Here is a 57,671-nt window from a genome sequence, read left to right on the forward strand (position 1 = left end):
TTTTCTGGATCTGGTGTTCCAGGTTTTTCTGGATCTGGTGTTCCAGGCTTTTCTGGATCTGGTGTTTCTGGACCTGGTGGTGCTAAATGATTCAATTTGTTTAATACTTCTAATTGAACTGCATTTATCATTCCATTTGTAATTTCAAATGGAATTGGATTAGTTAATTTTTCATATCCCTTTGGTGCTTCTACTTCTACTAGTGTGTAGTTACCTACAGATAGATCTGTGATTTTTGCCTTTCCATCTTTATCTGTTGTTACTTTCACTACTACTTTTCCCTTTTCATCATGAACTTCAAACACAGCTCCTGATAAGACTTCCTTGCTTTCAGCGGCCATTTTTGTAATCTCCACTGCACCTTTGTCTAACTGTTCGTTCTCTACTTTCAATGATAAGACTTTTGTCATACCTTTTGTAATTTCGAATGATACTGGTTCCGTTAACTTTTTGTAACCTGGTAAGCTCTTCGTCTCTACTAATTTGTATTTTCCTACTGATAGATCTGAAACGTTTGCTTTTCCTTCTTTATCCGTCGTTACTTTCGCAACTACTTTGCCTTTTGAGTCACGTACTTCAAATACAACATTTTCTAATGGTGCTTTACTGTCTTTATCTATTTTTGTGATTTCTACATTCCCCGTATCTACCATTTCATTTTCTACAGTGAACGCTAAAGATTTTGTCATACCTTTTGTAATTTCAAATGGTACAGGCTTTTCTAATTTTTTGTAGCCTGGTAAACGCTCTACTTCTACTAGCTTGTACTTTCCTACTGATAAATCTGAAACTGTTGCTTTTCCAGCTTTATCTGTCGTTACTTTCGTTACTACATTGCCTTTGTCGTCTTGTACTTCAAAGACTACACCTGCTAACGGTGCCTTATTATCTTTATCTATTTTTGTAATTTCTACATTTCCCGTATCTACCATTTCATTTTCTATTTTTAATGATAGAACTTCTGTCATACCTTTTGTAATTTCAAACGATACTGGTTCTGTTAATTGTTTGTAACCTGGTAAGCTTTCTTTCTCTACTAATTTGTACTTTCCTACAGATAAGTCTGAAATGTTTACTTTTCCATCTTTATCTGTCGTTACTTCTGTTACTACTTTGCCTTGCTCATCTTGTACTTCGAAGACTACGCCTTCTAATACTTTTTGGCTATCTTTATCTACTTTTGTGATTTCTACTGAACCTTTGTCTAACTGTTCATTCTCTACTTTTAATGATAAGACTTCTGTCATACCTTTTTTAATTTCGAATGATACTGGCTCTGTTAGCTTTTTGTAACCTGGTAAGCTTTCTTTCTCTACTAATTTGTACTTTCCTACAGATAAGTCTGAGATTTTTGCTTTACCATTTTTATCTGTTTTTACTTCTGTTACTACTTTGCCTTTGTCGTCTTGTACTTCGAAGACTACGCCTTCTAATACTTTTTGACTATCTTTATCTACTTTTGTGATTTCTACTGAACCTTTGTCTAACTGTTCATTCTCTACTTTTAATGATAAGACTTCTGTCATACCCTTTTTAGTTTCGAATGATACTGGCTCTGTTAGCTTTTTGTAGCCTGGTAAGCTTTCTACTTCTACTAGTTTGTAATTCCCTACAGATAGATCTGAAATTTTCGCTTTTCCTTCTTTATCTGTCGTTACTTTTGTTACTACTTTGCCTTTTTCATCTTGCACTTCGAATGTTACGCCCGCTAATACTGCGCCACTTTCTTTGTCCACTTTTGTAATCTCTACTGAACCTTTATCTAACTGTTCGTTCTCTACTTTCAATGATAAAACTTTCGTCATACCTTTTTTGATCTCGAATGATACTGGTTCTGTTAATTGTTTGTAGCCTGGTAAGCTTTCTTTCTCTACTAATTTGTACTTTCCTACAGATAAGTCTGAGATTTTTGCTTTACCATTTTTATCTGTTTGTACTTCTGTTACTACTTTGCCTTGCTCATCTTGTACTTCGAAGACTACGCCTTCTAATACTTTTTGACTATCTTTATCTACTTTTGTTACTTCCACATTTCCCTTGTCTAACATTTCGTTTTCTACTGTTAAAGCAAGAGATTTTGTCATGCCTTTTTCAATTTGGAAAGTAATCGGATCTACTAATTGTTTATACCCTTTTGGTGCCTTTACTTCTACTAACTTGTATGTGCCGACTGATAAATTAGTAACTTGTGCTTGTCCTTTTTTATCTGTCGTTATTTTAGCGACTACTTGTCCTGCTTCATCTTGAATCTCAAATACTGCATCAGCTAAAGCATCTTTATTTTCTTTATCTACTTTTGTAATTTCTACATTTCCTGTATCCACTAATTCATTTTCTACTGTTAGCTTTAGCGCTGTTACTCTACCCTTTTCAATTTCGAATGAAATTGGCTTTTCTAGTGGTTTGTATCCTGCCGGTGTTTCTACTTCTACTAACTCATACTTTCCAATAGGTAAATCTGAAACGTTTGCTTTTCCTTCTTTATCCGTCGTTACTTTTGCAACTACTTTTCCTTTTGAATCACGTACTTCAAATACAACATTTTCTAATGGAGCTTTACTATCTTTATCTATTTTTGTTATCTCTACATTCCCTGTATCCACCATTTCATTTTCTACTTTTAATGATAGAACCTCAGTCATGCCTTTTTTAATTTCAAATGATACTGGTTTTTCTAACTTTTTATAACCAGGTAAACTTTCTACCTCTACTAATTCATACTTTCCTACAGGTAAATCTGAAACATTTGCTTTTCCTTCTTTATCTGTCGTTACTTTCGTAACTTCCTTACCCTTTTCATCTTGTACGATGAATGTTACTCCCGCTAACGGTGCTTTATTATCTTTATCTATCTTTGTTATCTCTATATTTCCCGTATCTACCATTTCATTTTCTATTTTTAATGATAAGATCTCGGTCATACCTTTTGTAATTTCAAACGATACTGGCTCTGTTAATTTCTTATAGCCTGGTAAACTTTCTTTCTCTACTAATTTGTACTTTCCTACTGATAGATCTGAGATTTTTGCTTTACCATCTTTATCTGTTTTTACTTCCTTTACTACTGTTCCAGCTTCATCTTGCACTTCAAAGACTACGCCTTTTAATGCTTTTTTGCTGTCTTTATCTATTTTTGTAATTTCTACTGAACCTTTATCTAACTGTTCATTTTCTACTTTCAACGATAGGACTGTTGTCATACCTTTTGTAATTTCGAATGATACTGAATCTGTTAGCTTTTTGTAGCCTGGTAAACTTTTCGTCTCTACTAATTTGTACTTCCCTACTGATAAATCAGAGATTTTTGCTTTACCATCTTTATCTGTTTTTACTTCTGTTACTACTTTGCCTTGCTCATCTTGCACTTCGAAGACTACGCCTTCTAGTACTTTTTGGCTATCTTTATCTATTTTTGTAATTTCTACTGAGCCTTTGTCTAACTGCTCATTTTCTACTTTTATTGCTAAAGCTTTTGTCATACCTTTTTTTATTTCAAATGGTACTGGTTCTGTTAGCTTTTTATAACCTGGTAAGCTTTTTGTCTCTACTAATTTGTACTTTCCTACTGATAGATCTGAAACGTTTGCTTTTCCATCTTTATCTGTTACTACTTTTCTTACTACTTCATCTTTCTCATCTTGGACTTCAAATTCGACACCCGCTAATACTGCTCCGTTTTCTTTGTCCACTTTTGTAATTTCTATATTACCTTTGTCTACCATTGCATTTTCCACTTGTATTGGGAATATGCCGTCCCCTGTTACATTTACTTCGAACTCTGCTTCTTTTAATTGGTAGCCTTCAGGCGCTTTCGTTTCTTTTAAAATATATTTCCCTGGTGCTAACGGTTTAGAGATTGCCTTACCATCTTTATCTGTAACAATATGTTCGACTACTACACCGTCTTTTACTATATCAAACTCTGCATTTGCTAATGGTTTTTCACCATTTTCCGAATCAATTTTCTTTACTTCAATTTGACCCTTTTGCATAGTATTTTTAATTTCAATTGTTTTTGTTTCTCCAGCTTGAAGTGTAACCTCTACTGGTTCTTTTAATTTTTGATATCCTTCTGGTGCTACTGTTTCATAAACTTTATACGTTCCAGGAGCTAAAGTTTGAGGTACTGAAAAACCTTTTTCGTCCGTTTTCAGTTTTGCAACAACTTCGTTTGTACTATTTCGAACTTCAAATTCGGCACCTTTTAACCCTTTGTTCGGATTCTCAGAATCTATTTTATGAATCGATACTGTACCGTCTTTTGGAGCTTCAGGCGGCGTAATAGTTACTTCTTTTGATGTTAATGTTTTATCATCAAAATGTAATTCCGCTTTATTAGGAATCTTCTTATCTACGTAAGAAGATAAGTCTGCATTATTTTTAATTTTCGCCTTGATACTAAGATTGATTCTCTGGTCTTCATATGACTTATAGTCAAAATTCTCACTAAACGTAAATGTTACTTCACTTCTTTGCTTATCTATCTTTAACGTTCCTTTAGAAGTAATATCTTGGCCATTTTGATCATACACTTTTGCCTCTAATACTTCTAAAACATCTTCTAAATCATCACGAATTACCATTGATGTGTATTTAGGAGGATCGTTTGGTATATGTGTACCAACTTGGTATTGAATCACTTGATCCATTTGTGTTAGCTGCTCATTCTCTACAAGCTTGCCATTCTCATCAACTATATTTTTTTCAATACTAGGTGGATTATCGTCACCTGAACCGGTTCCCCCTCCACCACTTACGAATACTTGTCCTACTTTTTCTTCAGTTTTAATATTTTTACCTTCTAATTTCACAGTATTTTTATGAGGCTTTGCAGAAGGATTAGTAATCTTTGTTTTATATCTTAAAATATAACCTTTTGAACTGTCTGGAAACTCAATTGTAAATCCAGCCTTTGTTGCATTAATTTTAATGTTAGATAAATCTGCTGGCTTAATATTTGTTGGTGCATAACCATCTTCAAATACAGCCTCTTCTAATACTACGCTGTCTGTAATTAACTCATGCCCAGGTCCTAATGTATCTGTTAATTTAAGATCTTGCATTTCTGTTCCAGTTGCATTTACATATACAAGCCAATCAGCAATCGAAGGATCTTCTTGATTATAAGAACCCCATTTCAATAGATTATCTGTATTGGGCTGTGGCTTCGGTCTCTCTGTCGTATTACTTACATTTACTTCTTTATTGACGATTTGACCATCAACGTTAAATTCTAATGGAATTTCTTTAACACCATCATATGCTTCTAGACCAAAGTAGAATTCTACGAATAAAGAACCTTTAATGTTATTCTTTCCTTCTACGTAATCCCCCATAGTACACGTTAATAGACCCTTTTTCATCTCACATGTACCAACTGTTTTTCCTTCAGCATCTTTTAAAGGAAAACTCATATTCATAAGGTCTTTTCGAAACTCTTTTGGCATATCAATTGTGAATTGATCTCCACTTTTTATTTTTTCTTTAGCTGACCACTTCACTTCTACTTTCATACCATCTGAGGCTTGATACGGTTCAGATGTCGTGCCATCAGTACGGGAAATATTAATTTCGTCCACTGGACTTTTCATCACAGCAGCTTGAATAACTGGAGCCCACACATTCAGCACTGAAAATAATACTAGAAAAACTAATGAAACCATTGAAATATGTCTTTTAGTACTTTTCATTTGCATAGTTCCCTCCTATTTTTTATATTTATATAACAAAAAAAGACCGTCCGGTTGCATCAAAAATGTGCAACCAGACGATCTTAGTAACCAATATGTATTACCGTAGACTCTAAGCTTTGCGGCCTATCCTTTCGAATAGTGTGCTAAAAATATCTTTTATTCTTTTTTTGTTTCATTTTCCTCTTAAACCAAATATTACTATACCGTCTGGACGGTTATAATTCAATACTCTATAAAATTGTTCTATTTTTCTAATAAAAAAAACAATTCACCACTACATTAAAGAAGCAATGGTGAATTATTTTCGCATTATATAGTTCGCATATTCTATTTATATGAATTACTAATAAGAGCTTGAATCACTTTTTCTCTTAACTCGGGGCTTAGTCTTCCAACCCCTAAATATTCCGAATACCATAATCCATCTGCTGCTAATCTAATAATTGTTGCACAAACTGCATCTATCTCATCGTTTTCTATATTCTTTTGCAGTTGCTGAAATGATTGTTGTAATGGCTCAAGTAATTCAGGTTTTAACATGAATGCTGCCATCATACTACTAGATAACTCTTCTGTTCTTCTCTCATTATTTAATCTTTCCTCTACAAAAGAGCGAACCCATCTCCCTTTCCTCTCTGAGTCTTCCGCTACTTTATTGTAAATGGCCCCTTCATAATCCTCTACCCCTCTGACTATCATACCTTCTATTAAAGCTTCTTTATTTGAAAAGTGATACAATAATCCACCTTTACTTACACCCGCCTCTTTTGCCACTGCTTCTAAGGTTAATTTAGCAACCCCTTTACATTGCACAATTTGAGAAGCGGCCGCCAAAATCTTTTGCCGCGTTATGCTTATACTCATTCCTTTTTAAAACCCCATTTCTACTAAATTTATATAAATACGAATCTTATTTTTAATATTGTTGATTACTACTAAGTATTTTCTTTATACAACAAAAGCTTCATTACCTTTGAATTTTTAGTTACTTATTCTATTAAAAATTTCCATATCATTCAATATGATAACATTAAACACACAAAGCTGACTATACATCTATACTTTTGTATTTATTGAAAATATATCCATTAATAAAATTTACCAATTTAGTCCTTCTTATTACCTTATAAGACGGCAGTAATTCTTTCAGCACTAAATAAAAAATGTTATTACTCCCATTGAATTGAGTAATAACATTTCACTTAACAAATTCGCTGCCAACTAGCATCCTTCACATCTTCACTAGTCGGTTTTCTAACTAATCCAATAAAACATTCCTCGCAAGCACCAAATACAATAAAATTTTTCTGTGCTTGTCTTAACGAGACTTCATTTGCACCGCCTTCAAAGTCAGGATTGTTAAACTGTACCTCATCATCTTCCCAGTAACATATATTACAAATTTCATATGTACCTGGTGGTTCTTCTTCTATTGTTCTATACCCGCAGCACGGACATGTATATTTCATTCTGTTACTCCATTATTCATTTCTTTTTTCTCCCATATATTCCGGCCCATAAAGAATGTAACAGCGCAAATCATAGTTATTACCATGAAAGTAGTATTAGAATCCTCATATGTAGTTGGAATTCCAACCGTTACAGAAACAATACTAAAAGCTAAAAGTAAATATAATAATAAAGATAGAATATAGCTTAGTCTAAATCGTAAAATGATACCTCTAAACAATAGCTCACCAAGTAGACAGCCACCTAAAATAATAGGTACTCCGAAATACAATGTAAGGACTCCCATTTGCGCAGTAGATTGAATTATCTTTCCAATTATGTTCGGCGAAACCAGCTCACTATTGTTTCCCATCCTATCATATAAATCAAGTGCTGTTGCTGAAATAAAGAAACTTAATATAGAAAATGAATACGGTATTAAAAATTTGCTCACTCTCATTCACCTCGCTTGTTTCTTTACATATATTATTCATTATTTTCGCATAAAAAAATAGCCCGTCTTCCGCGAAAGACGAGCCGTTCCACTTAATTCTCACTTAACTTCTTCTTATACCAATCCTGCATTCTCTCCGCATCTTCTACTCTCGTATGCTCTATTTTGTAACTAGATGATGCACTCGAAAACTTATACGTACATAAATCCGCACGGCGCTGGAAATATGATTGTGTCTTCTCCATTGATTGGACGTGTCTTCTTCTAATAAGTCCTGTATATTTTCCGACGCTACGATAGACAAGTGTAATTTGTTCTCCGTTAACACTGTAACCATTTGTTTTAAATGTTGCGTATCCAAGTGTAAAGATAAGGATTGCGAGCGGTAATAATGCCCACATGATGTAATACTTTTCAAAGTATATGCTTATTCCAGTAAGCGGGATTGCGAGCATAGCGAAAAAGATGAAACTATCAATGAGATAACGGCGCAATGCTGCTTTTGGTAACGAAGTAATATTTGCATTCAGTTCGTATGGTAATTGTAAATGCGCGAGTAACTGTTGCACTCGATCTTTTCGAATGATAGGATGCAGTGTAACTTTTTCTTTTTCGTCATCCGTTCCCTTACTTTGAATGACTTCTACTTGCACAGCACAATAACCGAACGGTTGGCGTAAAATACCTTCTTTTATCGTAATCCCTTGAATACGGTGCAATTTTAGTACGAGTTCTTTTTTCTCCAGTAATCCTTGCGAAATACGGACTTCGTCATTTCTTCGATTCACTGTAAAATCTCCATGTTTTAGCGCATAACCAATTGTCGATATAATCCACGAAAGGACGAGCAAAATAGCTATCATCAAAATCCAGCCATATATATCATGTTCCATTACATACGACTTTACGCTATTCTCTATCCATTTCGGAATGTACTCATCTACTTGGTGATACACAAAAAAGATTAATGAGAATAACAATCCAAATTGACCAGATGTAACAGAGGCTATTAAAATCTCTTTCCACGTTAATTTGTATTCTCTCGCTTGTTTTTCCTCTGTAATAATTTCTTTTACTTCTACTTCTTCTAATGTTTTTTCTACTTTCAATTCTGAAGCCGACTCATTTAACATTGCGATAAGCTCTGTCGCTTCTTCTACCGTAATTCCAGCTAAGCTAACTTCTGCTTCATCGCCTCCGCCAGCTGTTTCAATCTGAATTTTTTTCAAACCGAGCATTTGATATAGTACGTTAGAACTTGTATTAATCGTTTGAACACGTTCTTTATTTAAGTAGCTCTCCTTTTTCACAAAGAGACCTTGTTTCACATGTAATACGTTATTTTCAACCCAGTATGTTGTGTAATACCATTTTTCAAACGCTGAAAAGACGGTGAGTAAACCGAATGCAGCGGGAATTAAATACCAAAACGGGAACTTTCCGTTTAAGCTAAACATGAAAATAATGAGTGGTATAAAGTCTGTTATTTTTAACTCTAATAACATCGTGATTGGATGCTGCCTTTTATACATCCTCATCACTCACTTTCGCTAATTCTGCGATTTTCGTTTTCAACATTTCAGCTTCATACATCGTTAAACCTGGGATGCTATGGGAAGTTGCTGCTGTTGAAATGTGTAATTCTGCTAATCCGTATTTTCTCATAATTGGCCCTTGTTCAATCGTTACGTGCTGTACACGAATCATCGGCACTAATACGCGCTTAACAACGAAAAGGCCATGCTGAATTTCAAGTTCTTCTTCATTTAGTTGGTAGCTGTAATAACGTTGACGTAGTTTCGGAAACGTAAAGTAATCAAACGGTGTATATACGATTGTTAATCCGATGAGCACATAGAAAATCCAAGCCCACCAATTAAACTTAATCATAAAGAAAAGATATGCAAAAATGACTATAATACTGATTCCTAGCTCAATTAAAGAACGCGCTTTCCACACCTTGACCATGTCAGGGTGAATTTCATTTTTCAATGGATCCATGTAACCACTCCAAATCTAGTAATCTAATATATGAATACTCTCAATCTATATTTTACGTAACTTTACAGAAAATTGGAATTTAATCTTCTTTCTTCTCAGGAATAAAATATCCGAACCAAAGTAGCCAAATGAAACCGATTAACTTCATCCAATTTCCATCCGCTTGAAAAGCTTCAATCATACCTGGTATTTTATAAACCCCAATAAATCCAAGAAAACCGAGCCACCAGTTTTTTTGCATTTTCATTTTTACTCCTCCTTCATTACGTTTTTCACATTTCGAATCCAAATTTCTTTATACTTTAACTGGAATCCCATGAGCATATAGTTGCTCATATTATCGATCACGAGCGCTAGCGTATGAGCATTTTCTTCCGTTTCATGTTGTGACACAACGCCCAGTCTCGCGCCTTTCTTCAATAAATCATGGAAACCATGCAAAAAATCCTCTTGTATTTCAAATAAACGTTTCTGATACTTTTCATTTCGCGATGCAGTTACGATAAATTCATTGATAACGCGTAGTATTCCTTCTTGCCCTTCATACTCAGAGAGCATATGTAAACCATCTGCGATTAGCTTTTCTGCAAAGTTTTCTTTCGTATACCGCTCTTCATTAAAGTATTTTGTAAAATGATAATCAGAAAAAATCTCTTCAAATAAAAAATCAACTAACGCTTCTTTAGAAGAAAAATGATAGTAAATAGCCGGTTTTGAAATACCTACCTCTTTCGCAATCATGGAAAGACTCATCTTCTCAATGCCGTGTTCTGCCATAAGTTTAAATGATGCCTCTACAATGTTCTGCGATGTTTGTAAATTCTTCGTCATACTGTACCTCACTTATTTTTACTTACCGTTCGGTAAGTGAATTATAAAACAAAACGAAATGATTTTCAATTTAGTTAGCGCTACAGAAGGTATTTATTGGAAAATACAGAAAGTTATAAAGTAAAAGCAACATATAACAATAAGGAGGATATCATATGGGACTTGGTGGTAATGGCGGTAGTGGTGGTAATGGCGGCGGTGAAGCGGGACAAGCTGGTAAGAGCGGATTTTCATTAATCATTGTACTTTTTATCGTATTGATTATAGTTGGAATTAGCTATATCGGACTTAGCTTCTAAGAAAAGGCGTCCTACATTACATATGTAGGACGCCTTGTTTTTAATCCCTATTCAGCAATCGCATACGATAGCAATTCATCGTCACTTCTCCAAGCCTTTGCAGTAATTGATAGTTCGCATATGCGCCGACTGGGGCACCGATTACTGGTACGAGCTGAAGCATTTTCGCTAAATCAATATAGTCTCGGTACTCTGTTTGGAACTTTTCCCAGTCCATATGATTTTCTTTTTCTGTATCCCACGTTTCGATTGCTTTCCATATTTCTTTTCTGTGATTATCACTTGAAAAGGCAAGTTGGAAAACGTGAAGGATAAAAAGACGCTCTTCTTGTTTACTCGTATCAAATCCGTACAATGTCGCTGCATCGAATAAAAATTTAATTTTAATTGTAAGTAAAAGCGGAAAGTCAGCAAGACCGAGGAGAATACCACCAGCTCCAGTCCCTGCTCCTTCTGCCGCTGCTATTTTTTTGTACTCATCCATTTTTTTACGAACTTCATCGTCACGTCTTTGCAGTGACCATGTCGTCTCTTTTAGCTTCGGCTTTATAAAGTTTGACCCGGCGCTAATCGTTTGCACCATCATACGAATCGTCTCTGTTAGTACCTTTTGTACTTTCGCCGGAATGAGCTGTTGCACCTTCGTCTGCACTTTTTTGGAGAACCGTGTCATCATAGAAGAATCTTTCATGAATGTAGCTTTCCACTGCTCCAATTCTTTTATAACCTTCTCTTCGTATGTAATCATAGGTTCATTCCTTTCAATTTAAACGCTCAATGCGCTTCGCCCCGTATTGGTAAACGAAACCGATACTAAATAATATGCTTACGATAAGTAAAATTCCTGTCATCATGAAATCTTTCGTTGCTAGTGCAAATATAATTGTAAATATAACGCTACCTGTAATAAGAATTGCATTTAATAAAGTAAGAAAATCTTTCTTCTTCTCTTCTCCGCCTACTGGGTACAAATCAAGCCAAATTTTCATGCGGTGATGTTTCCATAAAGTTAATAGCTGATAACCGATTAAGTATAGGAAGATAAGGCTTACGATAAATCGTCCATATAAAAACGGAATGAAGTAAAGAATAACTCCGCCTAGAGCGAGCAGGCGCACATATAATCCAAAATAGTTACCTGATCTTAAAAATGTTCTCGTATATAAGTATAAATATGTACGCTTTTCGCCGATTATCGAAAGAATGAAATCCAGCCATTTTCGGCGAGATACTCTTTCTTTTAATGCTGGTACATCAACGAACATATTCGCGATGCGGTACAGCAGCATCATCTTCTTACCTTCTTCGGAAATTAAATACTCCCAGTTTAGTGGCTTTCCTTTGACCATTTGATGCATGATAGCAAGGTATAACACCATGAGAAGGACGATTCCACCAATGAAAAGAACTGAAGTACGTTCTACAAGGAAATATACAAATAAACCGTTTAGGATAAAACGAATAAACCAATCAGCCCTTTGTATATTTTGATCTGTTAAAAATGACTTTTCCCACGCTACAAATAAATTCCACGCTTTTACAATGACAAATGCGAGTACGATCCATATGTAGCCAGCTCCTGTTTGCTTCATTTGTTGGAAGTATAACGGAGCAAGCGCGGCTGCTACGATTGCGATTATGTATAACTGAATCATAAATGTAAAAAGAAATGCCTTTGTGAAGTAAGGTTTTAACTTTTCTTCAACTGGCAGTAAGTAAACGAGATCCGCTTCTTTTAATAATGTTTGAATGGATCCAGCCGTTAACACGAGTCCAATTAATACTGCCATTACGAGCGCAGTTGGAAACGAAGTTGTTAACGTTTGTAACCATTGCTGGTAATAATACGCTCCCGCACCGATGATGAACACGAAAATAAATTTCAAATGATCATTAAATACGTATTTACTATATGTACGAACTTCTTTTAGAAAGTGACGAAATCGTTCTTTCCATAACGCTGTGCTATTCATAATCTTCTTCCTTTGTTAGCGCGATGTAAATATCATCTAACGTTGCACCTGGCATATTAAACTGTGATTGCAGTTCAGATAGCGTTCCCTTCGCTCTTACTTCACCTTGATGCAAAATAATGAACGAATCACAATAACGCTCTGCCGTCGCTAAAATATGTGTGCTCATTAAAATACCGGCACCACTCTTTTTCATTTGGTCCATCATTTGAAGAAGGGATTGAATCGCTAACGGATCTAATCCAACGAAAGGTTCATCTACTATGTAAAGAGATGGCTCCACTAAAAATGCGCTCATAATCATTACTTTTTGTTTCATCCCTTTTGAGAAATGAGATGGAAACCATTTTAAACGATTTTTCATACGAAACTCTTGTAGTAGTTGTCCTACACGTTCTTCATATTGTTTTTCATCCACGCCATACGCCATAGCTGTTAATTTCAAATGCTCTTCTAACGTTAATTCATCATATAATACCGGCGTTTCCGGAATAAATGAAAAGCTAGAACGGTACGCTGTCATATCATCACGAATTGTTTTCCCATTAATTGTGACAGTTCCTTTTTTCGGTTCCATTAAACCGATAATATGTTTAATCGTCGTACTTTTACCAGCTCCATTTAAACCGATTAAGCCGACAAGTTCGCCTTTATTAACAGAGAACGAAACGTCTTTTAATACAGGTCGTTTCGTATATCCTCCTGTAACATTTTCTACACGCAATAACTCGCTCATACGACACCACTTTCTTCATTAGTATTCATTCTATATTCATCTTACCAAAAATTATGCTGTACTACATAGTATCCATGTACTCAAAAAAAATTTTTAAATTTATTAGCATATAATTTCCCGAAAGCGGACATCATAATTATTGAAGAAGGAACACATTGAAAAAGCAACCACCAATTGATGAGTACAACAACATAGTGAAGTCATCATGAAATGGGGTGTCCAAGTTGGACAATGAAATTTACACATAACCAGATCATTTGTTTCATTTTCGAAACGGGGTGTCTCTGAAAGAGCATATACTGTTTTAAAAAATAAACAATTTCATTTTAAAAAAGATTGCAATTCATTTCACTTGAAAATGGGGTGTCTACGGCAGAAACTTTAGCCGATTTACCGTGCATTTCTTAAATAAATGAGGTGTCTGCGAAACGTAAATTACGATAATGCTTTTTCAATCCCTCTTCAGAAAACAGGAAGCTGAGTCAGCTTCCTGTTTTTCGTGTTTGTTCTCTTATGTAATTATGGTAAAATACGGCTAAGGATATTTGAAAGGATGAGATCAATGAATCATACAGCAGACAATTGTATTTTTTGTAAAATCATTGACGGGCAAATCCCTTGCTCAAAAGTATACGAAGATGAACATGTGCTTGCATTTTTAGATATTAGTCAAGTAACAAAAGGACATACTCTTGTTATTCCGAAAGTTCACAAACAAGACATTTTTGCGTTAACGCCAGAAATCGCATCACATATTTTTTCTGTCGTTCCAAAAATCGCAAATGCGATTAAAACAGAGTTTAATCCAGTTGGCTTTAACCTACTTAACAATAACGGTGAAAAAGCTGGACAAACTGTGTTCCACTTCCACCTTCATTTAATTCCACGCTACGGTGAAAAAGATGGTTTCGGTGCTGTTTGGAAATCACACCAAAATGAATACACTATGGAAAATTTACAAAACATCGCAAGTACAATTGCAAATAGTGTGAAATAATGACACTATAAGAAGGCGTAATACATAACAAGCCACTTCCCTGAAGTCATCAAATTCCGCATGGCTTGTTTCTTCACCTAAAATGCTCAGGGATGATTGTTTGTGCATAGCACATATAAGAAAGATATGCATATTTTTTCACATCATGAATACGAACAAAAAATAAGGAGGTCTCCTTTTATGTCAAAAGCTAAATCCTTTATTACAGGTGTTATTTGCGGCGGAGCAGTTGCTGGACTAGCCGTTCTTTTCTCAACTCCTTCTTCTGGTAAAGACATGCGCGGCAAGTTAAAAGAAAAAGGAAATGATATTAAAAAGACTTTAGCTGATATTACAGCTGATACGAAATTATTAAAGCGTCAAATTGTTGAAACTGCTTCAGAAGGTAAAGAAGTGTTTCAAGAACTAAAAGATGACATGCAAGACACGCTTTCTAATTGGAAACAAGATATTTCTCAAAACAAGCGCCATATTGAGAAAGAAATTTTGGACATCCAAAAGTCAATTGAGAAACTGCAAGAAGCTGTTCCAGAAAAAGCGTAAACAAATTCCTGCTTAGTTTTTTGCATATAACAAATATTTTTTATATAAATTGACCTTGACACGGCATATCGTATAGATATGCCGTGTTTTTATGCATTTACAATATATGTTATCAATTAACATGTAAGGACAACGCATGTATTCACGACTCATAAAACGCTTCCATAGTTATGCATGATTTGTATAGAATGTCATTTTGTTAAAAAATTTTCACAATTCTTACAAAAAGACTTTATTAATTTTTATTTTACTGGCATAATAGATAGTAATGAAAAAGAATGTTAAAGTGGGTGAGTAAATGAAAAGTGGAGAAAAAGATTACTCGGTAAAAGAAGCGATGATTTTCAGCCAACGCATTGCTCAATTATCGAAAGCGTTATGGAAATGTGTAGAGAAAGATTGGCAGCAGTGGATTAAACCTTACGATTTAAATATTAATGAACATCATATTTTAACAATCGCTTATCATTTAAAAGGGGCTTCTATTTCTGAGATTGCTAAGTTTGGAGTTATGCACGTATCAACGGCGTTTAACTTCTCGAAAAAGCTGGAAGAACGCGGCTATCTTGTATTCTCAAAAAAGGAAGATGATAAACGAAATACGTACATTGAAATTACAGACAAAGGGGAAGAATTACTACTTCGCTTAATGGAAGAGTATGATCCTGAAAATAATTCAGTGTTTAATGGGGCTCTTGCACTTCGTAATTTTTATGGGAAGTTCCCAGAAAATATCGAACTGATTGCAATCCTGCGTAATATTTACGGACAAGATTTTATCGATATTTTTGAGAAATCATTAGAAGATATTGAAGAGAACTTTACAGAATCCGATCAAAAGTTAGTTAAGAAATAATCTATTTATTTTTTCGCAATCATGCTTAAGAATTCATTCATAAGCGGCTTAAATAAACCTTGTTTTGCTAGCGCTTCCGCAGTTTCGTGTACTTCGAGCTGATGTGGAAGCGCTTTTTCAAATTGATCTAACAGCGCATCGAACAAAAGAAGCCCTTCTGCTTTCTCCACTACATATTGCTCGTTCAGTTTTTCACAAAGATTTAGTATACGTTCAATATCTTTTTTACGAGCTTTTTTCTTTATGATCAAAGAATAAAATGGACACTTCTCTTCATCAATCATTTTAAATAGTAGGTCTACATAGTATTCAGCTTGTTCTAATCTTCTAACAACGTCCATTTTCTCCCTCACTTTCTAACACAAAGTCTTCTATTTCTGAATTTTGTAACACGAACAAAATATCGTGTGATACAATATATGTATATGTATTTTAGCCAAAAGGAGGTCTCGCCTCATGACACTTATAACAGTTGTTTTTGTCGCATTCGCACTTCTTGTTATATTTTACACGAATTTCATGACACATACACTGTGTGAACGAAAACAAATAGCTGCGAGCCGCCAGCCCGGTGTCTTTCGGGTTATTAATGTATGTATAACAATTTTATTAATTTCTAGTTATATAGAAATTATATTTCATGGAAAGTGAGGAAGGAAAGCCCCTTCCTCACTTTTTTCCTCTATAAGCAAATTATACCTACAATAACCAATAAAATAAACAGTACAAGTAATAAAATAAGTTGAGAATTCATCCCCATCCCCTCCTCTATTCTGTATATGCGGTATACGCCCAATATGGCACACTTTCAAAATCTGACACGTGCTGGTTAATTTTTCTTTATCAATATGAAAACGAGTCGAAATATGATATATTAAATTTTGTACATATTGCTTATACTATAGAACAAAACATTCATCAAAACTTTATCCTCAGCCTCGGTAAGCCCTGTTAAGCGCGCTTTACCAATATAAAAAAGCAAAAGTATCAGTGAGACTTAATCGGGCTCTTATGAATCAAAATTCATTGGTGTAGGATAAATTAAAAATACATAATAGTAGGAGTGTTTATCGAATGAAGAAAGCTATGCTTGCCTTAGCCGCAACAAGTGTAATCGCATTATCAGCATGTGGAACATCATCATCAGACAAAATTGTTACATCTAAAGCTGGTGACATTACAAAAGAAGAATTCTACGATCAAATGAAGACACAAGCTGGTAAACAAGTACTAAACAACATGGTTATGGAAAAAGTACTTATTAAAAACTACAAAGTTGAAGACAAAGATGTAGACAAAAAGTTCGATGAAATGAAAAAACAATACGGTGATCAATTCGATACACTATTAAAACAACAAGGTATTAAAGAAGAAACTATAAAAACTGGTGTGCGTGCTCAATTAGCTCAAGAAAAAGCTATCGAGAAAACAATCACTGATAAAGAACTAAAAGAAAACTACAAGCCTGAAATTAAAGCAAGCCACATTCTTGTAAAAGATGAAGCTACTGCGAAAAAGGTAAAAGAAGAACTTGGACAAGGTAAATCTTTCGAAGAGTTAGCGAAACAATACTCTGAAGATACTGGTTCAAAAGAAAAAGGCGGAGACCTTGGCTACTTTACTGCTGGTAAAATGGTTAAAGAATTCGAAGATGCTGCTTACAAGCTGAAAAAAGATGAAGTAAGCGAACCTGTGAAATCACAATTCGGTTACCACATCATTAAAGTAACAGACATTAAAGAACAAAAACCATTTGATGAAGTAAAAGGCGACATCAAAAAAGATCTAGTTCAGAAGAAAGCACAAGATGCTGCATTCATGAATGATCTTATGATGAAAGAAATCAAAAAAGCTGACGTAAAAGTTGACGATAAAGATTTAAAAGATCTTTTCGAAGAGAAAAAAGCTGACGATAAAAAAGAAGAAAAGAAATAATGAAGTAAAAAGCTTGGGCTTAGGCCCGAGCTTTTTTATGTATCCTCTTCGTTAACGAAAGTTTATTTTTTCATTCGTTTAACTAAAACCATCTTTTATGCATTTCACTTAAAAACATTTCTGTAATTTTAAATCCAGAACTTTCTCCTATAATAGAGTCAATCCCGCAATGCGGACAAACTGCTGTGTTATCATCATCCCACCACTCTGTAATTTTTTTTGGATGAAAAATTTCTAAACAATAGAAACAACCACATATAACATCCTTTTCTAAGTGCTTTCTATTACGAGAACAAAAACGATGCGCTTCCTCAAAATATTTTTGCATCAGTATCCCCCTATTCCTGATTTTCTTCTTTGCTTTACTTACATTCTCCTCAATAAAATTGCAATTCTTCCTTAAAGAAAAACACAAAAAAACCTTGATCCACGCCACGCAGAACCAAGGTTTATCTTATTATCATTGATAAAATTCAAAAACTATGTTAAATTAGTACAGAAACACGTTTTACAAAAAGATGATACCGTATTTACCCGTATCTTAATTGTACACCAAAACACATCTTCAGTCAACCTCTATTTTTCACTTTTAAAGGAGTGCTTACGTATGAACAAAAAACTTGATCAAGAGCAAAAACGATTGGATACCGTAATTGAAACGATTACGGAGCAAATTGATAAACTGGAAAACGAAACTGGCAGACGCCGGGCAGAAGTAATCAATATTCGTAAACACTTCTGGGATGACGTGAAAGTGAACACGGATACTTTTGATGATTATCTTGAAACAGTTATCAACTTAAGACAACAAGCTCAGTCACTAGCTGTCACACAAATTACCCATAAGCACACCTTTAATCGACTTGCCGCACTAAAACGCATGCATAAAGCACCTTATTTCGGACGAATTGATTTCAAAGAAGAAGGCGAACCTAGCGCAGAGCAAATTTATATTGGCGTTGCTACACTTACTGATGCTAGCGGAGAAAACTTTCTTATATATGACTGGCGCGCACCTATTTCGAGTGTATACTACGATTATCCACCAGGACCAGCTGAGTACAGTACACCAGGAGGCGTAATCCACGGTAATGTGGAGAAAAAATTACAATACATTATTCAAAATGGCGAGATTGATTCTATGTTCGATACGAGCCTTACAATTGGCGATGAAATCTTGCAACAAGCGCTCGGAAAAGGTACGAACAAACATATGCAAAGTATCGTCGCTACAATTCAGCGTGAACAAAATGAAATTATTCGTCACGATGAAGGCCGACTCCTTATCGTGCAAGGAGCTGCTGGTAGTGGTAAAACGTCAGCTGCCCTGCAGCGAATCGCCTACTTACTATATAAATATCGCGAATGGCTAAAAGCGGATCAAATTATTCTCTTCTCCCCTAACTCTATGTTCAATAGCTACGTTTCTAACGTACTACCTGAACTCGGTGAAGAAAATATGCAGCAAGTGACATTCCAAGAATATTTAAATCATAGACTGAGTAAGTCATTTGACGTTGAAGACCCTTATGAGCAATTAGAATATATGCTAACTGAAACAAATAGCCCTACCTATAAAACGAGAAATGCGAGCATCCGATTTAAAGCATCCACTCAATTTTTCGAGATGATTAGAGCGTACAGACAATCTCTTGAATCTTCAGGCATGCTATTTAGAGGAATGAAATTTAGAGGAAAACTGATTGCCTCAGCTAAAGAAATTACAGAGCAATTTTATAATACTGACTCCTCCCTCCGCTTCCATAGTCGAATTGAGAAGTTAACGGATTGGCTAAATAAGCAAATAGATGCACTTGAAAAAGCAGAACTGAAAAAACCTTGGGTAGAAGAGGAAATTGAATTACTTAGTAAAGATGAATACCAAAAGGCTTATAAATATTTACAGAAAAAAGGCGAGTTTGACGACAACTCCTTTCAAGACTTTGAGAAAGAAACAAGAGTACTTGGGCGTATGATTGTCCGTAAAAAAATGAAGCTGCTTCGTAAAGGCGTTCAAACATTGCGTTTCATCAATTTCACAGGCATATATAAACAGCTCTTCACAGATGCATCATGGGTTCCTGGGGAAAAACCGAAAGAGTGGGATGACATTTGCTCATTAACAGTAAACATGCTTGATGAAGGAAAGCTATATTACGAGGATGCGACTCCATTTTTACTTTTAAAAGAATTAATTGAAGGCTTCCAAACGAACAGATCGATTAAACACGTACTCGTAGATGAAGCGCAAGATTACTCTCCGTTCCAGTTCGAGTTTTTAAAACGTCTCTTCCCTGCTGCAAGAATGACGGTACTCGGAGACTTTAACCAAGCGATATTTGCCCATGCGAGTGAAACGGTGAATTTCGATACACTTACGAATTTATACGGGCCAGACAAAACAAACGGCATTAACTTAACTCGTAGCTATCGCTCAACAAAACCGATTATTGAATTTACACGCGCTCTCGTACCGGAAGGGAAGAACATTCACGCCTTTGAACGTGACGGCGCGAAACCTACAGTGACGAAAGTAGCTAATCACAACGAACTACACGAACATATTACTGCTAAAGTTGCTGCACTACAAACAAAGCAGCACAATACGATCGCAATCATCTGTAAATCCGCAGCTGAAAGCGCCGCTGCCTATGAGGAACTTAGTAGCATTGAAGATATTAAACTTGTGAAGAGCACCTCTGCTGAATACGAACAAGGCATTGTCGTGATCCCTGCTTACTTAGCGAAAGGTATCGAATTTGATGCCGTTATTATTTACGATGCTTCTAAAGATGTGTACAGCGATGAGAGCGTTCGTAGATTGTTCTACACTGCTTGTACGCGAGCGATGCATGAATTGCACCTTTATAGCGTTGGCGAGGTTAGTCCTTTTGTGCTTGGGGCTGATTCGGAGAGTTTTGAGCTTATTACAACACCTTGATGACAATCAAGGTGTTTCTTTTTTTGCAGGATTTACACCTTTAAAGTAGAATATGTCATTTTAGAAAAAGAAGAGGGTTATTTATCATACCCCTCTTCTACTATCTATTTACGTTTTTGAAACAACACAATTAAGACCGGTAATATGGTTAAAGCGCAGAATAAAGAAAGTGTTGTATCAATAACAGTTGTAATACCAAATTCACGTAAGACTGGGAAGTTAACAAAAATTAACGTTGAAAACCCAACAATTACAGTTAATCCGGAAGCGGTAATGGCTTGCCCCACTTTTGAAAGCGAGACGCGAATTGCTTCTTTGGGAGACAGTCCCTTCGCCTCTTCTTCACCATATCTTTCCATAATGAGAATCGTAAACTCTGTTCCAATTCCAAGTACAAGGCAACTAAGTGCTGTTGTTAGTGGATTATATGAAATATCGAGTAGTTTTAAAGCACCTGGCGAGAATCCTAATACTAAAACAATTGGTATTAATGGATATAATGCATGTTTTACACGGCGATACACAAGGAATAAAGATAGGAAAATAATAAGTAGCCCCGCACCAATCATGAGTTCACTATTTGCACCGATGTTATCAATACCATAAAGCATCATAACTTGCGCACCCGCTGGCTTCATTTTCACACTATCGATTGGCTTCATATCCTTTGATATGTTATGCATCAATTTCAATTGCTCAGCAGAAGAAAGATCTGGATTCACTTGGAACTGAACTGTTGCGTATTTTTTATTCTTACTTATAACCGTTTCTTTCAGAGAATTCGGCACGTTTTCAAGTTCATTTGCTACTTGTTCAGTAGATTTTGGCAACGCGCTTTTCCCGTTGATTTGCAAAATAACTTTAGGTAGTGATATAACATCACTCACATCTTTATATTCATTTTCAATCTTTTCACTTTCACTATGCATCCAAGACATCACTTTCGGTTCTGTGACATCCTCTGCTTCTACTAAATACGTAATATATGTTGTCGAGCCAACTATCTTTTGTAATTGTTTCGTATTTTTTAATGTCTCCATATTTTGCGGAATCATTTTTGTTAAGTCTGTTTCAGTCGGAATAGACCTTTCTGCCATAAATCCAAGACTAGATAAAATAACGGAAACAATTAAAATAGGAATTGCGAGTTTCATAGCTAGATTAGCATATTGATTTAAGAAACGTGATAGCATTGTATTTTTATCTGCATCACTTTTTAATGGAGGTGCTGCTTTTTTGCGATCTAATAAGTAGAATGTTGAGAACATCAATAATAGTTCAATAACGTAACAGAATAACACACCAATCGCTAACGTTAATCCAAATTGTTGCATCATCGGCGCTTTCGATACATACATCGTCAGAAAGCTTAAACTCATAATTACAACTGCAATCCCTACGCCAGGTCCAATATGACGAACGGCATGTAATGTTGCAAGTTTCGCATTACATCCACTCGTTTTATATTCCTCTTCATATCTATTATGGAATTGAACACCAAAATCGGTGCCGATCCCTATAATGATTGGTAATGTTGCCATAGTTGCGAGTGTAATCGGAATTCCGGCCCACCCCATGAAACCAAATGTCCATATTAACCCGATTAACACAAAGGCTAATGAAATAACACGACGCCTTACAGGGAACACGAAGAATAGTACAACAATCATTAATAGAACCGCTAAACCGAGCATGATTCCTAAAGTTGTTATAACCTCTTCTTGAATATCTCCTAAAATAGCAGGCATTCCAGCTACTTTCACTGTTACACCTTGACTGAAGTTCGTATTTTTAATAAGCTCGTTTAACTCTTTATTAATACGTACATAAGTCGTCATTTCTGTATTATTCGATGTGTGAAGCTGAATCACAACGTATTTTCCATTCTCAGGAATGAGTTGTTTCAATTGGTCTGGTACTTTTCCTTTATTTGAAAAGACGATTTCATGAAGTAAATCATTGTTCATATGTTGAACATTCGGTAGAGCTTTCAAAATATCTCGTTGCATATGATTTTTTTGTTGTTCTGTTAAAATGCTTTGCGTATACTTTGCAACTTCATCATTTTGCTTTTCCGTTAAAACAGATTGCGTTATTTTCTCTTGTTCATCAACTGTAGGAGTATGGCCAAGTGCAATCAATTGCTTTTGTATTTCTTGCATTGGTTCAGGTGCAAGTTGTTGGTGAATAAATACTCCCATTTTTTCACGTTGCTCATTCGTTAAGCTACTTTTTACGTTATTATTAATTCCGTTCATTTTTTCACTCGGAATGGAGTTTTTCAAAGCTGTTTCTAATTTCAGATTTGTTTCCCCTGTATCAAATGCTGAAAAAGAAGGAGCAGGAGCGGATAACATTTCATTTAATAAGCCCACATAATGCGTTGATCCTGTAATATCTTTTATATCTTCTGCTTTTTTAGTGAATTCTACAATTGCCTTATTCGTTTCTTGCGAAAGCAATGTATCGCTCTCTCCACTAAGTAATACGTATATACCATCCCCGCCAAAATGTTTTTGGTACGTTTCGGTATCCTTATAAACGTCAGATGTATTACTTAAAAATACATCATTCCCCATCCTCATCTCAATTTTCGTTATACCAAATACGAAAAATATCGTTAAACATAATATAAGCGCAATATTCATCTTTGCGTACTTGATGATAAAACGTCCAATTGTATCAAAAGCCTTATTCATATTTTTCTTTCCTCCTTTGCTATGCTCAATAATTTATCATAGGCTTTAGAGGAAAACGATGAATAAAAATGAATATACGTCTCAAAATGAGACATATGTCTTATTTTGGTTCATTTATGAGAAAATTATTAACGATATAGATGAGTTCTTCTTTTGAATACGGATATTCATTATTAATCCATTTCTTTATAATCTCAAAAAATCCACTACAGTAAAAATCACATAACACATTTGGATAATCTGAATTTTGGATTTCCCTTGAAAGAGGGTCGTTATATTGCGTTGCATTTTCATATAAAGCCTCCCCACCAAGTTGAATCAACTTATCATATAATTCACGGCTATTATTTTTACTCGTAACGTTAAAAAACAACGCACGATTGACATCTATGTAATCAATTACTTCTTCAAAAAATGTACGTTCTAAATTTAAACCTTGCTTCGTTTGTTCGAATAGCTCTATGGCAACAGTATTTATCGTGGCACTAAAGAGCTCATACTTATCAACGTAATAACGGTAAAACGTACTTCTATGAATCATTGCTTTTTCGCAAATATGATTAATCGTAATGGCTGAGAATGGTTTTTCTTTTAATAGTTCCATGAACGTGTTCGTTATTAAAATTTGTGTACGTAAACGAGTGAGGTTACTCAATTTGTTTGTCCTCCTATATGTAAGTGATGCTAAAATATCATTTTGTTGTTCTTTTAGTATGCCGTACTTAATTATAATAGTGAATTCTTTTTACATATAAAAGAAACACCTTGATTATTATCAAGGTGTTCTCTTCATTCTAAATGGCATATCTTTACGTCGATATACACTCAGCACAATCCCCATTATAAATGCATGAAACAGAGTTGGTATCAATCCGTAGCTAATAAATGGTAATGATATAGAAACACGTGGTAATATCCCGAGGGTCATGCCAACGTTACAAATAAAATGGATTACAAAAAGAGTCACTCCGCCAACGAGAAGCAATTTACCATAACCATCATTTATTTTATAAGCTATGTTCATTATTCTTACTGCAAAAAGAGAAAGAATCACGACAAGAACTAGCGCAAGTACATATCCATAATAGTAAGTCAAACTTGCAAATACAAAATCAGTATGGGCAGCACGGATAGACTTTATATTTTCATATGTACCGAACCAACCTGCTGAAGACATCGCCTCTTTTAAACGTAAATACCATAGATCATGCTCTGGGTTTAACATTCCTAAAACTCTGGCCATACGGTATTCTTTTACAGCAGACCAGGAAAGTAGATCCCTAATAATCAATGGTACAATAGGTAAAATCGTAATGAGCCATGCCGTTTTCTTTCCTAACTTACTCCACCAAAGCATAACAAATACCATCGTAATGTAGATGAAAACGGGTAAAAGAATTGATATAGTTGAAAATAAATATAAAGAAAATACGTACAACATGAGAAGATGTATAAACTTTAACCTACTATTATTGAAAAAAGAAGCCCAAGCTAGAAAGAAGAATGGTATGGTCATTAAACAGTCAATTTTGATGGGGCCAATTTTTATTATCGCTTCCCCAATCACGTAACCAGTCGGAAAACATTTTATAGCTAACAAGATAAGTATTCCAATTGTATAAAACAGCCACCCGAGTCTTTCTAGCTTCCGGTAATCAAGCAGCATCATCCCAACAGCTGTTGCAATGCCGAGAATTACAAAAATTACTTTGTTCATTAGTAAATCGTTCGTATGCCCAAGAGCGATTATTGGTAAAAACCCTAACCCCATAGCAGCTACTAATAAAATAAGTAAGAACCAATCCACCTTTGGCTTATGAAGTTTGTTAAGTTCCCGGCCAAGTTTAATCGGACTCCCCATTTGTTCAACAGCCTTATCTTCAGCAACTTCCTCACTTAATCCTTTATCCATCCACATATTCTTCGTCTGTTTCAAGTGAAAATCTAGTTCCGTTGCTACTAAGTCCTTCGCTTCTTTTGATTTAATATGGTTCGTAACTTCTTTTAAAAAACGCTCTCCTTTTTTGTTCATTTTTTTCTCACCCCTGTACTAAGCCTTTTAATATAAATCGTGCCTTTGTAGCATTTTTCTCTGCCTTTCGCAGCATCTTGTTTCCTTTATCATTTAATTGATAATATTTAGCTCCTGCGTGATCCCAGCTAGATTGGATAAAGCGATTCTGTTCTAGACGATGTAATAAAGTGTATAGAGACCCTTCATCACCTTCGAATTTTTGAATCCCTCTTCCTCTTAGTAACTGCATCAATTCATAACCTGTTTTTTCATTCATAAGAAGTTGTAACACTGCTAAAAGGATATCTCCTTCCTTTTCGGACGATTGCTTAATTTTTTCGCGCACCTGCTTCTGGTGCTGATCAGAAAAACTCAAATGTTTAAACGTTGTGTTCTCCATTGATTTTCGCAAGCCTTTTAATCGATCTTCCATTTGATTATTCCTCCAATCCTTCCTTCAAAAGTTCCTTCGCTTTTTTCAGTCTCGTTTTTATCGTGTTTTCCTTTACGTCTATTACCATAGCAATCTCTTTAATTGATAATTCTTCATAATAAAATAGATAAATGACTTCTCGATATTTTATCGGTAAATTCATTACTGCAGAAGCTAACCTACTATCCTCAGCATTTTGAATGACAGTTTGTTCGACACTATCATTTTGAATCCCACTATACGCAAATTCATCCTCTGTAACGATTACCTTTTTGTTATACCAACTTTTTATATAGTCCTTACATTGATTGATCGCAATTCTCCATAACCACGTTTTCACATTCGATTTCCCTTTGTATGTATGAAGAGATTTATAACATTTCACAAATATATCTTGCGTTACATCCTCCGCAACCTCTTTATTATTCACATATGAATACACAAGCTGTAGGACTTCTTGTCCATACTTGTTCATTATTTCGTCGATAAGGTCCTCCTTATCTTCTATTTCAAACGCTTCTATCGTTAATTCATCCACATCATTTCCTCCTTCCCATATATTAGACGACAGACTGTATGGAAAAGTTTTATAAATACATAAAAAAATACGGATGGTAATGTCCATACCGTTTTTTTATGTATATTTATTTACTTCTTGTCCCCTGACACTAATGTTCTGCTTAAAAACAGGAATTTTCATCCATATATCTTGTTCCCTATTTTAAAACATAATACAATGAATACGTAACTTAATAAGCTATAACTAGTAGGTGTGGCAGTCATCTCTTCCATTTTGAAAAAAGGGGGAGGTGATAATATGATCGCGATGTTTGTAATTAAATTAGTGTATGGTATCCTAACCGGAGCTGGCGTTGTCATCGGTAGAAGATACGTCGGTCCATGGCTAATTTCTGTATACAAAAAAGCGAGAACCACCCTGCTTCGTGGAAAAGGTAAGGGCGGTTCTCGGCTAAAACGTTAATGTAATTGTCTTATAACCGCACCTACTACCACCACAATAGCAAGTTAGGTTACAAAGGCAGAAGTTTCTCAGGCTTCTGTCTTCTTTATTTTATGCAAAATTCATACTAAATACTCTATCATCATTGTAACACATTTTATTTATTTTTAGTCAAGAGAAAAAACCACCTAAAGGCTCCCCTTCAGTTGGTTTTCTATTTTACGCTAAAGCAGCCGCCTATTCTTGTTGTTCTAGACTTTTTCTAGTTCAGCTGTGCCGCTCTCATCATTTATAGCACCAATAAAGACGGATTATGGACCCGCTTCATAACAGTAGGATTAAACAAGGAACAACACCTATTACGAATATAAAAAATCCTCTCACTACATAGTACCTATGTTTTCAGCGATACTCTATTACCATCAAATTAAATTTGTATAATTTAAACTACAGAATAGCGAGCTAATTTTCAAATATCTTCTTTCGCATAACCTTAAATTTATTATCCAGTTGCATTATGCTTATAAATAAAAGATATCCTACCGACGCACCGAGCATATTTATAGCAATCCGCCACACATCAAAAACATCAGACAAAGTTAGTAAATGTAATATCTCCCAAACAAGAAAGGTCATAACATACCACTTACGAGCTTTCTTATAGTTAGTCACTTTATTAATGAGCACTGGAACGAAAAATCCGAATGGAACTACTAATATTATATGTTGTAAAACGCTTAACCAATAAGTTGAGTTTCCCCAAGGACCTGGATGTGCAATAAAATCTTTAACTTGCCAAAGTGTTATTCCAAAAAGTTGTAATAACGTTTCTAAATCAGATATATGTAAAAATTGCTGCCAAAATTCAATGGGATGATAGACAGTCCCACCACCTGTCAAACTGCGAACAGAGTCAAATGTAGAAGTTGAAATAAACGTTCCTAAAAAGACAATAAAACAAATGATTATATAAGGAATACATAAAATTTTTGATAATACCTTTAATGGCCTAGGAACTTCGTATACCGATTTATTAATCTCTACGCCAATAACTTTTGATTCTCCAAAACTTTGAATCGCTTTATAAATCGCTTCTTTTTCATTCATACCTTGTTCCATATATTCTTCTTTCAAGCTGTTCAAGTGATCATACATTTCTAGAAATAACTCATCCTGTTCAATATCACTAAGTTCTGAATAGGCTAAAATAGACTTAATATACTCATCAAATTCACTCATAAATAACTCCTTTCTGACAAGCTTGAATTAATGCTGTTACACTCTCCCAAGAGTTCACTTTCTTCTGCAATTCTTTTTTCCCTTTATCTGTAATAGTATAGAATTTCCTTTTCATCCCATTCTCAGATTCATTCCAATAAGATTCAAGAAACTCCTTTTTCTCTAATCTCTTTAAAGCAGGATACAAAGTTCCCTGTCCCATACTATACAAATCTTCACTTGCATCCTTTAAACTTTGAGCTATTTCGTAGCCGTATGTATCATGTTTTGCAATGATAGAAAGTAATAAAATATCTATACTTCCCTTCAAGATTTCTTTGTCCAACAATACCACCACCTTATATACATAGTATAACAACATATGTCGTTATACAACATAGTTAGAAAAATAATCCAAAAAAACCACCTAAAGGCTCCCCTTCAGGTGGTTCTCTATTTTATGCTAACGCAGCTGCCTGTTCTTGTTGATCTACAGGAATTACAGCGTCTGTTAATGCTTTTTCTAGTTCAGCTGTATATTTCATTTGTTCTTCTTTGCTCCAGCCTAGTTTCGCAGCCATGTAGTTGATTACTGCTTCTTTCCACTCGTATACCCAGTGGATATTGAAGAATACAGCGCCTCTACGGCGTACGAAGAAGTCAACTGGTTTTGCTGTCATTTCGTAATCCATTGCGTATACAAGCGGGATTAGAACGTCTAGTGGCATGTTGTATTCTTTCGCTTCGTCTTTATGTTTTTTCGCTAAATCAAATAGTACGTCAACGTTAGAGCCGTAGAATTTCGCGAATTCTTCTGCTTGTGCTGTTGTTAAACCATATTTCGTACCTTCGCCAGCTTTTTTCGCAACGAATGCTGGGAATCCGTGTGAACCATCTACATGTCCACCAGAGATTGGCATATGTTTCGTGTCGCTCTTCGGATATGCGCTATGACCTTCTTTTTGTAGTAAGTTCGTTACGTAGTCTACTACCATTTCAGCCATTTTGCGGTATCCAGTTAATTTACCACCTGCGATTGTAATTAAACCAGATTCAGAAGTCCAAATTTCGTCTTTACGAGAAATTTCAGATGCACTCTTACCTTCTTCGTAAATTAACGGACGTACACCAGCCCAGCTTGATTCGATGTCTTTCTCTGTAATTTTCACGCTTGGGAACATGTAGTTAATCGCATTAATGATATATGTGCGATCTTCTGTTGTCATTTGTGGTACAGCTGCGTCTTTATCATAGAACGTATCTGTTGTACCTACGTATGTTTTTCCTCCGCGAGGAATCGCGAACACCATACGTTTATCTGGTGTATCGAAGTAAATCGCTTGACCTAATGGGAAACGTTTTTGATCAATTACTAAGTGAACACCTTTTGATAACTGAAGTACTTTTCCTTTTTTCGAGTTATCTTTTTCACGAAGTGTATCTACCCAAGGACCAGCTGCGTTTACAATTTTCTTACCGTAAACTTCATATACTTCACCGTCTAGTAAATCGATTACACGTACACCACATACTTTTCCATCTTTATATAAGAAACTATCTACTTTTGCGTAGTTAACAGCTTTTGCGCCGTGCTCAATTGCTTCTTTCATTACTTCAATTGTAAGACGCGCATCATCTGTACGATATTCTACGTAGTAACCGCCGCCTTTTAATCCTTCTTTTTTTACAAGAGGCTCTTTGTTTAGCGTTTCTTCACGGTTAAACATCTTTCTGCGCTCGCTTCGTTTTACACCTGCTAAGAAGTCGTATACACGAAGACCAATTGATGTACTAAATGATCCGAACGTACCGCCTGTATGGAACGGAAGTAACATCCACTCTGGTGTTGTTACATGGGGACCGTTCTCATATACGATCGCACGCTCTTTACCCACCTCTGCTACCATTTTCACTTCAAGTTGTTTTAAATAACGTAGACCACCGTGTACAAGCTTCGTTGAACGACTTGATGTACCTGCTGCAAAGTCCTGCATTTCAAACACAATTGTTGATAACCCGCGTGTTGCTCCATCTAATGCAATACCAGAACCAGTAATACCTCCACCAATTACGATCACATCTAACTCTTGTTTATTTACTCCGTTTAATACGTCTTTACGTTGTTTACTTGAAAATTTCATGGTAATTCCTCCCTTTGATAACGAAAAAAGAGACCACAAACTCCGCTATAGATTTCGCCTCTATAGCGCGTTGTGGTCTCTCCAAATCTCCTACCGAATTATTAACTTGTCACCATTATAACACTGTTTATGATTATTTGAAAGCTTTTGTTGCTTCAATTGCTTTTTTCCATCCAGCATATAGCTCTTCGCTTGTTTTCGCTTCCATCGTTGGTTCAAAGCGTTTGTCCATATGCCACTGTTCTTTAATTTCATCTTGGTTTTTCCAATATCCAACCGCAAGACCAGCTAAGTATGCTGCACCTAGAGCCGTTGTTTCGTTGATTACTGGACGCTCTACAGGAACATCTAAAATATCACTTTGGAACTTCATTAAGAAGTTATTTTTAACTGCTCCGCCATCAACGCGTAATGTTTTCAGCTCAATACCTGAATCTGCTTCCATTGCGCATAATACATCTTTCGTTTGGTAAGCTAAAGATTCTAGCGTTGCACGAATGAAATGCTCTTTCGTCGTACCGCGCGTTACACCAAACATAGCGCCGCGTACTTCACTATCCCAATAAGGTGTTCCTAGTCCAACGAATGCTGGTACAACGTATACACCGTCAGTTGATTCAACGCGACTCGCATACACTTCACTCTCACTGGCATCTTTAAACATGCGCATTCCGTCACGTAACCATTGAATTGCAGAACCCGCTACGAAAATACTTCCTTCTAATGCGTAGTTTACTTTACCATCTATTCCCCATGCAATTGTTGTTAATAGACCGTGCTCAGAAGCTACTGCTTTTTCACCAGTGTTCATTAACATGAAACAACCAGTTCCGTAAGTATTTTTCGCCATACCTTCACCGAAACAAGCTTGTCCAAATAATGCTGCTTGTTGGTCACCAGCTACACCTGCAATCGGTACATTTTGGCCGAAGAAGTGATAATCAATTGTTTCTCCGTAAATTTCAGATGATGGACGCACTTCTGGAAGCATGCTCTTTGGTACTGTTAACATTTCTAGAAGCTCATCATCCCACTGTAAGTCGTGAATGTTAAACATTAACGTACGTGATGCGTTTGAGTAATCTGTTACGTGTGCTTTACCACCAGATAGTTTCCATACAAGCCACGAATCAATTGTTCCGAATAATAGATCGCCGTTTTCTGCTTTTTCTCTTGCACCTTCAACGTTATCTAAAATCCATTTTACTTTCGTACCAGAGAAGTATGCATCAATTAAAAGACCTGTTTTTTCGCGAACCATTTCGCTATAACCTTTTTCTTTTAACTCATCACAAATTTCAGCTGTTTGGCGAGATTGCCATACGATTGCGTTGTAAATTGGTTTACTAGTTGTTTTATCCCATACAACCGTTGTTTCACGTTGGTTCGTAATACCGATACCAGCGATTTGTTCTGGTTTTACATCCGCTTCGCTTAAGCAAGTTGCGATAACTGCTAAAATAGATCCCCAAATTTCTTGTGCATTATGCTCTACCCAGCCCGGCTTTGGAAAATGTTGTGTAAACTCTTTTTGAGCTGAATGAACAATTTCACCTTTTTTATTGAAAAGAATTGCGCGTGAGCTTGTTGTTCCTTGGTCTAATGAAAGAATATATTTTTTCATATCGGTTTCCCCCTTATGCTACTTTTCTACTATTTGTATTGCTTCCGCTTTTTTTACTTGTCATATAAGAGATTGCTAGTACAATCACAGTTGCGATAATCACATAAATAAGTGCTGAATTTTGTTTTCCTTCAAATACAACTTGATGGAATAAACCTGCAAGTGATCCACCTAAAATTGGACCAACTACTGGAATCCATGCATACTTCCAGTTTGAACCGCCTTTTCCTGCAATCGGAAGGAAGAAGTGTGCGATACGCGGACCTAAATCACGCGCTGGGTTAATTGCGTATCCTGTTGTCCCACCTAATGATAAACCAATACTTACAATTAAGAAACCTACGATAAATGGATTTAATCCATCTGCAAATTTATTTGCACCAATTGCTAATATACCAAATACTAAAACGAATGTTCCAATCATTTCACTTAAAAGGTTTGCAAATGTGTTCGGAATTGCTGGACCTGTTGCAAATACACCTAACTTTGTTCCTGGATCTTCTGTTTCTTTCCAGTGTGGTAAGTAATGTAAATATACGATAACTGCCCCGATAATTGCCCCAATCATTTGTGCTACGATATAACCTGGTACGTCACTCCATGGGAACGCTCCCTTAAATGCTAATCCTATCGTTAACGCTGGATTCAAATGTGCCCCACTAATTGATCCAACCGCATACGCTGCAACCGCTACTGCTAAGCCCCAGCCCATTGTAATAACAATCCAACCTGAATCTTTCGCAAACGATTTCTTTAAACTTACACCAGCACAAACGCCGCCACCAAGTACGATTAACAACGCAGTCCCTATTAACTCTCCTAAAAATGCTGACATAGTATCCCTCCACAATCAATTTAAACGCTTTCAAATGTGATAGAGGTAAAATGAATGGCCATTCGTTTTTGTCAAAAGAAAAAGACCCACAGCTTGCACGCTTCTATATAAATTTATATAGAAACAATGAAATGTGGATCTCTACTTTTCTCCGTCACGTTTATTAACTTGTCTATAATGTTAACCGCAAATGAAAGCGGTGTCAACGAAGAAATTCACATTTTCGTCACTTTTTTTGGTAATGTTTCCATAGTTCACGTTTTGATGTCGTAATTGCTGTCGCACCAGCATTTAATGCTCTTTCCACATCTTCTACAGTACGAATAAAACCACCTGCTAAAATCGGTACACCAGTACGCTCTTTCACTTCAGCGATAACATCCGTTAATGCTCCAGGAAGTACCTCAATATAATCCGGTTTCGTCTTATCTAAAAGATTGCAGCTCTTCTCCATCGCACTCGAATCGATTAAAAAGATGCGTTGTATTGCCACAACACCTTTTTGCTTCGCCTTCATAATAACGCTCGCCTTTGTTGAAAGTAACCCGTACGGTCTAAACTCCTGACATAAATATTCCGTCGCATGCCCATCACTCTGCAAACCATGAATTAAATCCACATGTAAAAATACCTTTTTACAATATTGCTTCGCAAGTGATATAACACTCTTCAATTGACCGACATGAATATCTAAAATAACGATATATTCATACGAACTATGTAATAGCTTTTCCAAATCTTTAATTTGCCTCACTGCCGGCAAAATCTTCTGTTCATGAAATTCCATTCTAAATGTCCCCTTCTTTATGTCATCCTATCCTTTATAGTACACAATTTAAGTGAAAAGAACAGCCAGTGTTGGGGATTTCTTTCAAATCTTTCCTCTATTTATATATTTTCTTCAACTTATCGGAACCTATACCACCTATAATCATGAATACAAGGGGCAAAAGATTCATTACATATGGCGCATCTGCTACAATTGTAATACTTGCTCCAGCAAACTTATTTAGCATCCATACAACGATTTTTGCAATAAACAAAAATACTCCTATCATAAATAGACTATCAAAAAACACCTTCCATTTTGGATACGCCAATTGCTTACTATCTTCAATTATTTTCTGCGTCAATTCTTCATCACTCCTTAGCAGTTCATCAATTGTAATACCGAACAGATCACTTAAATGAATAATAATTTCAATGCTCGGATAGTTCTTTCCCGTCTCCCATTTCGAAACAGATTGCCTGCTCACATGAAGTTTTTCAGCCAAATCATTTTGCGACCAATTTCTTTTTTCCCTTTCTTCTTTTAAACGCTCACTAAAAATCATACTGTGTTTATCACCTCTCTATGCCCATTATGTTCAAATAAATGATGAAGAGTAAAGCGAGTTATTGTTGCATTTCCTGCACAACTTATACGTTACAGCTTATAATGGCGCTCTTTTATATGTATCTTCCCTATACTATGCTCCAATAATAATTTCCCGAACAATAATACAAGGGACGGATACTAATAAAGTGAAACTTTAATCAGCCCTCACTAATCGGGCTTTTACGGACAGCCCGCGCCCCACCTAACTTCTTTGATTCCGCTGAATTTTGAGGTGGGTCTTACTGCCCGGCAAATAGCGGGATAAAGACTAGATTAGGCATAAAAAATACGCCATCCCTTCTTATCAGTCTCCAGAAAGAATAACGCAAATTTTCATTTTTACTCATCACTTTTCGGACTATATGAAAACCCCGGATATTTCACAACAGGCCACTTCTCCTTACGCAGAGAATCCATTACTTGCGGGCCAACATGTATATTACTCTCCACTATTTCTTTAGGAGTCAGTGCCATCCATTGATTTAACGATACATCTTCAAAACGATTGCTTCTGAACATCTCTAAAAACCATAATGTTTCGGTACCTGTATTTTGAATATAATGCCCCGTCGCAAACGGTACATATCCGACATCGCCAGCTCTATAATCAAATGTACGAGCGGTACCATTTCCAAGAAACACAGTCATTCTCGCTTCCCCTGTCAAATAATATTGCCATTCATCATTATTCGGGTGCCAATGAAGTTCTCTCATTCCACCAGGCTCAACCTCAACAAGCGCTGCTGCGATTGTTTTGGAAATAGGGAAATTTGTGGAATCTACAATTCGAACGCTACCACCAGACGTCTTAATCGGCTTTTGTTTTAACAATTCATGTTTGAATGTTAAAGGAACTTCTCCTTTCGGTGATTGAACTTCCTGACTTTCAAGCGAACCTGGCACCTCTCCTTGATAAATATAAACTTGATCTGAAGGGAGAGAACGAAAAACACTCTCAGGTACTCCAAAATTAGCCGACAACACTTCTTTTGGCGTATGCGCAAACCAATCAGAAATAGCTAAAGTAGATAAATCAGAAAAATGCCCATCATCGAAAACGAGTAGAAATTCACAATGTTCCAATCCTTGAATGGAATGCGGAATACCAGGAGGAAAATACCAAAGATCACCTGGTCCAACATCAGCAATAAAATTCCGTCCATTTTGATCAACAGCCGTTATGCGTGCCCGTCCTAAAAGCATATACGCCCATTCTGCTTCTTTATGCCAATGTAGTTCTCGTACTCCACCGGCCGTTAAACTCATATTTACTCCGGCAATCGTCGTCGAAACCGGTAGTTCCCGAGCAGTAATCTCCCGAGACCACCCGCCTTGTTTCAAAATCATAGAAGTGTCCGAGAATGAAAACTTCAAGTTAGGAACTAACCCTGCATCCGTTATAGGCGGAACAAGCATATTCGGATTTTGAATATCCCGCATAACATTACGAGGTCCAGAATCAATCGCACCTGCTCCGTCGCTACGGATTGGTTGCGGCACATTCCCTCCCGCTTCACTAACAGTACGTTTCTTCATGATTACACTCCTTTTTCATCCGGTTATGAAGTAAAAAGCCTCCATCATAGTGTATGAATTTGGCTTTAGATGGTTACAGTTACTATGGAGTTACATCATCTGCCTATCATTATCGTTTTGTTCATTTCTCAACTTATACTAGTATGCTTAGCGCTTAGGAAGACAAAAAATAAACTAGAACTAACAAAAAACCCTGTAAAATTTATTACAGAGTTTTTCACCAATTATTTATTGTTTTACATATCGAATACGAACATTATCGTCCATTTGATAAATTTGTAATGTGTTTCCATAACTAATTCCTAACTCTTCACTTGCACCAACTGCACTTACAAATACCCCTTTAAATACTTTATTTTTAGTTGGTTTTACTACCAATACTCTTCGCTGCTTCTTCAAACAGTTTTGAACCTTCTTGTGCTTTACTTAATGATTGATGCATTTTACTCTCGTCTTCTTGGTCCAATGCATCAAAAAGAAGTTGAAAACAATCCGCATATAGTTCCATCGACTGCTTTATCTTCGCCTGTTCTCCCTGTAACTCAGGGGGCGCTTGTAAATTCTTCAGTTTCTTCGTTGTTGCCTTTGCTCCACCTAAACTTAGTTGTACTTCACTTTTCTTTTGTTTGTATGATTTTACGTCTGAATCTGCTATTCCTTCAATTAATTTCATTGTATCTTCAATTTGAGTAGCACTATTTATGATATCTGCCTTGTACCTTTCAACATCTGAACCAGTTACCTTACCAGGTGAAGAAGTTGAATTATTTGAAGAAGAACTTGATTGACTACTTGATGAACTACTGTTTGTACCTTCACCTTTCGCTACAGATAAGCTATCTTCTTTCTTGCTATCAGTTGACTTACTCTCTTTTTCAGAAGCCTTATTTTCTTTCTCTACCTGTTGTGTTTCTTCTTTCTTTGGCTCATTAGCTTTCTTACCATCCGTTTCAATTGTAATACAACCGCTCAATAACATAACTGGTAATGCTAAACTTACTAATTTCTTTGCTTTCATGATTACTACTACCCCTTTAGTTGTAAAATTTAGTGTGAAAAAGTTAATATACTTAATTAATAAATTTTCCCCGAGTAATTTATTAGAATCTACTACCCATAGATTTCCTGTATATTCATAATCTTTCCATATATAACATTTTACAAAGAATTACATATTTGGTCAAAAGGATTTATGTAGTCCTTAAAAGAAAATTTTAATCACAAAGAAAAGAAGCTAACAATAAATTGTTAACTTCTCAGCTTAAGGAAAAATAGTATCTTTCCTTATCTTCTAATATCTAGGTTGTGATTGAATATTTGTAAGATGAACATCATACATATCAATGATTTCAAGAAATCTATCAGCTTCACGGAAAACATGGTCTGCTAATAATGGATGAATGATACTCTTTATTTTACATTGCTCAATTAAATCACGTGCTGTTTTCTTAAAATCCCGAAGAGATGCAACTGACACGCGATTTTGATCTAAAAATTGATCTAAAAGAGGAGCTGTTTGGGATTGTGGTTTCATAGATTCTAAATCAATTGCTTGATACATCAATTCATCAAAATCATTGCTAAAATTTCGTGCTGTATCTACAAGCTTTCTTTCCGACGGATCAAGAAGATGGCCAATAAATTTAGCATGGTCTGCCATAATCCGTAAAAAGAAAACATTTTCTTTAATAATAGCATCAGGAAGGGCATCTAATTTACCTTCATTTAATTGTATTAAACGTTTTCTAAAATAATCAGCTTCCCTACTTGTATGGTCAACTAAAAGTGGAAAGTTATTTTGTCCTGGCAATTTACATGTGAGAATTAACCCTAAAATTTTTCGCTTAAATCCCCAAATATTAGTTGCAGCTTGTTGTACTTCTGCATTAAATCTTTTTATTTGCTCAGGATCTGTTTCATTTGTATAGGAATGCGCTATTTGTTCAATATGTTCAAACAATCGATAAAATTGATTCGCCTCTTCGATTAGTTGAGTATCCTCGCATCTAAATCCCAAGCGAAGAAAAAAAGAATGCTCTTTCATGATTCTAGACCAAAAACGAATTTCATTTAATGAACGCTCAACAAACATTACAGACGTAACGCCTGTATCAGGATGTAATGAAGTTTCATCCCTATGCATTGTTAATCCCCCCCAGTAAAATCCCCGCTAGTTCCATTCTTATGAGGAAAAATATATATAAATACCATCAATAAAAGTTTATGATGACTCTCTTATACATGTAAAATTAAACTAATATAACCTTAGCTTGATGAACATATACTGCTCCCCCAGAAGAAAAAAAGCTACCACCTAGTTGTAAAATTTTACCAGGTGGTAGCCTTTCAAAATTTCTATTAAAGCAATACAGAATCCTTATCACTATCCTGATTACGTTTCTCGCGCTCTTCTTCTAAGCGCTTCATATATACTTCGCCTTCTTTTTCGATAAACTCATTATCCATATCTTGCTCTTTTTTCGAAGTATATAAAACCATGTAGCCACTTAGTACAATCCCAACAATTACAAGATACACCCACCATGGTAAAGTTTCCAAATCACTTCATTCCTTTCCTTAGACAAGCCTTATTAGTTTCACTTTATGAGGAAAGAATTGGATTTATGCTTAAAAATTTTATTTTGGATGCTTCGCGAAAAATGCTTGTACATATTCCATAAACTCAATTGGTTCTTGACGAAACGGTGCGTGGTATCCTTTTTCAATAATATGAAACGTACTATTTGCAAATAGCCCATGATACAGTTCACCATTTTTCCAAGAAACACTCTTATCATGTCGTCCCCATATAATTAAAGTCGGTACCTTAATTTTATCAGCTTCCATCGCAATGCGGCGCTCTCTCATTTTCGTAAGCTGATCATAATGCTCTTTATCATCACGACTATTTTTTACTCCACTTTTATTATATTTCGTAATCTCAGTTACAGTTTGTAAGTCCGTCGATAGCGGTGGTACTTCATAACTTTCTTTTTGCTGGAAAGACTCTATCCCTGTAGCATCCGCCAAGATGAGATGCGTCACTGCATCCGGATATAAATACGCTAAATTAAGGGACATCTCTCCGCCCATTGAATGGCCGAGCACCGCAAACTGATCGTATCCTAGCTTCTTCATTAACTTATAATATAAATTCACTTGCGCAGGAAACGAATACTGAAAATCAACCGGCTTAGAAGAACGCCCAAACCCTAAAATATCAACCGCAATAATCGTATGATCTCGCACTAGTTCCGGATAAATATCACTAAACCCATCAGAAGAACCACCAAACCCATGCAACATAAGTAAAGGAGGTTTTCCCTCACCAATTTGTTTAAAATAAATCGTCTGTCCATCAATTTGCGCCATACTCTCTTTCGTATTCAGCTTCATCATAACAGTATCTTTCACTTCTCCAACCTTCGCAATCGGCTTATCAACGAAGTTACATACGATAAGCAAAATAAGCACAATACCGCTAATCAAATAAAACTTAAACCGTTTCAACATTCCCGTCTCCTTTCTCTTGTTGTTATTTAAAGTTTTTACATTTTTTGGTTATTTTATGTCCTCTTTTTAATTGTAACTAAAACAGTTACAATTATACTAAAAAAATATAACTCATTTCTGTTACTAATGGTTATTCTGTAACCATTATAGTTACATATTTAAAGTAAGTCAATTCTTTTCTCTACATGACCTGAAAATAGAAAAAGGGACTTCATGTTGAAGTCCCTTTCTTTATTATTATAGTTGGCTTACTCCGCCGTCGCCTTTATTATCTGCTGGTGCTCCGCCTGTGTCACCAATGTTAACGTAGTCTGGTCTTGCTGGTGCTCCTCCTGTGTCTCCTATATTAACGTAGTCTGGTCTTGCTGGTGCTCCTCCTGTGTCTCCTATATTTACAGCTTGATTTGTAAAAGAACTATTGAACCCAATTGATAATACCCCTACTAATGCAGTCCCAACAATAGCCAAACGAAATTTCTTCATTATTTTAACGCTCCCTTTTCCAATATATTTTTTTGAGCCTTATTATTCATATAAAAATATTTACTTGCCTTAACATGATCATCAAATTCATAAAATTTCAGTGCTAAAATTTCAGTGTATTCTTGAATACAATCCCATAATCTTTCTCTCTCAAAATAAGAAAGTCCTTCTAAAATTACATCTTCAATAATTGATACTGAAGATTTTCCATTGAGTTCTTTCAAAATTTTAAACCGATGTTGAAATTCTTTTTCTCCTAAATCAACACAAATATTTAAACCTTTTTCAACAATTGGATTCGCTAAATTATATTGTCCTAATTTGTAATGTTCATGTGCTTCTACAAACAAGGCTTTAAAGTGTTCTGGGTAATTTTTGGTCACCTCAGATATATGACGAATCGCTAATTCTGAAAGATTTTGACTAGCATAAAGCCAAGCTAAATTATGCCGAACCATTAGCATATATTTTTTTTGATCTGCTTTTTGCAATACTTCCATAGCAGAATTAAAGTTTTCTTCCGCTAATTCATAGTGATCTATGTCTACACAACATAGTCCAAAAGCATTTTCACATAATCCTACTTTTATTTCATAACCTGGATATTGTAAAAATGCTGCTTTTGCCCTATTCAAGTAATCTATTGCATGAACTTGGTCATATTTTTGATAATAGAAATTCCCCATCCGATAATTAAACTCCGCATGTTCTATCGGATCTGCAATATATTTCAATAACTTCTCAGCTTGCTCATACTGTTCTTTCGCTTCGTTATAATTTGAAATTAATGTGCAATGAAACCCTTTAAAAAAGTGATAGTAATAAGCTAGAACACCTTCTGCCGGGATTTCAAAAGATTCCACTTTATCAAAACTATCTTCTCTAACCCCAATCCAATCCACTAATGCATCATATCTAAAATTCAACAACGCATGATAAAGCAATACATCCTGATCCACGTCCAAACCACTAATCTTACTTTCAATCTCCTCTTTCATTTCCGTAGCTTTCTCTATATTTTGCTGCAACATTACACGATACCAATCATCTAAAGAATGTTTCATTTGCTCCCGCGTTACTACATCTGCTCCCATGCACTCCGCATCCCCTTTTCTCCAAAATTAGTATTTTTATACAATTATCAAAATTGTATATTACCACTCCTTTTCTATGCATTGAAAAATAATTATCAGAAAATTTAATATTTTAATTAATTATACCAAAGTTTTCCTTTTTAATAACTTGAGAAACAATTATCAGAAAACTTACTAGAATAAATAAAAAAGCAAGCAGTTCCAGCACTCCGCTAAAACTACTTGCTCTATTTTTACTCTTTAATAAATTCCTTCGTGCTTCTTACTGTATCAATTGGACGAACTAATTTTTCAATTTCTTCACGTTTTGGCTCTAGGAATGGAGGTAAAGATAATTTTTCGCCAAGTGTTTCGTATGGCTCATCTCCCATAAATCCTGGGCCATCTGTTGCAAATTCAAATAAAATTTGTGGTGCAACTCTTGCATATAATGATTCAAAGAAATGACGGTCTACATAACCAGATGAAGGAAGTCCAACGCTACTGATTCTCTCAATCCATTCTTCTAATACAGCGCGATCTTCTACGCGGAATGCCACATGGTGCACTGTACCAAAACCTTGTTGTGCTTCTGGAAGAACCGTATTATGTTCTACGATGACAGATGCACCGTTTCCACCTTTATTCACTTCAAATAAATAGAATTCTCCTTCTTGCGCAACCTCTTTAAATAATAAAACTTTTTCTAACACTTCTTTGAAGAAACTAAAGTTTGCAATACGGATGAATACAGGCCCTAAACCAGTAATTGCATATTCTAATGGAACTGGTCCGTTTTGCCATGGTGTACCTGATTCGATTCCTTTATCAAGTTCATCTGAGATTAATTGATAGTGTTGATCATCAAAGTCAACGAAAGAAAGAGTTTTCTTACCAAATTGCTCTTTAATTCCTGTATGTTCTACTTCAAGACGGTCAAAACGTTTCACCCAATACTCTAATGCTGCATCGGTCGGAACGCGAAATGAAGTTTTTGAAATTTCATTCGTACCGTGTACTCCTTTTGGAATACCTGGGAAGTCAAAGAATGTCATATCTGTTCCTGCACTACCTTTATCATCTGCAAAGAATAAATGATACGTTTGAATGTCATCTTGGTTTACTGTTTTTTTAACTAAACGCATTCCTAAAACGTGAGTGAAAAACTCATAGTTTTTTTCTGCACTACTTGTAATCGCTGTAACGTGGTGAATTCCTTTTAATTGGTTCATTTTATATTCCTCCAATGGGTTTCATTTATATGTTAAAGTTGTATATTTTCTTCTATTACTTCTCTTCAATCGGTGCTAAATTCGCTTCAATTTCTGCACGCTGATCTTCTAAGAACGGTGGTAAATCAAGTTTTTCTCCTAAATGTTCCACATCTCCATCAACTGTAAATCCTGGGCCATCTGTTGCAATTTCAAATAGGATTCCGTTTGATTCGCGGAAATATAAGCTTTTAAAATAGAAACGGTCGATGATTCCTGAAGAATGGAAGCCTCTTTGTTTCACCTGTTCTTCCCAATAAGCAAGCTCTGCATCGTTTTTCACTCGAATTGCTAAATGGTGAATGCTCCCTCGGCCCGGCTTTTCAGTAGGACCATCTAAATATTTCACAACGATTTCTCCAAAAACCTCTCCTTTAATGGACTGGAAAATTGCTTCTTGATCATTTCGGCTAACCTCTGTATAACCAAACATGTCTGTAAGTGTACTCGCCATTTTATCAAGTCTACGAACTGTCATTTCCACAGAACCCATTCCTTGAATTTGATGCTTTGCAGGAACTTCTGATTTCTCCCAAGTTTCCCAGTGCTCTACTTTTTCTCCGTTTGAAACGAGTAGTACTAAGCGAAGACCTTCAGCATCCTCAAATTGCAAAGCAGGACGATTTGCATATGTTGTTATTTCACTATGTTTCACATCAAATTTCTCAAATCGTTCTTTCCAGTAATGTAAGCTTTCCTGTGAAGGAACGAGTAATCCAATTCGAGTAATGGCATTCGTGCCGCGATATGTTCTTCCTACTAATGGAATTTCAAAAAATGATAATTCCGTGCCTGGACTTCCTGTTTTATCTCCATAAAATAAGTGGTACATTGACGGATCATCTTGGTTTACTGTCATTTTCACACGACGTAAGCCAAGCACGTTTTTATAAAAGTGATTATTTTCATTTGCATTTTTCGTAACCATTGAAATGTGATGATGCCCTTTAATTTCATACATTGGTTATTCCTCCGTTTCGTTTTACTAGTCAAGTGATAACTAAAAAAATAACATTTCCCACAACTAATATGGTTTTTAGCTTTTCAATTTATTCTTAATTATGTTTTTGTAAATTCATCTTAGTTTTTACTGTATAAGTTACTTTGTTTTTAATCGAAAACAACTGAGTGTATGTTTTTCATATGACTCAATCGCTTTCGTTACTATCACTTTACACATCAAGTGATTAAAAAGCAAGAGATTTATCTCAAATTCGAGATATTTTTTGTATCATACTATTTACTTCCTATAAAAATAGCCTCACTAAGCTTTTAAAACTTAATGAGGCCACTTTATTCACACTATTAATTATGGAACGACGGTTTATAGAACGAACGATTATCAAGAGCAAAGACACGTTCTGTATATTCGCCTGGTTTTGTGCGTCCTAATGCGCGGTCCATCATGTTCATTTTTGCATCTAAGTTATCGATGTAATGCAGAATTTCTGCTTCTTTTACTAATGGTGGTTTTGGACTACCCCATTCTGCTTTTCCGTGGTGAGAAAGGACGATGTGTTGAAGAATTAATACTTCTTCTGCATCGATTTGCAATTCGTCTGCCGCTTTACCAATTTCGTTCACCATAATAGAAATGTGGCCTAGTAAATTTCCTTCTAACGTATACGTTGTAGAAATTGGGCCAGATAGTTCGATTACTTTACCAAGGTCATGTAAAATAACGCCTGCATATAGTAAGTCTTTATCTAACGATGGGTATAGATTTGAGATAGCTTTCGCTAAATCAAGCATTGATACGACGTGATAAGCTAGTCCAGATACGAACTCGTGATGGTTCTTTGTCGCTGCTGGATAGTCTAAAAATTCGTTTTGATGCTTATTTAATAAATGTCTTGTTAGACGTTGAATGTTCGGGTTTCTCATTTCAAATATGTATTGCGTAATTTTCTCAACCATATCTTCTTTTTTCACTGGTGCTTTTTCTACGAAGTCTGAGATGTCTGTTACTTCATTTTCATTCGCAACACGGATTTGTTTCACACGTAATTGAATACGTCCTTTGTAGTTTAAAATATCTCCAGCTACTTTCACGATTGTTTCCGCTACATATTGTTTCTCAACTTCTGGTGATACGTCCCACAATTTTGCTTCAATATCTCCACTTGGATCTTGTAAGATTACTGTTAAAAATGGCTTTCCATTGCTTGCGATACCTTTTGTCGCTGTTTTAATTAACAAGAAAATATCGACTTGTTCACCAACTTCATACTCTGCAATTTTCTTTTTCATTCGAATTCCTCCACCAAATCAGTTACTTTTAGTATAGCACACTACAACTCATTTTCTTTACGCATATGTGTTAATTTTATAATCTGTTTTTCTGTAAAATAGGCGAGTAAATGCGCATGACATGTAAAGAATATGACTTGTCTATCCTTTGCAATTTCCTTTATAAGTTCAATCGTTCGATTCGTCCTTACCGCGTCAAAGTGCACGAAACTATCATCAATAATAAATGGATAATCATGCTCAAATGTTTTTGCTAGTGCAAATCTCAGCGATAAATATAACTGCTCCGCTGTCGCTTGGCTTAGTTCATGACTGTAAAAACGCATACCATCGTTACGCTCTACAATAAACGGCTCTGACTCTGACGGTGAAAAAATTTTACTATATCGTCCGCCTGTTAAATAGACGAAATACTCTTCTGACTTTTGTAAAATACGAGGAAGATGTACTTCATGATAATATTGCTTCGTTTTCGTTAACACCGTTTTTGCGGCCGCATAAGCAGCCCACTTCTTCACTTGTTCACGCACTTGCGCTTTTTTCATTTCCCATTCATGCATTAAATCGCCGTACGTACTACCTTCTTCTAAATTCGCAATTTCCATACGATGTTTCGCAATACGCTCTGTCAGTTCTTTCTCTTGCGCCAGACAGTTTTGCACGACTGTCAGTTCTTGCTTTAATTTTCCGTCATAACCGTCAGCTTCGTAATGTTCAGCTAATGATAAACTCATTAAACGCTGTTCTAACAGATCAATTTGCGGTAATAAACGCCCCACTTGTTTCTCTGCATCTTCACGTTTTCCCGCTAGTTTACCCGCTTCTAAAAACATCTCTTCATCTGTAGACGCTGCAATATGCCATAAACCATCTCGTTCTATTAGTAATTGCTTTAATTGTTCTTGCATAAACTCATATTCTTCTTGCCATTCCGCCAGTTTTTCTTTTAACTGCTTACAAGTTTGGCGCTTCTCTTTCTCATTTTGCATACGGCTTTGTGCCTCGTGTAGCTTACTATACTCCGCACTACCGATAACAGTTTCTAGTTTATGTTCAAATTGCGAAATCATTTCATATAATGAAGATTTTCGCGTGCCTTGTTTCTCTAATTCACGATATAATTGCTGCATTTTTTCAATACGCTCAAACGCCGGCAATATGTGTGCATACGTATAAAATTCAGGAAACATATAGCGCGTTTTATATGCATCGACTTGTTCTCCCGCCTGGAACGTTTCTCTCTCCCATTCCTCATACGATGAAACGACTTTATCATACGCTCGTTCCAACTGCTGTAACTTATAAGACTCGCGCTCAAATAATTTACGTATCTCTTCATCTTTTTCTAACTGATAGCGAACAGACATCGCTTCTTCACTTTGTCTCCCGCCGGCACTTTGCTGAAGTGTAAGGAGCTCTTCTTGTAATCCATTTGATGGATCTTTATATAAAACAAGGGCGAGAACAATCCCTACAAAAACAATGACACTAATAAATAAGAGCGCTCGGTTATCTATAAATAAGCTTGTGAATAAAACGCCTGTGTTAATAAGAAGTAACAGAAGACAAACTCTTTGCCACTGCTTTTTCTTTTGCTTAGCTGCTCCTGCTTTTTCCTCATACTTGCGCTTCATTCTCTCTGCGCCCATACCGATAAACGCCGCATCTTGGAACGATTTCTCTTTCTCAACTAACACATTTCTCTCTTCATCCACTAACATTTGTTTCTTAATCTGTCTTATATTTTCTTCTTGTTCTTCTAATTGCTCTTGCGCTACTTTAAAACGATCATCGAGCTGTGCTTTTTGCGTTTCTAATTCGCGCGCCTTTTGCACTGTTTGCGTAATTAACTCTTTCGTTGCCAAACTCATATCAAATGAAAGAACTGTTTCCTTTTCAAAAGTAGTACCAATTTGCTGTTCTAGTTCTGCGATTTCTTCTTTTATATTCGTAATATTCCCGCTCATATCACGCATTTCTTGGCGTGCATTTTCGTAAGACATATGCTGCATACGAAGTTCTTCTACATAACTTTCTTTTTGTAAAAACTCTTCATCTATTTGAATCGAGGCAATTTCCGATTGCACTGTCTCAATTTTCTTGTGGAGCGAATCAACTTGTAATTGAAGCGGCTCCATCTTCGCCTTCATTGCTTCATAACGCGCTATTCCGTTTACAGGAAACTGTCCGCTCTCGTTCTCTAACACTTTCTCATGCGCACGTTTTTCAATAACGAGTGGCTCAAGCGCTGCTAATATTTCATAATCTTGCTTTCGCTTTTCTGCACTCTCTTTCTCCACGCGAACAGAAGCAAGCTTCTCTTCACTTTCTTTTAACTGCTCTACTTGTTTTTCATACGTGCCAATTTTTCCTTGCCACTCTTTCATCTTCTCTTCAAGTTTCTTCATCTCTTGCAATGACACGTTAATTTCTGGTTTACGACCACTCGGCTTGAAGCGCTGGTCCATTTCTTTTTCTAGCTTTTTATCTAACTGCAATAGCGCATCACTTCCGACTGCACTTGCCGAAAATAAATAATTGCCAATATCCGCTTCGCCAAGCTGATGAATATTTTGAAGGCCATGCATATCAAATGAAAAGACAGATTCAAATAAACTTTCATTCATCCCGCTTAATATATCGTTTAAAATTTCTTCTCCGCCCGTTTTCCCGTCTTCAAAATAAATGGTCACCTCGCCAGCTGCCGTCTTTGGCAATCGCTCAATTTTCAAACGACCGTACTGCTCTGTTTGCACAGTCATCGCACCGCCATACTTACCACCTTCTTTCGGCTCATAACGGCGCTGTCCTCTCGTCGGAAAACCGAATAAAATACTTTTCATAAATGAGCGAATTGTCGATTTCCCCGCTTCATTTTCACCGTATAACACCGTCAGCAATGAAAGATCCATTTCCACATTTTCTAATTTTCCGTACCCATAAATATGGAGTTTTTCAATTCTCATTTTTTATCCCTCTCTTGCTGGAATAATTGCTCTAAAATAATATTTTCTGCTTCCTTTTGAATCTCTTTCTTCTCTTCTTCTGTAAAAGATTCAATACTATTACGCGCTACAGGAGATGTCCAAATGGTGCGCAATACGCCGTCCATATTGCTAAAAGCTTCTAACTCCTTTAGCACACTACCGACGAAATGATTTTCCGCTTTCAAACGTTCGATTTCCGCAAAAGAAACCGTCTCATTTTTCCACTTCATCGCATATACAAAATCTTTTCGCTCTTCGCCAGATGCTAAAATGTGAAAAATCTCTTCCACGCGCTTTTCGTCACGCAAATAAGGTGAAAGTGGACCTTGTCCTGTGAATACGACAGTTAATAGCGTACCTTCCTCTTCTCTTCGGCATTCATTCATCGCAGTAGATAGGCTCGTCATAAGTTCATCAACAGTTTCAAGTCTATCAATACAAACTTCGATTTCATCCCATACAACATCTGCCGTATGGAAAAATGAACACTGCGTTCCTTGTTTCGTAAGTTCAATAAGGTACGCACCCTTCTCGCCTGTTTCCTTACGATGACGACCTTGTATGTTCCCTGGATAAATAATGCATGGTTCTTCTGATAAAATTTCACGTTTATGTATATGGCCAAGAGCCCAATAATCAAACTGTTTTTCTTTCAACTCACGAATTTGAAACGGTGCATAGCGATTATGCTCTGCATCTCCTTCCACACTTCCGTGAAGCATGCCAATATGAAAAGGCGCATCACTCATTTTCGTATACTGCGCTGTCATATTATCCGTTACCGCTTGCTGCAAATAACTAAAACCATAAATAGAAGCTAATAGCTCACCATTTTTATAAAATGATTTCTCTTCTACATAAGGCTCAGTAAATACATGAACATTTTCCGGAAACTCAATTGCTGCCCAGCTTCCCCCTAAATGATCATGGTTACCGTGAATAATAAAAACAGGGATATCGTACTGCGAAAGTCTCTTCATTTGCTCACGCACAAACACTTGCGCCCTCAAACTTCTCGTCTCCGCATCATACAAATCCCCAGCTAGTAATACGAAATCAACGCGCTCTTGAATCGCTTTATCAACAATACGCTCAAATGATTCAAACGTACTTTGCTTCATTCTTTCCCAAACAGACTGCCCAACATTCATCTCCATCCCTTTAAACGGACTATCCAAATGTAAATCAGCCGCATGTATAAACTTTACTTGTTTCACAAATAACGATCCTTTCTATCTTTCAAAAGTTTCATTTTATTAAAATTAAAATTGCTGAAAACTAATACTCATCGAGAATAAAAATATTCTCGATGAGTAAAGTTTCATTCTATTTTACCACGCAATGTCATATATTTCTTTGCATATTGTAGCGTTTTATGTCAAAATAATTATAAGATTCTGATTTTAATTATTGGAGGGAATTTTCATGGGAGTATACGTTCTAACAGTCTTTGAAAAAGATGGTTCAAAAGCATTAGACGAATCATTCGAGGCGGCAACTGAAAAAGAAGCAAAAGCAAAAGGTGAATCTATCTTACAAGAAAAAGGATTGTATGAAAAAACACATCGCTGTACATCTACTGCAGGTAAGCTCGTTTTATTCCAGCGCTAAAAAAAAGAAGCGTCATCCGCTTCTTTTTCACTCTACTATATCTTCGTCACACCACGTAAACACCACATCTAGAATGCGATTACCGATACGTACGCGTTTATTCCATTTTCCTGTTTGGATCTGATGTTGCAATTCAGCTTTCATCTTTTCCGTCCAGTCGTGAATCGTTTCACTACCGTCGTACGGATATACGCTCGGAAACTCTTTCTGCAGTAGATGCAAGCTCTCTGCATCAAAATGAAAATGGAAGAAGTAGTTTGCTGTAAGCGATGGTTCTTGCAATCGTAAAAAATGATCATCAATTTGCTTTCTATTTCTATAGAAAGTAAAGATATTCACTTTACCGCTAGTAATTTGGTCAATTTGAATTTCGTGCTTCTCTATAATCACGTCTTGTCCACCTCGTTGTATACTATCTTTAGTATATATGTCTTTTGCAACAAAGTTAACCATTTTCGCGCGAAATTCATTTCCTTCATTATAATTCCTGTACCTCCATATGCAATCAGGATAAATAAAAACAAAGTTGAAGGGGAGCGATCACATGTATTTCGGAAGCAAAGGTTGGTATGTAAAAGAACTTAAAAAATTAGGTATCCGTACTTATGAAGGTAAAAAACTAGAATCTTATCGTACGCATGTGTTGTCTAGTTTACTTGAGAGAATGAAGAGAGCTTCGGCTTAATAGAATAGCAAGAAGTAAACCTGAATATTGGTAAATGATAGAAAACACCTCCTAAATTCGCATACTAAGTATGCAAATTAAATGGAGGTGTTTTTATTAGTCTCACTTTTTCAGGGGCGCTTCAGTTTTCATAAAAGATTTTTTGCTTCCGCTGAAACGGATACGTTTTAATCTCAGCTGTATCTAAATCTTCATTGAATAAATGAATGGCTATAATTTGTCTACAATCGTAAGTATGGTAATAATATGTTCCAGACTCCATACACATTGCACTTGTATAGATCGTATTATCTAATATACCGTCTTCTGTTATTACTGCTCCCTTAGGAACCTCACAATTCGATAAAATATGAAAAATAGCCGATATACCCTCTTCTTCGTTCTCTATACCTTGAATGTTTTGTTTGCCATACGCTGCCCGTACAAATCTTGATGGCGGTGTGAAATCTCCAGGAAGTCCCATCGATCCTGAACCTTGGCCAAAAGCACTTAATGGTACATCGCCCCACTCCGTTGGCGCAAATGGCTGCGATTTAAGACCAATATATTGTCTTAAGTTTTGTAAATGCCAACTAAACTCCGGACTATTAGTCATCACTCCTATTGGATTGTCATACACTTTTATTCCATCAGCTGTCGGCTCAAGTACAATACATTCTCCCGATTTATCTGCTAAAATCCAATGTAGCGGTGGAGTAACCCCTAAAATTGGTAATGGCACATCTATAAAGGCAATGCTATCAATAGATTTTCTTAATTCTTCAACAGAATTGAACTGCGTGAGGCTCCAAGTCACAAAATCAAATGGTGCTACATTCGTTTTATTGCTATCTACATGACTACTATAAGTAGCGAATCCTGGGAAATAGAGAGTTGCACATGTCATACCAGCTTCATTTACTCCATCTGCCATCATGACCCTTCCTCCAAAATTAATTCCCATTCCGACAACAGCCTTTTTCGTTCGGATTGTTTCACCAGTTATATTGTTCCACTGATAACGCCGAGGAATGATTATTACTTCCTGATTCATATCTAATGTGAAATCCATTGTTCTCGCAAAAAGATGTTGGAAATTTTTAGTTTGTAACGTCAAACTAGTACACATGAAGAAATCTCCCCCATTTCATAGTTATATACACATTTTATAAAATTCTGATAAATACGTAAATTAAAATCTATTTTACTTACCATTGTACAAACCCTATTTATCATTAACAAAATAACCAACCAAACCAAAAATGCTATAATAAACTCAATCAAACTAAGGGGGAACATCTATCTTGCGTGGAAAACACATTCAATTTCATAAGTTTGGCAATCCAAAAGACGTATTACAAGTTGAATATAAAAATATAGAACCACTGAAAGATAATGAAGTTTTCGTCCGTATGCTAGTTAGACCGATTAATCCATCTGACTTAATTCCAATAACCGGAGCGTACGCTCATAGAATTCCGTTACCTAACATACCTGGTTATGAAGGTGTTGGTATTGTAGAAGATGTAGGAGCTTTTGTTTCTAGAGAGCTTATCGGTAAACGTGTGTTACCGTTACGCGGGGAAGGTACTTGGCAAGAATATGTGAAAACATCGGCTGATTTTGTAGTCCCTATTCCCGATTCTATTGATGATTTTACCGCGGCACAAATGTATATTAATCCCCTTACAGCGTGGGTTACATGTACAGAAACGTTAAACTTACAGCGTAATGACGTTTTATTAGTGAATGCTTGTGGATCCGCAATTGGTCATCTTTTTGCGCAGTTATCGCAAATTTTAAATTTCCAACTCATTGCCGTGACAAGAAATAGTAAACATACAGAGGAATTACTTCAGCTTGGCGCTCATCATGTAATTGATACTTCGACTGCCCCGCTTTATGAAACAGTTATGACATTAACAAACGGCAGAGGTGCAGACGCTGCGATTGATTCTATTGGGGGACCGGATGGAAATGAATTAGCTTTCTCCTTACGTCCAAACGGGCACTTTTTAACGATCGGTCTTCTATCAGGTGTACAAGTAAACTGGGCAGAGATTGTCACGAAAGCAAAAGTGCACGCGAACATATTTCATTTACGACATTGGAATAAAGAAGTGTCACCATATAAATGGCAAGAGACGTTTCGTCATTTAATTCACTTAGTAGAAAATAAGCAATTACGTTTTATGAAAGTACATTCTACATATGACTTAGCGGATGTGAAAACGGCGGTTGATGTTGTGCAATCTGCGGAGAAAACGAAAGGGAAAGTTTTTTTAACGAATTATTAAATTGAGTACATTCAACTATCAATCCATTTAGTAGCATAGAATTTTAAGTAGCTTATGTAATTTAATTAAAAAAGCGAAAGGAGACTCTAACATGTGGTTACTCACGGCAATTGCGCCTGTTTTAATAGTCAGGGGAATTGTAGTATATGTGATTGGTAGCCTTAAACATAAATATAACAACGGTAACTTAGGTAAGAAAAAATCAAAAAACGCTCAAATTTTATTAGACAGTTTAATACCTATGGGAATGCTTGTTGGCTGTATAATCGGTTTAATTTTCGGCATGTTTTTCCCAGATTATTCACTTCTTGCAGTGAGTTTAGGATCTGGAATCGGCTATTTATTGGGGTTTTTCGCCTATGAAATTTATAGCAAGACAGGAAACAATTTTTCCTAATCCAAAAAGAATAAGCGGAACAGTACATAGTAGTCATATACAATATGTACTGTCCTTTATTGTTGCATCAATGTTATCACCTTACCTTTCGCCTACTATACACCTTTTTTATTGATTTTCCTCTCCTCCACCTTTTGCATATTCGCTTTTTTATTTTCATTGGATCTATATCCAAAGTAAAGTAGCGCACATGTAATAATAGAACCTACAATGTATCCTAAAAAACATCCTAACCAAAACATAGTGTAACCGCCTCCATTCATAATAAATTTTATGTAATATAACTCTTTACATACTCCATCGTTTATTTCTATTAACTATACACTTTCTAAAATTATTCATACCACTCATTCTCTTCGTACCTCAAATAGCAATTTTATTATTTGTCATAAAATTAACACCTTCTTTAAATACAAAAACTTCCATTTACTTGCTTTTTCTTAAGAAATAATATACTACATTTGAAATAAGCGAGCTAGTACATCGGCCCTTCTCTATTTTAACTTTAGTCATAAACAAAAGAAAAATAAAAAACCCCCTCAAAGCATAAACTTCAAGGGGTGAGCCTGTTTTTTATTTACTTATATACGTACAGCTGTACCACTTACAGCAACCATTAACATTCCATCACGAACTACTTCGTAATCTACGTCAACACCAACGATAGCGTTCGCACCTTTTTGTTTTGCAAGTTCTTTCATTTCGTCCATTGCGATATCACGAGCTTCTTTTAGCTTACTTTCATAAGAACCAGCACGACCACCGACAACATCACGAACAGAAGCGAATAAATCGCGGACAATATTTGCACCCATAATAGCTTCACCATTTACAATATCGATATACTCAATAATTTCTTTACCTTGAATTCCAGACGTTGTTGTTACAATCATGACTGACACTCTCCTAATAAGTTGTAGTTTTAATTAGCTTTCTTATGTCTTTATTATGACATGGAACAAACAACTAATCTATTGAATTACCTTACAGGAATGTGACAGTTTTGTAAGAATAAAATGCCTATTATGTTTAATAAAGCGCTTTAACATTAGGATACATAAACGACTCTTTATTTTCTTTCCAGTCCTTTTCTACTTCTTTAAAAGTTGGTCGTCCTAATTCTTTGTTATTTTCATGTTTACGAAACCACTTCTTCACATACTGGTCTCCATTTTTATTTTGAACTGTACAAAGGAAACTATTACTGCTATCCTTTAATATTTTTACAATCACGAAAAGACACCTCTTCCCTTTTAAATAGCATGATAGAACTTGATCTTTTACTATAAGCCCTTCCTCTCTTATAGTCATACGACTCCTCGGCCGCGCCAAATTTGTAAGATCAAAAAACGATATTTACTTTGTTTACATTTTATTTAAAGAAATCAGAGTTATAAGCATGATGCTTATCAAAGATTTTATAGATTTCTAACTTATTATCTAATTTTGCATCTACTAAAATTAATATATTTCCATCGTAAATATATTCTTCATACTTTTTAGCATGTTCTTCTGGAATTCCTAATCCTATAAATGCTCCTATTAAACTTCCAGCTCCTCCGCCAATACCAGCTCCTCCAATAGCTGCTGCGATCGGTCCTGCTGCTACGATTGGACCCATTCCAGAAACGGCAAGTATACCAAGACCTGTTAATAAACCACCGAGTCCGCCTGCTACTCCTCCTGCCACAAGCCCTGTTGCTGAAAAGATATCTGCTTTATGTGCAGTTTCATGATTTACTTTTTCACCCGATTTTTCTTCAAGGTGTTCAATTTCCTTTTGATCTTTCGCAATAGCTGAAATGTTATCTGCTGAGTATCCTTTTTCATTTAATTCATTAATAACGAGTGCCGCATCATCAATTGTTCTAAAAACACCTACTATTTTTCTATCTACATTCATAACTATTAACCTCCTAAAGTTTTATATAATGTATCTTTATTTTTCTTCATTTCTGTATACACTAATCTTCTTATTAACATAACCATTTACGAAAAAAGCGAATAGTAAAAGCACTACAAGTGAACTACTTAACAAGTAAATTAAATCAAATGTTATATTAATCATCATTTCATTCATGTATACCAGGCTCCTTTTTATTTAAAGTAAAAGTATATTTTGATAGACTACTCTACTAAACATAGACATCTTACAATTCATCTTCAGTTAATCTCTTTGTAGTATATGTATACCCTTCCTAACCTTTTCTAAACGTAAAAAACTATAATTATATTTTTTCTTATTTATATGTTTAACATTTTTTTAAACGGGTATGTTTATATTGTTATGCTTACTATATGGAAAGGAATATTACGATGAACGCCATTCACTCTACTACTATTTCTTATAATGAAACACCTACAATAACGCAGATTCATCATTTTTATGCTTTAATGACAACATTTCAAACGAATGTATTTATAAGTAAACACGGAACACTTACTTCTATTAAAAACTTAAGCACTCTAGTATCCTTTTTCCTTACTGTAAAAAAGAGAGATCTTGTATTATTTATTTTTGAAGGAATAGATGCAAAAAGAGCTTTAAAAACACTCTTCCCTTCTTAGAATGTTTGTTATCCTCTATTCCCTCGTCTACTACCTTTCATATATGTTTTTATATTTCAAAATGATTTCCTCTATTAAAAAAGAACCCCCTAATACAATAGGGGGATTTCTAGTTTGACCTTATGAAAACTGATATAATATATATTACGTTTTTCATTCTTTAAAATAGAAAAGTTTTAATAACCTTGAAGGTAGGAATTTTTAATGAACTCGAAAGCAAAATTTAGTATTCGCTACAAAATTATGGCTGGTTATTTAGTTATCATTTTGTTCTTACTTGTTTCTTTCATTATGTTAAACAATGAGATTTCCAGCTTACAAAAATCTCGTAATTTTATTATTGATCACGATTTTAAAGTTCTCAATTTAACGAATCAAGTGGAGAAAGAGTTACTAACAATTGAAAATAAAGCGAAAGGGTTTATCATTTCTAATAACCCTACTTACGTGCAATCCCTTAACTCTGCGGAAAAGGATTACGAAAAACATTATCAAGATCTTTTTGCTTTATTAGAGGATAATCCCTCTCAGCAAGAAAAATTAAAACAGATTAACGAAAACATTACTAGTTGGATTAATAAAGAGATTCACCCACTCATTGCAAATAATAATAGTAATAATGTACAAACAATCGACACGACTCAAATTCAGTCATTACAATCACAGCTAACTAACTTCCGTAACACTGAGGAGCAACTAACGAAAAAAAGAGCTGCACAATTAGATACTGAAAATAATAAATTAGAGATTTGGTTATACAGTTTATTGTTCTTACTTTCTTGTATTTCTATTATCGTTTCACTCTATATTTCGAATTCCATTACAAAAACGATTAAAAATGTAATTCAAGCTATTAAATCCATTTCTTCTAAAGAAAAAATTACGGAAAGAATTCATGTAAATACACATGATGAAATAAAAGATCTTGCTCATACAACAAATCACCTACTAGACGAAATATCAAAAAGAGAGTGGTTACAAACGGAGCTTGCAGAATTAATTTTAATGTATCAAGGTGTATCTTCTATTGAGATGTTAGGTAAAAAAATTCTTAGTGGCATCATACAAAAAACGCAAACTTCTTGCGGTGCATTTTATGTACGTGAAGAATATGAAGAAACTGTCTACTATGTGAAAAAAGCTTCTTTCGCCGATCAAGGTGCTGATATTGGAAAACAATCCATTAAAATGGGTGAAGGTTTCATTGGACAGTCTGCTTTAGAAAAGAAAAGTTTTATTCTGAGGGACATACCTGAAGAGTTTCGTTACGTTACTACTGGATTATTAGAAATACGTCCTAAAAATATACTAGTCATCCCTGTCTTATTTGAAGATGAAGTGATTGCAGTAATGGAGTTAGTAAGTGTAACTGAGATTTCAGATTTACATCAAGATTTAATTCACCAAACTGTTGATAATTTAGGTTTAACAATCCATAGTATTATGGGACGTATGCGAATTCAAACTCTTTTACATGAATCACAAGCAATGACAGAAGAGTTGCAAGTTCAATCAGAAGAATTGCAAACACAAGCGGAAGAACTACAAATGCAAGCCGAAGAATTACGAACAACGAATGAACAATTAGAGTCTAGAACTGAAGAGGCTGAGCAGAAGACAGCTGACTTACAAATTACTAAATTAGAATTAGAAGAAAAAGCAAGCGAGTTGTTACGCAGCTCAAAATACAAATCTGAGTTCCTAGCAAATATGTCACATGAATTACGCACACCATTAAATAGTATTTTACTATTATCTGAAATGTTAAGAGAAAATCATGATAACAATTTATCCGACGATGAGATTGAATTAGCAACTGTCATTCATTCATCAGGGAAAGACTTACTTACTTTAATTAATGACATACTAGATTTATCTAAAGTAGAAGCAGGCAAACTAGACATCATTTTTGAGGCAACGAACATAAGTGACATGGCAGCCAATATGCATCAAAACTTTTTACATATAGCTGCACAAAAAAATGTCGAATTTACTATTGAGGACAGTGATACGATTCCTGATTTGTTTTATACAGATGCAAAACGGATTGAGCAAATTATTAAAAACTTATTATCCAATGCATTTAAATTCACAGAAAAAGGATCCGTTTCTTTACATTTTGATTCGATAGAAACAACCAATTTAAGTCATGATATGCAGTCTATCAGTAAAGATTGGATTACAATTTCAGTAAAAGATACTGGTATTGGTATCGCTAAAGAACAGCATCAACTTATTTTCGAAGCCTTTCAACAGGCAGATGGAGCAACGATTCGAAAGTATGGTGGTACAGGATTAGGTTTATCTATTTGTAAAGAGTTTGCGAGATTATTAGGTGGTTGGATTACGTTAGAGAGTAATGTAGGAGAAGGTAGTACTTTCACCGTATATATTCCTAACCTTCCAAATGGATTACATGATATACAGTTATCCAATTTAGAAGTCGCAGCAACGATAGAAGATGTTATTCCTGCTAAAGTTGTTGAAGAAACTATCGTTACTCCAGAAACAAATAACGTCTTCCAAGAGAAAAACATTTTAATTGTCGATGATGATCATCGAAATATATTTGCGTTACAAAATGCATTAAAAAAACAAAATGCCAACATTATTACTGCCCAAAACGGCATAGAGTGTTTAGAAATACTAAAAAGCAATACAAATATTGACCTTATTTTAATGGATATTATGATGCCGAATATGGACGGTTATGAAACGATGGAAAATATCCGAATGAACTTAGGGCTAAATGAAATACCTATTATCGCATTAACTGCTAAAGCAATGCCAAATGATAAGGAAAAATGTTTATCTGCTGGCGCTTCAGATTATATAAGTAAACCATTAAATCTACATCAACTCTATTCGGTAATGAGTGTATGGTTAATAAAATAAGTGAGGTTTAGTTGGAGTGGAAAATAAGTATTATAATTTTGATCCATCAGTAGATACGGATGAGCGCACGAACTTAGAAATTGAATTACTATTGGAAGCGGTATTTAAACTATCA

At 35.5% G+C, this 57,671-nt stretch carries 61 protein-coding genes and 1 riboswitch (1 of these 62 only partly in view); of the genes, 15 read left to right on the forward strand and 46 right to left on the reverse strand.

What is annotated here, in order from left to right; translation table 11 throughout:
• From BLT20_RS02505 to BLT20_RS02540, 8 genes are all read right to left on the reverse strand, one after another.
• Nucleotides 1-5,696 (reverse strand): SpaA isopeptide-forming pilin-related protein (locus BLT20_RS02505; protein ID WP_256331948.1); only part of this gene is annotated, 5,696 nt, incomplete at its 3' end.
• 59 nt (nucleotides 5,697-5,755) lie between these two features.
• A riboswitch (cyclic di-GMP riboswitch) is annotated at nucleotides 5,756-5,848 on the reverse strand.
• Between the two features lie 172 nt (nucleotides 5,849-6,020).
• Nucleotides 6,021-6,557, reverse strand: a complete 537-nt coding sequence (locus BLT20_RS02510) for a TetR/AcrR family transcriptional regulator (protein WP_000028021.1) — start codon at nucleotides 6,555-6,557, stop codon at nucleotides 6,021-6,023.
• Between the two features lie 338 nt (nucleotides 6,558-6,895).
• The gene (locus BLT20_RS02515) at nucleotides 6,896-7,162 is read right to left on the reverse strand and encodes a CPCC family cysteine-rich protein (RefSeq protein ID WP_000877842.1); all 267 of its coding nucleotides are present in this window, start codon (nucleotides 7,160-7,162) and stop codon (nucleotides 6,896-6,898) included.
• Complete coding sequence (locus BLT20_RS02520; RefSeq protein ID WP_002025431.1) at nucleotides 7,159-7,602, reverse strand: hypothetical protein; 444 nt, start codon at nucleotides 7,600-7,602, stop codon at nucleotides 7,159-7,161. The genes BLT20_RS02515 and BLT20_RS02520 overlap by 4 nt, the downstream gene beginning before the upstream one ends.
• A gap of 86 nt (nucleotides 7,603-7,688) precedes the next feature.
• Nucleotides 7,689-9,128, reverse strand: coding sequence for a PH domain-containing protein (locus tag BLT20_RS02525; protein WP_000278223.1), 1,440 nt, complete (start codon nucleotides 9,126-9,128; stop codon nucleotides 7,689-7,691).
• The gene (locus BLT20_RS02530) at nucleotides 9,121-9,597 is read right to left on the reverse strand and encodes a PH domain-containing protein (RefSeq protein WP_000371345.1); all 477 of its coding nucleotides are present in this window, start codon (nucleotides 9,595-9,597) and stop codon (nucleotides 9,121-9,123) included. The genes BLT20_RS02525 and BLT20_RS02530 overlap by 8 nt, the downstream gene beginning before the upstream one ends.
• A gap of 79 nt (nucleotides 9,598-9,676) precedes the next feature.
• On the reverse strand, nucleotides 9,677-9,844 hold the full coding sequence (locus BLT20_RS30415; RefSeq protein WP_000783813.1) for a hypothetical protein: 168 nt from the start codon (nucleotides 9,842-9,844) through the stop codon (nucleotides 9,677-9,679).
• Nucleotides 9,845-9,846: 2 nt separating this feature from the next.
• Nucleotides 9,847-10,428 carry a TetR/AcrR family transcriptional regulator gene (locus BLT20_RS02540; RefSeq protein WP_000164838.1) on the reverse strand — a complete coding sequence of 194 codons (582 nt, stop codon included), beginning with the start codon at nucleotides 10,426-10,428 and terminating at the stop codon, nucleotides 9,847-9,849.
• 155 nt (nucleotides 10,429-10,583) lie between these two features.
• Between BLT20_RS02540 and BLT20_RS02545 the strand changes: the two genes are divergently transcribed.
• Nucleotides 10,584-10,727, forward strand: coding sequence for a YjcZ family sporulation protein (locus tag BLT20_RS02545; protein WP_000522759.1), 144 nt, complete (start codon nucleotides 10,584-10,586; stop codon nucleotides 10,725-10,727).
• A gap of 40 nt (nucleotides 10,728-10,767) precedes the next feature.
• Here BLT20_RS02545 and ecsC read toward each other — a convergent pair whose 3' ends face one another.
• Genes ecsC through ecsA form a run of 3 tightly spaced genes read right to left on the reverse strand, consistent with a single transcriptional unit; the run spans nucleotide 10,768 to nucleotide 13,436 of the window.
• Nucleotides 10,768-11,475, reverse strand: a complete 708-nt coding sequence (gene ecsC / locus BLT20_RS02550) for an ecs operon protein EcsC (protein ID WP_000634143.1) — start codon at nucleotides 11,473-11,475, stop codon at nucleotides 10,768-10,770.
• A gap of 13 nt (nucleotides 11,476-11,488) precedes the next feature.
• Nucleotides 11,489-12,700, reverse strand: a complete 1,212-nt coding sequence (gene ecsB / locus BLT20_RS02555; protein ID WP_001089133.1) for an ABC transporter permease EcsB — start codon at nucleotides 12,698-12,700, stop codon at nucleotides 11,489-11,491.
• Complete coding sequence (ecsA, locus tag BLT20_RS02560; RefSeq protein WP_001292603.1) at nucleotides 12,693-13,436, reverse strand: ABC transporter ATP-binding protein EcsA; 744 nt, start codon at nucleotides 13,434-13,436, stop codon at nucleotides 12,693-12,695. The genes ecsB and ecsA overlap by 8 nt, the downstream gene beginning before the upstream one ends.
• A gap of 562 nt (nucleotides 13,437-13,998) precedes the next feature.
• Here ecsA and BLT20_RS02570 point away from each other — a divergent pair.
• The 3 genes from BLT20_RS02570 (at nucleotide 13,999) to BLT20_RS02580 (ending at nucleotide 15,832) form a co-directional block, all read left to right on the forward strand.
• Nucleotides 13,999-14,433, forward strand: coding sequence for an HIT family protein (locus BLT20_RS02570; protein ID WP_001016841.1), 435 nt, complete (start codon nucleotides 13,999-14,001; stop codon nucleotides 14,431-14,433).
• A gap of 180 nt (nucleotides 14,434-14,613) precedes the next feature.
• Nucleotides 14,614-14,976 carry a YtxH domain-containing protein gene (locus tag BLT20_RS02575; protein WP_000030302.1) on the forward strand — a complete coding sequence of 121 codons (363 nt, stop codon included), beginning with the start codon at nucleotides 14,614-14,616 and terminating at the stop codon, nucleotides 14,974-14,976.
• A gap of 298 nt (nucleotides 14,977-15,274) precedes the next feature.
• Nucleotides 15,275-15,832 (forward strand): HTH-type transcriptional regulator Hpr, encoded by a 558-nt coding sequence (locus BLT20_RS02580; RefSeq protein WP_000834924.1) that lies wholly within the window; start codon nucleotides 15,275-15,277, stop codon nucleotides 15,830-15,832.
• A 5-nt stretch (nucleotides 15,833-15,837) separates the two neighbouring features.
• Here BLT20_RS02580 and BLT20_RS02585 read toward each other — a convergent pair whose 3' ends face one another.
• Complete coding sequence (locus BLT20_RS02585) at nucleotides 15,838-16,173, reverse strand: DUF1878 family protein (RefSeq protein ID WP_000383655.1); 336 nt, start codon at nucleotides 16,171-16,173, stop codon at nucleotides 15,838-15,840.
• 115 nt (nucleotides 16,174-16,288) lie between these two features.
• Between BLT20_RS02585 and BLT20_RS02590 the strand changes: the two genes are divergently transcribed.
• The gene (locus tag BLT20_RS02590; protein ID WP_000172690.1) at nucleotides 16,289-16,483 is read left to right on the forward strand and encodes a hypothetical protein; all 195 of its coding nucleotides are present in this window, start codon (nucleotides 16,289-16,291) and stop codon (nucleotides 16,481-16,483) included.
• Nucleotides 16,484-16,514: 31 nt separating this feature from the next.
• Here BLT20_RS02590 and BLT20_RS31280 read toward each other — a convergent pair whose 3' ends face one another.
• Nucleotides 16,515-16,628, reverse strand: coding sequence for a hypothetical protein (locus BLT20_RS31280; protein WP_002025428.1), 114 nt, complete (start codon nucleotides 16,626-16,628; stop codon nucleotides 16,515-16,517).
• Nucleotides 16,629-16,906: 278 nt separating this feature from the next.
• On the opposite strand from BLT20_RS31280, the gene prsA reads away from it, so the two are divergent.
• The gene (gene prsA, locus BLT20_RS02600; protein ID WP_000710058.1) at nucleotides 16,907-17,767 is read left to right on the forward strand and encodes a peptidylprolyl isomerase PrsA; all 861 of its coding nucleotides are present in this window, start codon (nucleotides 16,907-16,909) and stop codon (nucleotides 17,765-17,767) included.
• Nucleotides 17,768-17,849: 82 nt separating this feature from the next.
• On the opposite strand, the gene BLT20_RS02605 is transcribed toward prsA, so the two are convergent.
• Nucleotides 17,850-18,095: a hypothetical protein gene (locus BLT20_RS02605; RefSeq protein ID WP_001174907.1), complete on the reverse strand. Its 246-nt coding sequence runs from the start codon at nucleotides 18,093-18,095 to the stop codon at nucleotides 17,850-17,852.
• Between the two features lie 279 nt (nucleotides 18,096-18,374).
• Here BLT20_RS02605 and helD point away from each other — a divergent pair, with 279 nt between their 5' ends.
• Complete coding sequence (helD, locus tag BLT20_RS02610) at nucleotides 18,375-20,708, forward strand: RNA polymerase recycling motor HelD (protein WP_073339309.1); 2,334 nt, start codon at nucleotides 18,375-18,377, stop codon at nucleotides 20,706-20,708.
• Nucleotides 20,709-20,812: 104 nt separating this feature from the next.
• Here helD and BLT20_RS02615 read toward each other — a convergent pair whose 3' ends face one another.
• The 5 genes from BLT20_RS02615 to BLT20_RS02635 all read right to left on the reverse strand — a co-directional run bounded on the left by BLT20_RS02615 (nucleotide 20,813) and on the right by BLT20_RS02635 (nucleotide 26,392).
• The gene (locus BLT20_RS02615) at nucleotides 20,813-23,407 is read right to left on the reverse strand and encodes an efflux RND transporter permease subunit (RefSeq protein WP_001030130.1); all 2,595 of its coding nucleotides are present in this window, start codon (nucleotides 23,405-23,407) and stop codon (nucleotides 20,813-20,815) included.
• 100 nt (nucleotides 23,408-23,507) lie between these two features.
• On the reverse strand, nucleotides 23,508-24,062 hold the full coding sequence (locus BLT20_RS02620) for a TetR/AcrR family transcriptional regulator C-terminal domain-containing protein (RefSeq protein WP_000067983.1): 555 nt from the start codon (nucleotides 24,060-24,062) through the stop codon (nucleotides 23,508-23,510).
• 120 nt (nucleotides 24,063-24,182) lie between these two features.
• Nucleotides 24,183-25,439: an FtsW/RodA/SpoVE family cell cycle protein gene (locus BLT20_RS02625; protein ID WP_001034628.1), complete on the reverse strand. Its 1,257-nt coding sequence runs from the start codon at nucleotides 25,437-25,439 to the stop codon at nucleotides 24,183-24,185.
• Between the two features lie 7 nt (nucleotides 25,440-25,446).
• Nucleotides 25,447-25,854, reverse strand: a complete 408-nt coding sequence (locus BLT20_RS02630) for a PadR family transcriptional regulator (protein ID WP_000390153.1) — start codon at nucleotides 25,852-25,854, stop codon at nucleotides 25,447-25,449.
• Between the two features lie 4 nt (nucleotides 25,855-25,858).
• Nucleotides 25,859-26,392, reverse strand: a complete 534-nt coding sequence (locus BLT20_RS02635) for a sigma-70 family RNA polymerase sigma factor (protein WP_000344003.1) — start codon at nucleotides 26,390-26,392, stop codon at nucleotides 25,859-25,861.
• Nucleotides 26,393-26,671: 279 nt separating this feature from the next.
• On the opposite strand from BLT20_RS02635, the gene BLT20_RS30420 reads away from it, so the two are divergent.
• Nucleotides 26,672-26,836 (forward strand): hypothetical protein, encoded by a 165-nt coding sequence (locus BLT20_RS30420; RefSeq protein WP_000561154.1) that lies wholly within the window; start codon nucleotides 26,672-26,674, stop codon nucleotides 26,834-26,836.
• A gap of 441 nt (nucleotides 26,837-27,277) precedes the next feature.
• On the opposite strand, the gene BLT20_RS02645 is transcribed toward BLT20_RS30420, so the two are convergent.
• From BLT20_RS02645 to BLT20_RS02740, 20 genes are all read right to left on the reverse strand, one after another.
• Complete coding sequence (locus BLT20_RS02645; RefSeq protein ID WP_001288376.1) at nucleotides 27,278-28,054, reverse strand: VanZ family protein; 777 nt, start codon at nucleotides 28,052-28,054, stop codon at nucleotides 27,278-27,280.
• Complete coding sequence (locus tag BLT20_RS02650) at nucleotides 28,047-28,379, reverse strand: PadR family transcriptional regulator (RefSeq protein ID WP_000356628.1); 333 nt, start codon at nucleotides 28,377-28,379, stop codon at nucleotides 28,047-28,049. Before BLT20_RS02650 ends, BLT20_RS02645 begins: the two co-directional genes overlap by 8 nt.
• Nucleotides 28,380-28,491: 112 nt before the next feature.
• The gene (gene glpD / locus BLT20_RS02655; protein ID WP_000672831.1) at nucleotides 28,492-30,174 is read right to left on the reverse strand and encodes an aerobic glycerol-3-phosphate dehydrogenase; all 1,683 of its coding nucleotides are present in this window, start codon (nucleotides 30,172-30,174) and stop codon (nucleotides 28,492-28,494) included.
• Nucleotides 30,175-30,307: 133 nt separating this feature from the next.
• Nucleotides 30,308-31,798 carry a glycerol kinase GlpK gene (gene glpK / locus BLT20_RS02660; protein WP_000760011.1) on the reverse strand — a complete coding sequence of 497 codons (1,491 nt, stop codon included), beginning with the start codon at nucleotides 31,796-31,798 and terminating at the stop codon, nucleotides 30,308-30,310.
• Nucleotides 31,799-31,811: 13 nt separating this feature from the next.
• Nucleotides 31,812-32,633 carry a glycerol uptake facilitator protein GlpF gene (gene glpF / locus BLT20_RS02665; RefSeq protein ID WP_001272200.1) on the reverse strand — a complete coding sequence of 274 codons (822 nt, stop codon included), beginning with the start codon at nucleotides 32,631-32,633 and terminating at the stop codon, nucleotides 31,812-31,814.
• A gap of 226 nt (nucleotides 32,634-32,859) precedes the next feature.
• Complete coding sequence (glpP, locus tag BLT20_RS02670) at nucleotides 32,860-33,420, reverse strand: glycerol uptake operon antiterminator GlpP (RefSeq protein ID WP_000394285.1); 561 nt, start codon at nucleotides 33,418-33,420, stop codon at nucleotides 32,860-32,862.
• Between the two features lie 97 nt (nucleotides 33,421-33,517).
• Complete coding sequence (locus BLT20_RS02675; protein WP_000577652.1) at nucleotides 33,518-33,967, reverse strand: helix-turn-helix domain-containing protein; 450 nt, start codon at nucleotides 33,965-33,967, stop codon at nucleotides 33,518-33,520.
• Between the two features lie 383 nt (nucleotides 33,968-34,350).
• Nucleotides 34,351-35,547, reverse strand: a complete 1,197-nt coding sequence (locus BLT20_RS02680) for an oxalate decarboxylase family bicupin (protein ID WP_000747530.1) — start codon at nucleotides 35,545-35,547, stop codon at nucleotides 34,351-34,353.
• Nucleotides 35,548-35,775: 228 nt separating this feature from the next.
• Entirely contained in the window at nucleotides 35,776-35,925 is a 150-nt protein-coding gene (locus tag BLT20_RS30425) for a hypothetical protein (protein WP_000260576.1), read from the reverse strand.
• Nucleotides 35,906-36,565, reverse strand: coding sequence for a DUF7018 domain-containing (lipo)protein (locus BLT20_RS02690; RefSeq protein WP_000644849.1), 660 nt, complete (start codon nucleotides 36,563-36,565; stop codon nucleotides 35,906-35,908). The genes BLT20_RS30425 and BLT20_RS02690 overlap by 20 nt, the downstream gene beginning before the upstream one ends.
• A gap of 273 nt (nucleotides 36,566-36,838) precedes the next feature.
• The gene (locus tag BLT20_RS02695) at nucleotides 36,839-37,690 is read right to left on the reverse strand and encodes a DUF2935 domain-containing protein (protein ID WP_000554479.1); all 852 of its coding nucleotides are present in this window, start codon (nucleotides 37,688-37,690) and stop codon (nucleotides 36,839-36,841) included.
• A gap of 215 nt (nucleotides 37,691-37,905) precedes the next feature.
• Complete coding sequence (locus tag BLT20_RS02700) at nucleotides 37,906-38,106, reverse strand: sporulation YhaL family protein (protein ID WP_000449223.1); 201 nt, start codon at nucleotides 38,104-38,106, stop codon at nucleotides 37,906-37,908.
• 78 nt (nucleotides 38,107-38,184) lie between these two features.
• Entirely contained in the window at nucleotides 38,185-39,057 is an 873-nt protein-coding gene (locus BLT20_RS02705; RefSeq protein ID WP_025921757.1) for an alpha/beta fold hydrolase, read from the reverse strand.
• A 240-nt stretch (nucleotides 39,058-39,297) separates the two neighbouring features.
• Nucleotides 39,298-39,543, reverse strand: coding sequence for a Phr family secreted Rap phosphatase inhibitor (locus tag BLT20_RS02710; protein WP_000714516.1), 246 nt, complete (start codon nucleotides 39,541-39,543; stop codon nucleotides 39,298-39,300).
• Complete coding sequence (locus BLT20_RS02715) at nucleotides 39,543-40,637, reverse strand: response regulator aspartate phosphatase (RefSeq protein WP_000500588.1); 1,095 nt, start codon at nucleotides 40,635-40,637, stop codon at nucleotides 39,543-39,545. The genes BLT20_RS02710 and BLT20_RS02715 overlap by 1 nt, the downstream gene beginning before the upstream one ends.
• Before the next feature lie 233 nt (nucleotides 40,638-40,870).
• Nucleotides 40,871-41,848, reverse strand: a complete 978-nt coding sequence (locus BLT20_RS02720; RefSeq protein WP_001072552.1) for a ring-cleaving dioxygenase — start codon at nucleotides 41,846-41,848, stop codon at nucleotides 40,871-40,873.
• A gap of 55 nt (nucleotides 41,849-41,903) precedes the next feature.
• The gene (locus BLT20_RS02725; RefSeq protein ID WP_000272983.1) at nucleotides 41,904-42,848 is read right to left on the reverse strand and encodes a ring-cleaving dioxygenase; all 945 of its coding nucleotides are present in this window, start codon (nucleotides 42,846-42,848) and stop codon (nucleotides 41,904-41,906) included.
• Between the two features lie 344 nt (nucleotides 42,849-43,192).
• Entirely contained in the window at nucleotides 43,193-44,137 is a 945-nt protein-coding gene (yhaM, locus tag BLT20_RS02730) for a 3'-5' exoribonuclease YhaM (RefSeq protein ID WP_000726638.1), read from the reverse strand.
• 41 nt (nucleotides 44,138-44,178) lie between these two features.
• On the reverse strand, nucleotides 44,179-47,103 hold the full coding sequence (locus BLT20_RS02735; protein WP_001217614.1) for an ATP-binding protein: 2,925 nt from the start codon (nucleotides 47,101-47,103) through the stop codon (nucleotides 44,179-44,181).
• Complete coding sequence (locus BLT20_RS02740; RefSeq protein WP_000815712.1) at nucleotides 47,100-48,341, reverse strand: metallophosphoesterase family protein; 1,242 nt, start codon at nucleotides 48,339-48,341, stop codon at nucleotides 47,100-47,102. The genes BLT20_RS02735 and BLT20_RS02740 overlap by 4 nt, the downstream gene beginning before the upstream one ends.
• Before the next feature lie 208 nt (nucleotides 48,342-48,549).
• Between BLT20_RS02740 and BLT20_RS02745 the strand changes: the two genes are divergently transcribed.
• Nucleotides 48,550-48,735, forward strand: a complete 186-nt coding sequence (locus BLT20_RS02745) for a YhzD family protein (RefSeq protein WP_000539552.1) — start codon at nucleotides 48,550-48,552, stop codon at nucleotides 48,733-48,735.
• A 27-nt stretch (nucleotides 48,736-48,762) separates the two neighbouring features.
• On the opposite strand, the gene BLT20_RS02750 is transcribed toward BLT20_RS02745, so the two are convergent.
• Entirely contained in the window at nucleotides 48,763-49,125 is a 363-nt protein-coding gene (locus BLT20_RS02750) for a hypothetical protein (RefSeq protein WP_000582785.1), read from the reverse strand.
• Between the two features lie 154 nt (nucleotides 49,126-49,279).
• On the opposite strand from BLT20_RS02750, the gene BLT20_RS02755 reads away from it, so the two are divergent.
• Nucleotides 49,280-49,420 carry a YflJ family protein gene (locus BLT20_RS02755; RefSeq protein WP_000273537.1) on the forward strand — a complete coding sequence of 47 codons (141 nt, stop codon included), beginning with the start codon at nucleotides 49,280-49,282 and terminating at the stop codon, nucleotides 49,418-49,420.
• A gap of 121 nt (nucleotides 49,421-49,541) precedes the next feature.
• On the opposite strand, the gene bsh is transcribed toward BLT20_RS02755, so the two are convergent.
• The gene (bsh, locus tag BLT20_RS02760; RefSeq protein ID WP_000337598.1) at nucleotides 49,542-50,528 is read right to left on the reverse strand and encodes a choloylglycine hydrolase; all 987 of its coding nucleotides are present in this window, start codon (nucleotides 50,526-50,528) and stop codon (nucleotides 49,542-49,544) included.
• Between the two features lie 175 nt (nucleotides 50,529-50,703).
• On the opposite strand from bsh, the gene BLT20_RS02765 reads away from it, so the two are divergent.
• Together BLT20_RS02765 and BLT20_RS02770 are read left to right on the forward strand one after the other, a co-directional pair.
• Nucleotides 50,704-51,696, forward strand: a complete 993-nt coding sequence (locus BLT20_RS02765; RefSeq protein ID WP_001214236.1) for a zinc-dependent alcohol dehydrogenase family protein — start codon at nucleotides 50,704-50,706, stop codon at nucleotides 51,694-51,696.
• Between the two features lie 91 nt (nucleotides 51,697-51,787).
• Nucleotides 51,788-52,093, forward strand: a complete 306-nt coding sequence (locus tag BLT20_RS02770; RefSeq protein ID WP_000266570.1) for a hypothetical protein — start codon at nucleotides 51,788-51,790, stop codon at nucleotides 52,091-52,093.
• Nucleotides 52,094-52,188: 95 nt separating this feature from the next.
• On the opposite strand, the gene BLT20_RS30430 is transcribed toward BLT20_RS02770, so the two are convergent.
• The 5 genes from BLT20_RS30430 to BLT20_RS30435 form a co-directional block, all read right to left on the reverse strand.
• Complete coding sequence (locus BLT20_RS30430; protein WP_000498629.1) at nucleotides 52,189-52,335, reverse strand: hypothetical protein; 147 nt, start codon at nucleotides 52,333-52,335, stop codon at nucleotides 52,189-52,191.
• A gap of 339 nt (nucleotides 52,336-52,674) precedes the next feature.
• Complete coding sequence (locus tag BLT20_RS02780) at nucleotides 52,675-52,986, reverse strand: YbjQ family protein (protein ID WP_000637511.1); 312 nt, start codon at nucleotides 52,984-52,986, stop codon at nucleotides 52,675-52,677.
• A gap of 136 nt (nucleotides 52,987-53,122) precedes the next feature.
• The gene (locus BLT20_RS02785; RefSeq protein WP_002025407.1) at nucleotides 53,123-53,326 is read right to left on the reverse strand and encodes a DUF4028 family protein; all 204 of its coding nucleotides are present in this window, start codon (nucleotides 53,324-53,326) and stop codon (nucleotides 53,123-53,125) included.
• A 139-nt stretch (nucleotides 53,327-53,465) separates the two neighbouring features.
• On the reverse strand, nucleotides 53,466-53,996 hold the full coding sequence (locus BLT20_RS02790; RefSeq protein WP_001100098.1) for a general stress protein: 531 nt from the start codon (nucleotides 53,994-53,996) through the stop codon (nucleotides 53,466-53,468).
• Between the two features lie 36 nt (nucleotides 53,997-54,032).
• Nucleotides 54,033-54,173 carry a hypothetical protein gene (locus tag BLT20_RS30435; RefSeq protein ID WP_001004571.1) on the reverse strand — a complete coding sequence of 47 codons (141 nt, stop codon included), beginning with the start codon at nucleotides 54,171-54,173 and terminating at the stop codon, nucleotides 54,033-54,035.
• A 236-nt stretch (nucleotides 54,174-54,409) separates the two neighbouring features.
• Here BLT20_RS30435 and BLT20_RS02800 point away from each other — a divergent pair, with 236 nt between their 5' ends.
• The 3 genes from BLT20_RS02800 to BLT20_RS02810 all read left to right on the forward strand — a co-directional run.
• Nucleotides 54,410-54,661, forward strand: coding sequence for a hypothetical protein (locus BLT20_RS02800; RefSeq protein WP_000991356.1), 252 nt, complete (start codon nucleotides 54,410-54,412; stop codon nucleotides 54,659-54,661).
• A gap of 204 nt (nucleotides 54,662-54,865) precedes the next feature.
• Nucleotides 54,866-57,556, forward strand: coding sequence for an ATP-binding protein (locus BLT20_RS02805; RefSeq protein WP_001084971.1), 2,691 nt, complete (start codon nucleotides 54,866-54,868; stop codon nucleotides 57,554-57,556).
• A 16-nt stretch (nucleotides 57,557-57,572) separates the two neighbouring features.
• Nucleotides 57,573-57,671, forward strand: partial view of a CheR family methyltransferase gene (locus tag BLT20_RS02810; protein ID WP_000429044.1) — the 5' end (the start) only. 759 nt of this gene lie beyond the right edge of the window; the window shows 99 of its 858 coding nt (coding positions 1-99); the start codon lies at nucleotides 57,573-57,575; its stop codon lies beyond the right edge, outside the window.

It is taken from the genome of Bacillus sp. cl96 (genome assembly GCF_900100505.1).
In the GTDB taxonomy this organism is placed as follows: Bacteria; Bacillota; Bacilli; order Bacillales; family Bacillaceae_G; genus Bacillus_A; species Bacillus_A cereus.

Coding starts and splice junctions, on each gene's coding strand:
- BLT20_RS02510 (WP_000028021.1), bottom strand. CDS start 6,557: ATGAGTATAAGCATAACGCGGCAAAAGATTTTGGCGGCCGCTTCTCAA.
- BLT20_RS02515 (WP_000877842.1), bottom strand. CDS start 7,162: ATGAAATATACATGTCCGTGCTGCGGGTATAGAACAATAGAAGAAGAA.
- BLT20_RS02520 (WP_002025431.1), bottom strand. CDS start 7,602: ATGAGAGTGAGCAAATTTTTAATACCGTATTCATTTTCTATATTAAGT.
- BLT20_RS02525 (WP_000278223.1), bottom strand. CDS start 9,128: ATGTATAAAAGGCAGCATCCAATCACGATGTTATTAGAGTTAAAAATA.
- BLT20_RS02530 (WP_000371345.1), bottom strand. CDS start 9,597: ATGGATCCATTGAAAAATGAAATTCACCCTGACATGGTCAAGGTGTGG.
- BLT20_RS30415 (WP_000783813.1), bottom strand. CDS start 9,844: ATGAAAATGCAAAAAAACTGGTGGCTCGGTTTTCTTGGATTTATTGGG.
- BLT20_RS02540 (WP_000164838.1), bottom strand. CDS start 10,428: ATGACGAAGAATTTACAAACATCGCAGAACATTGTAGAGGCATCATTT.
- BLT20_RS02545 (WP_000522759.1), top strand. CDS start 10,584: ATGGGACTTGGTGGTAATGGCGGTAGTGGTGGTAATGGCGGCGGTGAA.
- ecsC (WP_000634143.1), bottom strand. CDS start 11,475: ATGATTACATACGAAGAGAAGGTTATAAAAGAATTGGAGCAGTGGAAA.
- ecsB (WP_001089133.1), bottom strand. CDS start 12,700: ATGAATAGCACAGCGTTATGGAAAGAACGATTTCGTCACTTTCTAAAA.
- ecsA (WP_001292603.1), bottom strand. CDS start 13,436: ATGAGCGAGTTATTGCGTGTAGAAAATGTTACAGGAGGATATACGAAA.
- BLT20_RS02570 (WP_001016841.1), top strand. CDS start 13,999: ATGAATCATACAGCAGACAATTGTATTTTTTGTAAAATCATTGACGGG.
- BLT20_RS02575 (WP_000030302.1), top strand. CDS start 14,614: ATGTCAAAAGCTAAATCCTTTATTACAGGTGTTATTTGCGGCGGAGCA.
- BLT20_RS02580 (WP_000834924.1), top strand. CDS start 15,275: ATGAAAAGTGGAGAAAAAGATTACTCGGTAAAAGAAGCGATGATTTTC.
- BLT20_RS02585 (WP_000383655.1), bottom strand. CDS start 16,173: ATGGACGTTGTTAGAAGATTAGAACAAGCTGAATACTATGTAGACCTA.
- BLT20_RS02590 (WP_000172690.1), top strand. CDS start 16,289: ATGACACTTATAACAGTTGTTTTTGTCGCATTCGCACTTCTTGTTATA.
- prsA (WP_000710058.1), top strand. CDS start 16,907: ATGAAGAAAGCTATGCTTGCCTTAGCCGCAACAAGTGTAATCGCATTA.
- BLT20_RS02605 (WP_001174907.1), bottom strand. CDS start 18,095: ATGCAAAAATATTTTGAGGAAGCGCATCGTTTTTGTTCTCGTAATAGA.
- helD (WP_073339309.1), top strand. CDS start 18,375: ATGAACAAAAAACTTGATCAAGAGCAAAAACGATTGGATACCGTAATT.
- BLT20_RS02615 (WP_001030130.1), bottom strand. CDS start 23,407: ATGAATAAGGCTTTTGATACAATTGGACGTTTTATCATCAAGTACGCA.
- BLT20_RS02625 (WP_001034628.1), bottom strand. CDS start 25,439: ATGAACAAAAAAGGAGAGCGTTTTTTAAAAGAAGTTACGAACCATATT.
- BLT20_RS02630 (WP_000390153.1), bottom strand. CDS start 25,854: ATGGAAGATCGATTAAAAGGCTTGCGAAAATCAATGGAGAACACAACG.
- BLT20_RS30420 (WP_000561154.1), top strand. CDS start 26,672: ATGATCGCGATGTTTGTAATTAAATTAGTGTATGGTATCCTAACCGGA.
- BLT20_RS02645 (WP_001288376.1), bottom strand. CDS start 28,054: ATGAGTGAATTTGATGAGTATATTAAGTCTATTTTAGCCTATTCAGAA.
- glpD (WP_000672831.1), bottom strand. CDS start 30,174: ATGAAATTTTCAAGTAAACAACGTAAAGACGTATTAAACGGAGTAAAT.
- glpK (WP_000760011.1), bottom strand. CDS start 31,798: ATGAAAAAATATATTCTTTCATTAGACCAAGGAACAACAAGCTCACGC.
- glpF (WP_001272200.1), bottom strand. CDS start 32,633: ATGTCAGCATTTTTAGGAGAGTTAATAGGGACTGCGTTGTTAATCGTA.
- glpP (WP_000394285.1), bottom strand. CDS start 33,420: ATGGAATTTCATGAACAGAAGATTTTGCCGGCAGTGAGGCAAATTAAA.
- BLT20_RS02675 (WP_000577652.1), bottom strand. CDS start 33,967: ATGATTTTTAGTGAGCGTTTAAAAGAAGAAAGGGAAAAAAGAAATTGG.
- BLT20_RS02680 (WP_000747530.1), bottom strand. CDS start 35,547: ATGAAGAAACGTACTGTTAGTGAAGCGGGAGGGAATGTGCCGCAACCA.
- BLT20_RS02690 (WP_000644849.1), bottom strand. CDS start 36,565: ATGAAAGCAAAGAAATTAGTAAGTTTAGCATTACCAGTTATGTTATTG.
- BLT20_RS02695 (WP_000554479.1), bottom strand. CDS start 37,690: ATGCATAGGGATGAAACTTCATTACATCCTGATACAGGCGTTACGTCT.
- BLT20_RS02710 (WP_000714516.1), bottom strand. CDS start 39,543: ATGAAGAAATTTCGTTTGGCTATTGTTGGGACTGCATTAGTAGGGGTA.
- BLT20_RS02715 (WP_000500588.1), bottom strand. CDS start 40,637: ATGGGAGCAGATGTAGTAACGCGGGAGCAAATGAAACATTCTTTAGAT.
- BLT20_RS02720 (WP_001072552.1), bottom strand. CDS start 41,848: ATGAACCAATTAAAAGGAATTCACCACGTTACAGCGATTACAAGTAGT.
- BLT20_RS02725 (WP_000272983.1), bottom strand. CDS start 42,848: ATGTATGAAATTAAAGGGCATCATCACATTTCAATGGTTACGAAAAAT.
- yhaM (WP_000726638.1), bottom strand. CDS start 44,137: ATGAAAAAGAAAATTGCAGAGTATGAAGTTGGTGAACAAGTCGATATT.
- BLT20_RS02735 (WP_001217614.1), bottom strand. CDS start 47,103: ATGAGAATTGAAAAACTCCATATTTATGGGTACGGAAAATTAGAAAAT.
- BLT20_RS02745 (WP_000539552.1), top strand. CDS start 48,550: ATGGGAGTATACGTTCTAACAGTCTTTGAAAAAGATGGTTCAAAAGCA.
- BLT20_RS02755 (WP_000273537.1), top strand. CDS start 49,280: ATGTATTTCGGAAGCAAAGGTTGGTATGTAAAAGAACTTAAAAAATTA.
- bsh (WP_000337598.1), bottom strand. CDS start 50,528: ATGTGTACTAGTTTGACGTTACAAACTAAAAATTTCCAACATCTTTTT.
- BLT20_RS02770 (WP_000266570.1), top strand. CDS start 51,788: ATGTGGTTACTCACGGCAATTGCGCCTGTTTTAATAGTCAGGGGAATT.
- BLT20_RS30430 (WP_000498629.1), bottom strand. CDS start 52,335: ATGTTTTGGTTAGGATGTTTTTTAGGATACATTGTAGGTTCTATTATT.
- BLT20_RS02780 (WP_000637511.1), bottom strand. CDS start 52,986: ATGATTGTAACAACAACGTCTGGAATTCAAGGTAAAGAAATTATTGAG.
- BLT20_RS02790 (WP_001100098.1), bottom strand. CDS start 53,996: ATGAATGTAGATAGAAAAATAGTAGGTGTTTTTAGAACAATTGATGAT.
- BLT20_RS30435 (WP_001004571.1), bottom strand. CDS start 54,173: ATGAATGAAATGATGATTAATATAACATTTGATTTAATTTACTTGTTA.
- BLT20_RS02800 (WP_000991356.1), top strand. CDS start 54,410: ATGAACGCCATTCACTCTACTACTATTTCTTATAATGAAACACCTACA.
- BLT20_RS02805 (WP_001084971.1), top strand. CDS start 54,866: ATGAACTCGAAAGCAAAATTTAGTATTCGCTACAAAATTATGGCTGGT.